The sequence below is a fragment of the Mesorhizobium ventifaucium genome (assembly GCF_935822925.1).
Taxonomy (GTDB): Bacteria; Pseudomonadota; Alphaproteobacteria; order Rhizobiales; family Rhizobiaceae; genus Mesorhizobium; species Mesorhizobium ventifaucium.
The window spans coordinates 395,449-452,467 of sequence record NZ_CAKXZS010000023.1 but is presented as its reverse complement, the minus strand read 5'-3'; the positions used below and the strand labels follow the sequence as shown (position 1 = coordinate 452,467).

Genomic DNA, 57,019 nt, shown 5'->3' with positions numbered 1-57,019 from the left:
CCAGACGCGGCCTCGGATGCCGATGCAGAATGTCTGCAACGCGGCCACAAGGCCCCTCCTCCGGAATGGTTCAATTATTCGAAGCCCTGATGAACCACGAGCCGGCTCGACGACCTTAACGGGAGGCACCACGTTGGCGGTTGCGGCTCAGACGATTCCCACGGCCAAGTGAGCCCAGATCATCAGCACGACAAGCACCACGCCGACTAGCAACATGGGGCGAAGTACTCTGCCATGGACGTTGCGTCGAACCAGCGCGATCCCGATCCATGCAGCGGCAAGTAACGTGGCCGCAGCCGTAAAATCCTCTATACCCCAGTTCATAACGATGGGTCCTGGTTCCGATCGAGGGACTATGCAGCAGGACGTTCTGCCGTGCCAGATGCATCACTTGAAGGCGGTTCCGGGACTGCCCGCGAATTCTTTAAGCTACCTTCCGCCTTTGCGCTTCCCGCTGCCGGCCGCAGTAGGCGCTGAGGCTCATGAGGTGAAGAGGTGCCTGGCGGCCAAATGGTAAATTCCCCGCCCTCGTTGGAGGGTGCTTCAGCGGATAAGCAAGCCCGGCGGACCCGCTAGGTCCCTACCATGGTTTGGTGCCGTGGATCCTTGGAACGGAGTCGCATCATCGGCGTTACCGGCCAACCAACGCAGCAAAATGGTATGGAGGAACGGGCGTGATCGAGTTGACTGAGAAGGAAAAGCGCTTTCTCAAGCGCGTTGACACCATCACTCACGTTCCCTGGTCGAACAAAGTCACCGCCGCAGATGCCAAAGGCAAGCCCCTGCGTATCGCAAGGGCGACCTTTGCCCGATTAAGAGACGACGGCATCATCATTCGATCTACGAGCGACCTGACCTCGAACACCTACGTCGTTAATTCTGCACCCGTGACGCCACAAGTCGAGGAAGTGCAGGAAGCATCCTGATCGGGCGGCTGCGACGCACGTGCGGCGCTCTACTTTTTACGCTTATACGGGAAGGTGGCGCCATACACTAGCCAACCGAAAGCCCGCCGTGCCTAAAGGTGCCAACCGCCGGTTGCTAGACGCGACGCAGCCGGCGGGCCTCCCCAAATGCTTAGGCTGCGGAACCGGCGAGAACGGGAAGCGACAATAAACCGGTTCCGATGATACCAAGGCTGAAGATGAAGAACGCGAACTCGCCTGTAAGCGGGCGCAGTGCCTCGGCAAAGTCGGGGGCGCTCGCGATCTCGATCTTTCCGCTGCATGAAGGGTTGCTGCTGTGCTCGTCATGATGGCAAGCGCGACCACATTGGAAACAGTCATGCCGACGAACGTATCCAGTCGGATGCGCCGGATTTCACGTTTCGCCCCATCCGGTGCCCTGACCAGCGCTTTGGCTTGCGGGCCTTGTTCAATTTCCTCGACTTCCTGGGAGCTTTGCCAAAACAGAAGATAAGGACTGATCGTCGTTCCCAGGATCGCTACGATGACGGTGAAACTATCTCCGTTGAGCGGAAACGAAGGTATCACCAGACCCTTGGCCGCAGCGAGCCAAGGGTCGACATCTGCGACCAAAAGGACTGCCACATAGGCAAGCAGCACAAGTGTCAGCCATTTTAGGTATCGAGCGTAGGCGCGTAAGAGACAAACATCTGCAATGTGACGGAGATCGCGGCAAAGCCGATCGTGAACGGCAACGCCGGCGTGCCGGTGGATAATTGTGCGGCTGCTCCCATCGCAGCGAGGTTGGCGCCGATATTGATCGTGTTAGCCACGAAAAGCAGAGCGACCAGTGTCAGCACCGTCCATCTAGGCAGTATGTCGCCGAGGTTTTTGGCGAGGCCGCATCCGGTGACACGCCCGATTTCCCCGCTGACCAACGCTCATCAGCGGGTAGGTCAGGACCATCGTCCACAGCATGTTGTAGCCGAACTAGGCGCCTGCTTGGAAATAGGTCGCAATACCGCTCGGATCATCGTCTGCTGCGCCCGTGATAAGCCCCGGGCCGAGTTGCTTGAACGTTTCGGCTCGTCGCAATCGCTTGTGTGCGGGGAGCCGGTTTTTGTCTGGATTGGGCAGAATATCGGCGGCCGAGCTCACGAAGGCTTTCCTCTGGTTGGCGCAAGAGAACGTCGTCTTGGTTCAGTTCCGACCAAGAACTCGCCGGCCCGACCCGGTCCACTGTTCAGGCAGCCGAGTGCTATTCTTCGAAATGCGGGCACGTGACACCCACCACCAGGAACTTAAATGGGTATCCCAGCATTGAGGGAGACCTGAAGCCGCCCCCTCCTTTTCAAGGAATTCAAGCATGGCCAAGATAACCAGACAGTCGTCGGGCAAGCCCGCGACGATCCATGATCAAAAGCTCGTGCGGGGGAACGGAGGCGAGCTTCACCAGATCGCCGAACGTGACAGCGAGATCCTGACGACCGCCCAAGGCGGCCCAGTGGCCGATGACCAGAATACTTTAAAGATTGGCCAGCGCGGACCGTCACTAATCGAAGACTTCCACTTCCGTGAGAAGATTTTTCATTTCGATCACGAGCGCATTCCCGAGCGCGTCGTGCATGCACGCGGCTATGGCGCGCACGGCTTCTTCGAGACCTATGAATCGCTAGCGGCTTACACCCGCGCGGATATCTTCCAGCGTGCCGGCGAGAAGACGCCGGCCTTCGTGCGGTTCTCCACGGTGGCCGGTTCGAAAGGCTCGTTCGACCTGGCGCGGGACGTGCGTGGGTTCGCCGTCAAATTCTACACCAACGAAGGCAATTGGGATCTCGTCGGCAACAACATCCCGGTTTTCTTTATTCAGGACGCAATCAAGTTTCCCGACGTCATTCATTCAGTGAAGCCTGAGCCTGATCGTGCCTTCCCGCAGGCGCAATCGGCACACGACAATTTCTGGGACTTCATCAGCCTGACGCCCGAATCGATGCACATGATTATGTGGGTCATGTCGGATCGGGCGATACCTCGGTCCTTCCGGTTCATGCAGGGATTCGGTGTTCACACGTTCCGGCTGGTCAATGCGAAGGACGAATCCACCTTCGTCAAATTCATCTGGAAGCCGAAGCTCGGCATGCAGTCGGTCGTTTGGAACGAAGCGGTGAAGATCAACGGCGCTGACCCCGATTTTCATCGACGCGACCTCTGGAATGCCATCCAGTCTGGTGATTTCCCGGAATGGGAGCTCAACCTCCAGCTCTTCGATCAGGACTTCGCGGACAGTTTTGACTTCGACGTTCTGGATCCGACCAAGATCATTCCGGAAGAAATCCTCGCGCCCGTCCCGGTCGGCCGCTTGGTGCTCGATCGTATGCCCGACAATTTCTTCGCCGAGACCGAGCAGGTCGCGTTCATGACGCAGAACGTACCGCCCGGCGTCGACTTTTCCAACGATCCCCTGCTGCAGGGTCGAAACTTCTCCTACCTGGACACGCAACTGAAGCGTCTCGGCAGCCCCAACTTCACCCATATCCCGATCAACGCACCAAAATGCCCGTTCCACCACTTCCAGCAGGATGGCCACATGGCAATGCGCAATCCGGTCGGCCGCGTGAACTACCAGCCGAATTCATTCGGCGAAGGCCCGCGGGAATCGCCCCAGCACGGTTTCCGGTCGTTCGCCGAGGCGGAGGAAGGCCAGAAAGTCCGTCTGCGCGCAGAGAGCTTCGCCGACCACTACAGCCAGGCGCGACAGTTCTTCAACAGTCAGACCGCGCCTGAGCAGAAGCATATCGCCATGGCGCTGTCCTTCGAGCTCTCCAAGGTCGAGACAACGGTTATCCGCGAGCGCATGGTGTCGCATCTCCTCAACATTGATGAAGGCTTGGCAGAAACTGTCGCTGACAAGCTTGGCATGAAGCAATTGCCCAAGCCCGCGGATGCGGCGGTCGCGCCGAGGGACGATCTCGAACCATCGCCGGCGCTCAGCATCATCCGGAACGGGCCTGACAGTTTTGCTGGCCGCAAGGTCGGTGTGCTTGTCAGTCCCGGCGCCGATGCAGCGCTGCTGAAGAACCTCAAGGCAGCGATCGAGAAGGAAGGCGCGGTGATGGAGGTCATAGCGCCCAAGGTGGGCGGCGTCGAGGCGGCGGATGGAAGTCTCATCGCTGCAAAGCACATGATCGACGGCGGGCCATCGGTCCTGTTCGACGCAGTAGCGCTGATCCTCTCCGAGAAAGGAGCGGAGCGCCTGACGGGCGAGGCCGCCGCGCGCGATTTCGTTGCCGACGCTTTTGCTCATTGCAAATTCATCGGCTTCACGTCGGGCGCCGTCCCGCTGCTGCAGAAGGCCGGCGTCGATCCGGAAGCCGATGAAGGCATGATTGGTCTCGATGATCCCAAGGCGATTACTGGTTTTATCGAGGGCTGCCGCAAGCTGCGTCTCTGGAGCCGGGAAATGGCCGTCAAATTGTAGCGATGGTGACGGAGTTTCTCATGCAGATCATTCGAACCGAAGTTACCCAGGCAACCGCCCCGACCGGACAGCCCATCCTGCGCGTGATCTTCTGCGGCGAAGGCGGTGACTGCGTTACCGTCGACATGGCACGCGTTTACGGCGGAAACAACGAGGCCGCTATCAGCCGAGCGAAGGCGGCCTTGGTCCAGACCGCGACACTCGATTTGGCTGTGAACGACTACGATGCCCGAAGCAATTGGCAATTTGACGAGGTCGCCGTCACAGCGACGAAAGATGAAAACGGCGGGCTCTACATCTTCGAGTATCGCGACGGCGGACGCGGCCGTCAGGTTCCTCCGTCCAGGATGCCAAGTTTAGAGGCTGCGCGGGAGGAAGCAGTTCGATGCGCTATCGATCTTCTGGTCGACCTTCAGCCGGGCACGGACGATCTTTCAGGTTGGCTCGTGCGCCTGCGCGACGAGAACGGCGAACTGCTGTACGCCATCGACGTGCAGGAGGCGGAAGCAGCCCGCCTGACAAGACCATGAACCGGCAAAGGCTAAAGGCGGATTGGCAGAGATGCGAGGCTACGGCGGGACCTCCCGGGCTATGCCCGCGCTCAGATAGAGACTATGCGTCACCCGACCGCGGCCGCGGCTGATCATGGCCGCCCTAGGCCTGGTACACGGTCCGCTTGGTGAGAATTCCCTACATCTTTGCGTTGACATGCAGCGCCTGTTCGCGCCCGGCGGGCCTTGGGCCGTGCCGTGGGCGCAAAACGTGCTGCCGGTCATCGAGGAATTGACCGCAAGACATCCGCAGCAAACGCTGTTCACACGTTTTGTTCCGGCCGCTCGGCCTGGCGAAGGACCGGGCATGTGGGCGCGGTATTATCGACGTTGGGCCGAGGTCACCCTTGCCAACATCGATCCCGGCCTCGTCGATCTGATGCCTTCTCTGGCGCGGTTCGTGCCGCCGGCAAGAACGCTCGACAAGCATGTCTATTCGCCGTGGACTGAAGGCCGGCTCGACGCGATGCTCAATGGGTCAGGGATCGACACGCTGGTCATCACTGGCGGCGAAACCGATGTCTGCGTGCTTGCCACCGTCCTCGGCGCCATCGACCGTGGTTTTCGTGTCGTCCTTGCGACCGATGCCATCTGCAGTTCGGTCGACCAGACGCATGACGCACTGTTGGAGCTCTACCGCTCTCGCTTCAGCGAGCAAGTCGAGGCGGTGAGGATTGAAGAGGTTCTGGAGAACTGGCGCTAGCCGAAGGCTCCGTGGGAGACAAGATCATGAGAACCATATTTCGGGACAACGGGCTTACGATCGCCCTGATGGCGATGTTCCTGTTCAGCGCACTCGGCATGATCTGGTCGGGGAAGAACGTCGGCAGGGAGGCTGTAAAGGCCGCTTTGAGCGAGGTCGTGGGACAGGCCATTGGAGCGGCGGCACGCGGCTTCTTTGGCAGGTGATCACGCCCGCTCAAGGGGAGTGCCAAGCCGCCGAAAGTATCGAACCACGTCTTCATGCTCGCGATCGTCCTGCCTCAGCCTGGCAAGTGCTTCATGGTCACCATCGAGCGCCATTGCCAGCCCTGGAGCGCTTATCCGCCAAGGCGCGCCGGGCATCGTCTGGTTGTGGAGACGGTGCTTGATTACCAGCCGCCGGAGCGTGTCTTCGCTGACGTTGTAATCGTGCCTGAACAGATCAATAGCGCGCTGGATTGTGATCGCCTCTGCCCGCGGGATGTATAGCGGCCGAAGGCGTTCTCCTGTTTCTGGCGCTGTTTTGGCGGGGAGCGCATTGGTCATTCGGCCCATCGCGCCTTTGTCGCGGATGCAATGACGGCCTGGCCATATTGGCAGCGCTCATCACTGAGAGAGGAACTGCGACACCCCGTTTCGCCCGACATCAGGGAACGATATCGGCCCCCATGTGTTAGAAATCCATGGACACTATGGAACCCCAGGGCCACGGGATAGCGGCCGATATTTTGACATCCGAAGTTGCCAATGCCAGGCAGCGCATCCACCGGACCGAGCTCGCGCTTCAACGCACTGAAGAAATGCTGGCCGAGAATCTCGCGCTGCGCAGCAGGATACGAACTGCGGTCGAGGCCGCAGACCGCTTGGTGAAGATCGATCCCCCCAGCTTTGAAGGACGTCGCGCGGGTTGAACTGGGCCGGCGTTTCATGTGTCGCGACCTTCAGGTCACCGGCGCCACCACTCGCGCTCGAGCACGGCGGCAACCATGTAGACAGACGGCGAGCGCGGCTCATCGTGTGCGGGTGGTGTTCGGCAAGGAACCTGTCATCGGGCATGCGCTCGACAGCTTCAGCGACATGCGCCAGCGATTGATCGATCCAGACAGCAGCCGATCGGTAGGCCACCGCGCGCGCGGAGGAAGTGCTTGGACATAGCAGGGGCTTCGCCCCCGCACCCCCATCGGGGGATGATCCCCCGAACCCCGGCCCATCCGCTTCGCGGCTGTGTTTGCTCATGCTGCACTGTCCGGCGTTGAGCTATATTGCTTTTGAAGATGAAGAAGGCGGCTGATCGCCGTGGCATAGCGGCCGATTTCAGCGTCGATGTCCTTCGGACTTAAACCGCGGCGTGCCAGTTTTGATCGCTCTTGGCCAACTTGCAGCGACCAATACCTGCCCGGCCTGGTAAGATCGAGCGTTCAGCGCGGCCGCGATCTTGCGAACCATGTCGGCGCGGCGATGCAACGGGAATGCATAGACGATCGCCGGCGTCTTTTTCGATGCGAACAAATCAAGCTGCATGTGCGCCACCCTTCTTATGGTCAATGGTAGCGGGACCACTGTTGTCCAGGAGTTCGGGACCACTGTTGTCCAGACTTACGCCATCCAAGTCGGGACCACTGTTGTCCAGACTTAGCTCCGCAGTTTCAGGGAGAATGATCCACGTGGGCAATGCGGTCGGAAGAGAGGCGCGAAGGGTACGGATCGTGACGAATTTGCCGCCTCCTGGCCTCTTCCAGTCAAAGGCGCTGGTGAAGATGCCAAGCTCGACGTTAGGCGGTTACTTCGCGGCTGATCGTCTTCTCGGCGCAATAGCCCGCACGCGTCGCTAGCACGGCATTGCTGCCGGTTATGCTCAGCATAATATTCAGCAAGGAAGCCCGCAATGGCATCTGGCGCCAGCTTCAGGGCACAGGCGTCGCAGTCCAGCTTGCTGGCGCGATAGCGCTTCTGAATTGATAATCACGACGATGGTAGTCATTCTCGACGATAAAGAGTTGCTGCCATTTATTCGGACAGGAGCTACCGGTTCGATTGAACCGGTAGCGGTGAACGGAAAGGGCACAAACACCCTTCGGCCGCGATTTCGCCAATAGCAATACCGCAGAAACGTGCCACTTTGGCGGAGGATCTGCGCCCTCCGAAGGCAGAAGTTACAGGTTCGAATCCTGTCGGGTGCAGCATTGCCGCAGTTCGCTTGCCGACAACTATTCCTGCTGGAATTGACAGGGCCAATCTTCAGGCCTCGTCAAGCCAGAAGGCAACTCGGTCCGGGCGTCTCCGCAAGCCATGTTGAGCTGCCACTGGGACAGACCCGCCGAATTGGAAAGGTCGACGCCCTCGATACGGGTCAGAAAGAAAAAGGCGCGGTCAAAGTCTATCGGCGCGGTGAACGTCGCTCCTCGGAAGTCCGCCCGTGCGAGATTGGCAAACGAGAAGCGGCTGCCGCTGATATCGGCGTCATGGAACTGCGCACGCCCCAATTCTGCCTTTGTGAAATCAACATTGGTCAGATTGGCGTCCTGGAAATTCGAGCGCTGCATTTCCGCGCTCGCAAACACAGCGCCCTGCGCGTCCATACGGCTGAAGTCGGTCCTGTAGGCCTCGATTCTGTCGAACCGGGCGCCTTTGGCGGTCGAGTCGGCCAGGGAAGCACGCACAAGCGTTGCCTTCTCAAGATTTGCCGCAAGGAGATTGCTGTTCCTGAGGTCGGTCGAAGTGAAATCAACACCGAACAGGTTCGCCCCGCTCAGGTCCTGTCCTTCTAGGATGAGAAGCTTCTTGTCACACTCGTGCCAATTGACGCCAGGCGCCGCGGCTGCGTGGCAATTGTCAGCAGCAGTGGCGTTCTGCCAAGCAAACACACTGCACACCGCTAGAACCAAGCCGGATGCGCCGTAAGCTCTGGTTCGCCTCAAAGTCATTGTTGCTGGACCTCTGCTACTCGCCGACACTCAACCTTACCACATCTGCTGACACTCGAGCCACGGTGACCACCGCCGTCACAGTTAGCGCATTTCTCATATTCAAGCTTTGATGTTGATCAACCGATCAACCCGCGCGTAGGGCGCGATTTGCGAGCGCCTCCCCATATCATCGGCGGTCCAGCAGAGATTCATTTGTCACCGGCCAGGCGCATCATTCTGGAGTCGGACCTATTTGCGCTGACTAAGAAGCCCCGTCAGCAAACGAACTCGGTCACAGCACTGTATTGGCGGTATCCCTCTTCCGACTCGAACCCCCGAGAGCTGGCAAACGCGACACCCAAGTGGACCTCTCTGTCGTGAACCGCTGAGGGGATCTACAGACCCTAATGCGTCAATCAAGCTTGTCCTATAGCATGTTCAGATATTCTGATCTCTTTCAAAAGCGCTCGCAATTCGGCCGGAAGTGCGGGACAAAAAGTTCGAAAAGCTTCCAGGAACCCCAGGCATTCCTCGATCATTCGGATTGTTTCAAGTCGGGATGGCTTTTTCATGAATGGCCATGGTTCCTGAAGCGCCGTCTCAGCATCAGGTATCGACGCAACCAGCATTGATCTGTGATTCAGGTAGATCGTAATCGGTATAAACGCCGGCATACCACCCCCTCCGGCTAAAACATTCTGCGCAAATAATACGATTCATGACATCTCGGACAACAAAAAAGCCCGCCGCACCTTCGGCGCGGCGGGCGAGACGCCTTAGTTCACCAGGCGGCTATATCTGACAAAGCCGCCTACAGCTTGACGGCTAGGGACCTTGCTCCCGGAGCATCGATGCCCACTGAAGCCCGAGGAAGAAGATAGGCTCTCGGGCCTGTTCTTCGGTAATGCCGGTTTCTTTGACCAAGCGTCAAACGAAGATTTCAGGGTTGTTTGGCGCTCTATCCTGTTCGTCAGCCACACTCGTGAGCGAGTTGACCGACCACGAGCGTGTCCATTCGGAATGCGCTGGACCGGCTTGTGCGCAAGTAGGTCCCCAGTCAGGCGAGGCTACGCTTGAATCGCGCCGGCCGGAGATCGACCACCCGACTATTCGTCTTTCTTCAAGTCTTCAGCTTCGTCCTTCAGCCGCTGCCAGTCTGCGCCGTGCTTGCAAAGCAATGCCCGCGCCTGTTTGGGCGTCACGTCTGTCACCTCCGCCAGGTGTTCCACTTCAAGTTCTGCACCCTTCTTAACTCGGCTCGTGTCGCTCGTCCTCTTGACCACCATCTGTTGCGTCCTCCTTGGCCCACGGTCAGTGGCAACGAATGTTGAACGTTTGTGGTTCCCGTCCCTGTGGAACTAACTGCCGGCCGTGTAGTTCTAGCGCCGAAGGAGATCCCAAATGCTTCGATTCTTAATCGGTCTTGGCGCGCTGTACGCGGCATTTCAAATCGGCCGTGAGTTTGGCCGTACCGAGGCGGAGGCCAACCAGGTTCCACCCGACGATCGTCGTCCGACGCCTGGAAACGGGGCAGAGTTCGGCGAACGTACCTAGGGGTTCTGGTAGCTCCCTCAAGTTTGCGCTATCTACGCGACATTGACGCGAGCAACGGAGCCGGCAGTTCATTGCGAGCGCCAAAACTGGCTTCCACTAGGCGATAAACCTGTCGTGGAATGCAAGGGGCAAGATTGCATGCCCGGCTCCGCCGGTCGAGCCAGGTCCGGCGACTGAACAGCATCAGCCGAACACCCAACTGCGAAGGTAATCGCAGATCCGTGGAGAAGGTTGGATTTCAGGTCCTCTCCCGCCAGATATACAGTTAAGTGTTTATTTCTTTGCGCTTTGTGAGTTGTTGCCTTTCTGTTCCCCAACTCCGTCTCTAACCTCCACAAACGATGAAGGTCGGCCATCGTGCCGCGCTGCTCAGTCTCCTTTGACACGCGCGGTGAACGGCGGGCGCATATACCGCACCCCAAAGCTTGGAAAGACTGCTCCAGATGGGTATCGAGTTCGTGCGTATTTTGCTGCTCAAGCAACGTCTTCTGCCAAGCGCAGGTTTTTCCGGTTTTTCCGATTGACTACTAGGACGCTTTTCTCTCAGTCGGCCACGACGTGCCAGGTGTCGTCCGGGTTGAAGCGGTCGATGTATTTGACGATCTGCTCGATGGTTGGCCCGAGGTCGGTCTCGTATACGACGCCGTGCTGGTTGACGGCGAAGGTTTTTACGCCTGTCTCGCCATATTTGGCGGGCCAGGCGATGAGGCCGAAGCCGGCGATCATGTTGCCGTTTATGACGTAGTCATAGGCGCCGCCGGCGATATGGTCGCCCTGGCCGGTCAGGATCTTGTACTTATAGCCGAAATAGCCTTCGCCCTTGGCCGCGTCCTGAAGTTCGGCTTGATCGATATTGGCGCCAGCCGGGCTCTCCCCGTTGATGTCGTCGGTTGGCCAGTAGAGCCCATCGGTCGCGCCTTCCGAGCTTATCAGTTTCTGCGCGAACTCCTCCACGCCATCCTCGTCGCGGTCCTGCGATGCATAGTCCTCCTGCGCATCGACATAGGCGCGCATCGTCTCGATCGCGGTGAGCTCGTTCTCACCGACGCGGCGGTTCACGATCTCCTCAAGCCCGTCATAGGTGTCGAAGGCCCATTTGCCACCCTCGCCCTTGACGATCGGGAACGGCAGCGGCCACAGCTTGTCGCCGATCTGCAGCGTGCGGCGGTCGCCCTCGCCATCGAGCACGAGCTGCTTTGTGGCCCCTTCCTTGATCGCCGCAAGCGTGTCGTCGGTGTTCTCGTCGGCCTTGAGTTTTGCGGCGTCGAGGCCGAGCAGTGCTCCCACCGCGTCCGAGCCTTCAGCCTGAAGCGCCTGCTTGAAGGCGTCGAGCGCCGCCTCCGGCGTGTCGAAGGCAGGCGGCTCGTCGGCAGCCGCTAGCGAAGCGATCTCCGGTCTGGGCACATCCGGGGCCGCCGCATCCTGCGCGGAAGCGACTGACGACAGCGACAGAGCGAGGCCAAGAGCAATGGCGACCGCGCAGCTGTGATGAAGACCCGTGAAACGGGTGGTGCTGAACATCTTGGTCATGATCCTGTCCTCCTGTTGCCTCAACGCCGCCGCCCGCCGCCGTGACCGCCGCCGCCGCTGGGTCGCCTGATCTGCTTGTGGGCGCCGCCACCGCGACTGCCACCGCCCATCGACTGGTGGCCGCGGTTGGAGCTGACCTTGGTGGCCTTGCCGCGATTGACGTCGCCGAGCCCGGAGGGCTTCTTCGGGCGATTGTCGACCCTGTGTGCGGGCTTGGGCTTGCTGGCGGGACGATTGACCTTGGCCGGCTTGGCCGCCCGGCGGTTGAGGGTCGGGCGGTCGGCGACGGCGGGCTTGGCTTCTGGGCGTTTGACGTTCGGCCTGTTGCCCGGCCTGTTTGCCGCCTGACCGCCCTGGCCCTTCAGCCCGTCGAGCGTGCTCTTGCGGATGTCTCTCGTTGCGGCCGTCTTGCCCGGCGCCCTGTTGGCGAGGCTGTCGTTCTTCTTGATGTCGCGGGCGCGGTCGCGGATGGCGTTGTCGCCATTCTTCTCGATCCTGTTCTTGATGTTGTTCTGGTCGAACTTGTTCAACTGATCGCGGTCGATCTTGATCTTGCTGCGATCGACATTCTTCCAGTCGACGTCGTTGATGTTGATATTGCCGTTGAAGTCGCGGTTGTTGAAGCAGTTGTTGCAGTCGATGTCGATGTCGTTGCCGTTCCAGCGGCCGCCCCACACGCCCCAGTCGTCCCAGTCGACGGCGGCGGCCCAGATGGCGCCGGTCACCGCCCCGGCGAAAAAGGTCGCTCCCGGATACCAATAATAGGGGTAAGGATCGGGATAATAGCGGATCGGTTCCCACACGTAATCCGGCTCATAAAACATCTGCGGGGGATATTGCGGGACGTAGATCACCTCGGGGCTCGCCGACTTGATGACGAAATTGTCGTTCTCCTTGACCACCTGGATCTTGTCGTCGGTCTTGATGACGCCCTTGGCAACCGCCTCGTCGCGCAGCTGCTGGATGGCAACCAGCACGTCCTTCTGCTGGTAGGCGATGGCATCGCCGAGCGTCTGCGTCCATTCGAGGTCGTCGCTCATCATCTTGACGATGTCCGGATAGTTGAGCAGCGACACCACGGAGCCGTCCCAGCTCTCCTTCGGCTTCAAACTCTTGTCCTTCTCGTATCGGTCGAGGAAGCGCGCCGCCTCGACGATTTGCAGCGGATAGAGTGCAGCAGCCGTGATCACCGCGATCAGCTCGTCCGGGTAGAGCGCAATCCGCGCAACCAAGACCTCCATCTCGTCGGCGCTCAGCGGCTCCGGCGAAGTCGTGGCATCACCCGAAGCGTCAGCCGCCGCGACCTGTTCTTGTGCAAGGACAGGGTGCGCCGAACCAAACCCGGCAAGCAGCAGCGCCAGCGCCGCAACGCCCGCCTTCAACATGTCATTGCCCATCATGCTTCTATCCTCCCTGTTTGTCGTCGTCCCGGCAGGCCTTGTGCCGGGCGGCTATTTTGGAAATAGGAACGTCACCACGCCGCGGAATCCAAACCCGTCGGGGCCGCTGTCGGGGCTTTCGGCCCAATAGCGGACACCGACGGTGAAGCTGACCGGTTGCTTGTCAAACTTGACGAGCTTTGCCACCGTGAAATTGATCGGAACCGACCACTCTTCCGTTTCCCAATTGTAGGTGCTTTCTGTGTTGACGCCGAAGGTCCAGGCGTCGGCCGTGGTGTAGGAAACGAAAGGTTGCAGGAAGGTGGAGCTGATGTCCGCCCGGTCGCTGTCGCCGGCGAAGGACCAGATGTGGTTGGTCAGCGCGCCGACCGTCCACCCGCCCATCTGTTTCAGCACCACGGCGGTGGGACCGGCGCCCCATTTGCCGCCGCCGAGCAGATCGTCGGTGGCGGTTGGGACGAGAAACGCCGGACCGACGCCCCAGACGATGCCCGACGGTCCCGGGTTCCTCGGCGAGAAGAACAGGCTTTGGGTGATGTCGCCGAGACCGGACTGCTCGCCCGAGGGGCCGGCGATGTCGTTCTGCCAGATCACCGGCAGGATGGTGCGGGAGATCATGTTCCAGTCGTCGTTCAGCGAGATCGGAACGACCGGCTGGATGTTGAGTACGGCCTTCTGCCCGTCGTTCGGCCCGAACCCTTCGTCGTAGTTGAACTGCAAGGGTACACTGATCAGCGACGCGATCGGATTCGAAAGCTTCTTGGCAAGGTCTTGGCTGTCGTCCTGGGCTGCGGCCGAACCGCAAAAGCCAAATGTGGCGGTCAGCACGATGCCCGCCTGAACAGTTTGAATTGCTTTCATATCAGCACCTCCCAAAGTGACATCAGTTATTTGGCAGACAATCCCGACAAGGCGTCATCGATAGCTAACAGCAAGAACCTGGCGGCGAAAGGCTTGTGAAGATAGGCCACGCAGCCCGCGTCACGCGCCTCCGCTTCAAGCGCGTCGTCGTCAACTGCGGTGATGAAGATAACCGGCAGACTGGAGCCGAAATCGCGAAGCCAACGCCGCAACTGGATTCCGGACATGTTGCCAAGATGAATGTCGAGGACCAGGCAACCGATCGTGCCGACGAAATCGGATTCAAGAAACGTCTCTGCCGACGCGTATCCATGCGTTTGGTGACCGTGCGCGTTAAGCAACCGTTCGATGCTTCTCCGCATGCTCGGATCGTCTTCCACGACAGCCACTGTGCGTGGCGGGCTTTCCAAATTCGGTTCCTCAGAGATCTGGTGACCGTGCGAGGTCAGAACTTCCTGATCGTGAACCCTGGTACAGTTGTTCGCTATTGGCCTTTGGGGAAGAATGCAGCTCTAGTCTCCGGACGTATCCATTGGACGCGTCCGAGCCGCTCTGCGATCGACACCATCTCCGCGATCGAAGCGACGCCCAGCTTTTCCATGATGTTGTGGCGGTGCGCCTTGATCGTGCGCTCGGAGGTGTTCAGGTCGTACGCGACCTGCTTGTTACGCCTGCCGCGAACGACCAGATCGAAAACCTGCATCTCCCGTGGCGTGAGGTTTGACAGTTTGGCCTGGAGAGCCTGCAATTGATCGCGTCCAGCCCGCTTCGTCTCATTATGGGCGAGCGCGCGATCAATCACGTCTCGTAAGGTTTTCGAGGAGATCGGCTTCTCGAGAAAATCATCGGCGCCCGCCTTCATTGCCTGAACACTCGCGGCGATCGTGCCTTGGCCCGTCAAGAAGACGAGGGGAAGCAGCGGGACGGCTTGTGCAAGCCTGTCCTGCAGTTCCGGACCGCTGAGCCCGGGCATGCGCAGATCAAGAAGGATGCAGCCGGCTTCCGATTCCGGCAGCTGCGCCAGGAAATCCTCGCCCGACTGGTAGCCGCTAACCCGAAAACCATAGGTTTCGACGAGACGTCCGAGCGCCGTTCGAAACGATGCGTCGTCATCGATAATGTGAATGAATAGCTCCATAGGCGTTCAAGTGGCCTCCGCGAGCGGCAGGACGAAGCGGAACACCGCGCCGCCGCCGACGCGATTGTCCGCCCAGATCTTTCCACCGTAAGTTTCCACGATCGCGCGAGCGATGGAGAGCCCCAGCCCGGTTCCGGTTGGCTTTGTCGTGTAGAAAGCGTCGAAGATGCTGTTGAGTCTATCCTTCGGAATGCCACGTCCGGTATCCGAAATCGACATCTCGACCTTGGTATCACCATGCAGCGTCGTGTGCAGAACCAGCTTCCGGTCGGCCGTGGCGGCCTCGACCATCGCGTCGATCGCGTTTGTCGCAAGGTTCAGGATCACTTGCTGGAGATGAACCTTGTCCGCCCGCACCGGCAGTCTGCGCCCGGATTGCTCGGCGCTGACGGCCACTTGTTTCTTCGCAGCTTCTGCGTGCAAGATATTGAGGGCGCTGTCGACGATCTCATTGAGGTCGAACTCCTGCCAGTCGATCTCGCTTCTTTTCTTGAGCAGGCCACGAAGGCGGAGAATGATATTCCCGGCGCGCTCATCGTCCTCCCTGATGTCAGTCAAAATCTGCTGGATGATATTCAGATCCGGCGCCGTTCCCCTCAGTATGGCCTCTGCCGCCTCGGCATTGCTGCGAATCGCGCCTAGGGGCTGGTTCAGTTCGTGGGCTATCGATGCCGACAATGCGCCTGCGGTTGCGGACTGATTCATGTGGACCAGCTCAAGGAGACGCAGCCTGGATTCGCCTTCGGCGGCGAAACGCCGACGCCGTTCGATGAGCAGCCCTGTGATGATCAAGCCCTGCAATGCGACCACGGCAATGACTCCCACGACCAAGTCGCCATGCTGCTCCCAAAGCGTAGGTTCTCTGAAACTCAACGCGGTTTCGGCCGGAAGCGAGCTTTCCGACAGGCCCCATCGCTTTAGCTGCCTTGCGTCGGCAAAGAACGTTTGCGGCACTTCGATGTCTGTGATCGGCTTTCCCGCGAGTGCATCCAAAGCCAAGCCGGCGACCGCGTTTCCCAAGGACTCGAAGGTTACCGAGTTTCCGCCTACGACACCTTGACCAACGTAGGTGTCATAGGGTCCATAAATCGGCGCACTGGCCTTCGCCGCCACTATGGCTAAAGCGTCTTTAGGCAGGAAGTTGCGGCCTGTACTATCGGCAAGAATGGTGAGGAACAGGACAATGCTGTCCGGTGGGAAGCGGGCGGCACGCTCCACGAATTCATCGATCGCAAGACCTTCCAGGTAGGTGGTTGCGTAATCTTTTGAGGCGACCGCGAGGTCGGTTCTGGCGCTGTCAAGCCAAGTGCGATCGAAAGCTGCCGAACCGCCAATGATGAAAAGATGTTTTGCGTCGGGCTGGAGGGCGTGGGCCAATTCGAGCGTCTTGGCAATATCGAATTCGCTGAAAGCCCCGACGACATCTGCCGGCAAGTTGAGTTTCGAAGCACTGTCACGCCCGAAGCCGCAGAACACGATCTTTGCGTCGGGCGCGATGGCCTCACGGTTATTGACGATGAAACGGGTTGCCGATTCGCCGAGCGCGATCACGACGTCCGGGCGATGATCGACGTATTTCTCGGCCATGTACCGTGCCATGCGGTCGATATGGGCTTCCTCGGGAAACCTCGAGAGGTCCAGGAACTCCGAGAAGAGATCGACATTGCCGGATGTCGCCTCGATAAGCCGATTTCTGGCGTTCTCCCCGGCAATCGAGCTTGCGGGCAGTCGCTCGTCATACGGATGGAGGAGGAGCACACGCGGAGACCGGCCGACGACCTCAGCTGCTGCAGAGCCGCCGTCCAGAAAAATCGCAATCAAAATTGCAACAAGGAACCTGACCGCGTTCTGGGCGCGTCGGCGCGACCGAACAGGCGCATCGAACGGCATGATGGATACCCCTCGCAAGCCAAGCTTTTAGCCGGGAAAGTAGATCGGGCAGCATTGCCGCATCTGCGCCGGAACAACTTCCCCAAAGGACAATATCACCAAGGCTTCCTTAGGGCTACCGTGGCGTCAGCTTGAGCGTGCCGACTAGTTAAAGGAGGGGCGCACAGGCCCGGAAATCGTGCCAATCGAGCGGTTGGCGAGATTTTATCCCAGCAGGAGGAGCTGAACATGAGTTTTAAGATCCTTAACTACAGCATTGGGACCTTGGCTGCCGCGGCGGTTCTATGGAGCGCGCATGCGCCGGCACAGGCCCAGGATGCGAAAAAGCCCAACATCCTGTTCATCATGGGCGATGATATCGGCTGGATGCAGCCCAGCATCTATCATCAGGGCCTGATGGTCGGCGAAACGCCCAATATCGATCGCATCGGCCAGGAAGGTGCGAAATTCATGACCTACTATGCCGAGCAGAGCTGCACCGCCGGCCGCAATGCGTTCTTCACCGGCATGCACCCCCTGCGCACCGGCATGATCCCACCCCAATTGCCGGGCAGCCCCTCATATCTCAAGCCTGGCACCCCGGCGATCGCAAAGTTCCTGCACGATCTCGGCTACAGCACCGGCGAGTTCGGCAAGAACCACCTCGGCGATCACACCGACGCCCTGCCTACTGCACATGGCTTCCAGGAATTCTGGGGGTATCTGTATCACCTCGATGCCATGCAAGGGGTGAGCTTTCCCGACATCAACAAGACGCCTACCGAGCAGACGGTCGCTCCGCCCTGCATGAACACACCCGTTCCGGGTCTTTCCGATCCGCCCGGCGCCGTCGATCCTAAGACTACGCTCTGCCTGATGCCGCCACGTCCTGTTATCGCCTGTGCATCCTCGGACGGCACGGCGGCAAACCAGTCATGCAAGGATGAGGGGCCGCTGACATTGGAACGGTCAAAGACGGTGGACGAGGAAATCTCCGCCAAGGTCGTCGACTTCCTCGACCGCAACGACCCAGCAAAGACCGATAAGCCGTTCTTTGTCTGGTACAACCCGGCGCGCATGCACATCACGACGGTGTTGCCTGACAAGTACCAGGGCATGATCGGCGAGCCTGGCGGCAAGGACTGGGGCGCCAATGAAGCCGGCATGAAGCAGATGGACGACAACATCGGCGTCGTCCTGAAGAAGCTGGAAGACATGGGCCAGCTCGACAACACAATCATCGCCTTCACCACCGACAACGGCGCCGAGACGATTACCTTCCCGGACGGCGGCGTCACCCCCTTCAAGGGCGGCAAGCTCAGCACCTGGGAAGGCGGCATGCGCGCTCCGCTCGTCGTGCGCTGGCCCGGGCACATCCAGCCCGGAACGGTGAAGAACGACATTTTCGCCTCGCTCGACTGGCTGCCGACGCTTGTCGACATCGCCGGCGGGCCCAAGGCCAACGAGCTGAAGGCGCAGATCGAGAAGGGTGAATATCCCGGCATAGCGAAGACCACGCTCGACGGTGTGAATCAGCGCGACTATCTCGAAGGAAAATCGGAAAAGTCGGCGCGCGACACCTTCTTCTATTATTCCGGTAAGGACCCATCGGCGGTTCGTTACAAGAACTGGAAGATGTACTTTGCGATGGTGTCCGATGCGCCGACGGGCTTTTTGGCCGGCGTGCTTCCCTATCACTGGACGCAGGTCGTCAACATCAAGCGCGATCCGTTTGAGGCCTCGATCGGCGAGCAGGTCAAGACCCTGACTGGCATGGGCGGCGCCATTACCTCACCCTCCACCGCCTATGTCTATGACTGGAACATGCTGCCGATCGGACAGGCGCTCTGGCTGAAGGAACTCTCGTCCTACATCGACTTCCCGCCGATGCAGGATCCTGCCAGCTACAACCTAGACCAGGTCATGCAGCAGGTTAAGCAAATGAAGACGACCAGTCGCTCCGGCGAATAGTCGCATAGTGTCGGACGCCCCTTCGCTGGGGCGTCCACTCCGCTCAATCCCGATCCAGACACGAACTCTGGCAAAGCCATCATCAAGGGAGGACGTGACAATGAAAAAAACGGCAGCAATCGGCTTTGCAGCAGCAATGACCGTAGCCGTTGGCCTTCTATCCGTGACGACGATGGCCCCGGCGCAGGAACAGTCCAAGCCCAATATTCTGGTGATTATGGGCGATGATGTCGGTTACTGGAACGTCAGTGCTTACAACCGCGGCATGATGGGCTACCGCACGCCCAACATCGATCGCCTGGCGAATGAAGGCGCGATTTTCACCGACTACTATGGTCAGCAATCCTGTACGGCAGGCCGCGCCGCTTTCATCACCGGACAGAGCCCGATGCGCACAGGACTCTTGAAGGTAGGATTGCCGGCGGCGAAAGAGGGTCTGTCCGGGAAAGACCCGACGATTGCCGATCTTTTGAAGCCGCAAGGTTACGTCACCGGCCAATTCGGCAAGAATCATCTCGGCGACCGCAACGAGTTTCTGCCCACGGTTCACGGCTTCGATGAGTTCTTCGGCAACCTCTATCACCTCAATGCAGAGGACGAGCCCGAAAACCCCGACTATCCAAAGGACCCTGCGTTCCGTGCCCAGTTCGGCCCGCGCGGCGTCATGAAATGCGTGGCGACCACCACCGACACTCCCGGCGACGACCCCCGTTTCGGGCCGTGGGGCAAACAGAAATGCGAAGATACCGGCCCGCTGACCAAGAAGCGCATGGAGACGATCGACGAGGAATTTCTCACCGCTTCGAAGGACTTCATTGACCGCGCGCATCGGGACCAGAAGCCATTCTTCGTCTGGTTCAATCCGAGCCGCATGCATATCTGGACCCGCCTCAAGCCGGAATCCCAGGGAAAGACGGGACTTGGCATCTATCCGGACGGCATGGTCGAGCACGACGGGCAGGTCGGCGAGATACTCAACAAGCTAGATGAACTCGGCATCGCCGACAATACAATCGTAATCTACACCACCGACAACGGCGCGGAGACGTTTTCCTGGCCCGATGGCGGCACTACGCCATTCCGCGGCGAGAAGAATACCAACTGGGAAGGTGGCTATCGCGTGCCGGCGATGGTGCGCTGGCCAGGACTGGTACCGCCCCGCGTTGAAATCAACGACATCTTCTCGGCCGAGGATTGGGCGACGACGCTGGTGGCTGCCGCCGGCGAGCCAGACATCAAGAACAAGCTTCTGCAGGGCTATGACGCGGCCGGCAAGAATTTCCGTGTTCATCTCGACGGCTACGATCAGCGGGATCTTCTTGCCGGCAAAGGTTCAGACAAGCGCAAAGAGTTCTTCTACTGGACCGATGACGGCAACCTTGCAGGTCTTCGGTACCAGCAGTGGAAAGCTGTTTTCATGGAACAGCAGGCGCATGGCTTCGATGTCTGGGCGCAGCCGATGGTGCAACTGCGTTTGCCATCACTGTTCAACCTGCGCTCGGACCCGTTCGAAAGGGCCCAGCATGAGGCAGGTGATTATGTGCGGTGGTTCGTCGAGCATGCCTTCGTTCTGGTCCCGGCACAAGCGATCGTCGGTCAGCATCTGATGAGCTTCAAGGAGTTTCCGCCGCGCCAGGAGCCCGGCTCCTTCTCGGTCGAACAGGCAATGGAAAAGCTCAGGAACCCACCGACGAGCAATTAGGTGCAGGTAAAAATAGGCAGGATGACAAATATGTTTGAGCGATTGAAATCACTCTGGGTCATAGGGACGACGGTCGGAGCGTTGGCGTTCCTGGTGCCGTCCTTTGCAATTGCCCAGTCCGATCCGTTGCCCTCCTGGAACGACACCGCGCCGAAGGCTGCGATCGTCGAGTTCGTCGAGAAGGTAAGCAAGGAAGGCTCGCCCGACTTCGTGCCGGAGCCCGAACGCATCGCGGTGTTCGACAATGACGGCACGCTGTGGGTCGAACATCCGATGTATGTGCAACTCGCCTTCGCGCTCGACCGTGTAAAAGCCGAGGCGCCAGGTCATCCCGAATGGGCGACCACCCAGCCGTTTCAGGCCGTGCTCGAAGGCGACATGAAGGCGCTCGCAGCAGCCGGTGAAAAGGGCCTGGTGGAACTCATCATGGCGACCCACGCCGGCATGACTGTCACGCAATTCCAGACAATCGTGACCGACTGGATCGCCAACGCGCGCGATCCACGCTTCAAGAAGCCTTATACCGAGTTGGTCTACCAGCCGATGCTCGAACTTCTCGCCTATCTGCGGGCCAACGGGTTCAAAACCTTCATCGTCTCGGGCGGCGGCATCGAGTTCATGCGCCCCTGGACGGAAAAGGTCTACGGAGTGCCGCCGGAACAGGTGGTCGGCTCTTCGATCAAGACGCAGTTCGCGATGAAGGACGGCGCGCCGACGCTGTTTCGGCTGCCTGAAGTCAACTTTATCGACGACAAGGCCGGCAAGCCGGTCGGCATTCAGGAGCATATCGGTCGCAGGCCTATTGCCGCATTCGGCAACTCGGACGGTGATCTGCAAATGCTGCAGTGGACGACGCTCGCCGAGGGTCCGCGGTTCGGCTTGATCGTCCATCACACCGACGCCGAGCGCGAATATGCCTACGACCGGAAGAGCGAGTTCGGCCATCTCGACCTGGCTCTCGATGCCGCGGCCATCAACAAATGGACGATCGTGGACATGAAGAACGACTGGAAACAGATATTTCCAGGAAACTAGGGCTTGCGGCCCGCTCGGATATGTCAACTTAAACGGGAGGACAATTCTATGAATGTCAATCGCATCATGACCACGATAGCCCTCGCAGGCGGCCTGGCTTTGGCGACTGCCGGCGCAATGGCACAGGATACCGCGCACGTGCCACTGCAAAAGACGATCGGCCAGACAACGCCGACAGGACCGATTCCGTCCCTCGCCGTCATCAATTCGCAGGGCGCCACGCTCTACGGCGGCAAGCTCGTCCTGACCGGCGTTTCGAAAAACTCAATCGTCTTTGCCGATCGGCCGGTGCGGGCCGCGGGCCACGTCACCACCGAGCAGTTCATCATGCAGTGGGACGAAGGCAAGGACAACTTCGCCATCGACCCGCCTAATGCGACGGTCTCCGTCCTGGGCGGAGTGGGATCCGATGTCAGCGACGCGGTCGTGACGTTGAAGGCTCCGAAGCTCGAAGGAACGACATTGACATTCGACGTCGCGATCCTCGAAGGGGATCTGGCTGGCGCTACCGGGCCTGCGGCGCTCTTCATCGACCATTTCGGCGGCGGCTTCGGCGGCGGTGGGTTCCACGGCGGCGGATTCCAGGGCGGCTATGCGCATGTGGGTAACGCCACCTTCGCCCATGTCGGGGGATATCATGGCGGTGCATACTGGCATGCTCCGGTCTACCACGGGGCCTGGTATGGCGGCGGAGCCGTTGCAGCGGGAGTTGTAGCCGGTGCCGCAATCGGGGCTGCCGCCGCGGCTCCATATGCATATCGGCCGTACTGCGGCTACTATCCTTATCCCCCGTGCTATTGAGATAATCTGCAACAAGGACGCTGAGCATGGTTTACACGATGATTTCAGCGGTCTGATCCTGATGGCCTCCTTTGCGCTCGCCGGCTCTGGGCGAGCGCAAACGATCAGCTATGGCGACGCCATCACGGTACTTGCCAAGACTGCGGCGCAGACATCATAAAGCATTGCAGAGGACTCGATCTCGGCAACAACGAGATTCGCAATTGCCTCGAGCCGAGAAAATGCGCATGGCGAATGCTGCAGCACTAACACGACCTGAACCGCGCTGGGCCCCGGCCCTAGCCATTGTCGCGGTGCTGGTGCTGCTTGCGGTGTTGCCGCGTCATGTCCAAATCATGCCGGTCTGGGTATCGTATGTGGTCGCATTGGCGGTCCTGGTGCCGATGGCCGCCGTCACCTTTCCGGTCAGGGATATCCACTTTTGGTTGCGCGCCGAGAGAGCAGTGATCCTCGTGTTTGCGGGCGCATATGTCGTCAACACCGCCCTTGAGCTTGCGGACATGATCGGCGTCTTAAGCTTGGGCCCTCCAGAAACGCGCGCGGTCACGCTGTTGTCGTGCTCGCTCGCCATCTGGGTTACCAATGTCCTGGCCTTCGCGATGCTTTATTGGCAGATTGATAGCGGTGGCCCCGCTGCCCGGAAGAGTGGGGACAACCTGCCTGACTGGCTCTTTCCGCAAGCGGCGATGCCGGACGTTGCTTCACCGGGTTGGCGGCCATTCTTCTTCGACTACCTCTCTCTGGCCTACAACACGGCGACCGCCTTCAGCCCTACAGATGTCCTGCCGCTAAGCCGGCGGGCCAAAATGCTGACGATGCTCGAAAGCGCCATTTCCTTGCTGACCCTGGCCATCGTCGCCGCGCGAGCCGTGAATGCCGTTCCCTAACAGCGGGAACTGGCGGCTTGGCTCGCTGCGACCCGCGCGGATGTGGGGGCTACGGCAGGTTCCGGTATCAAGAAAAGAAGTGGCAGATGTCTCAGATTAACGCGGACCAGCTTTCGACCATGATCTCGCACGCGGTGGCGCCGTCATTCCTGCTAACCGCGATTGCTGCGTTGGTGTCCATCCTGATTGCCCGGATGACGCGCGTTACCGACCGGTTACGCAATCTGAACCAGATCGCCTACGATGACGTGGCACGCGGCTGGCTCAAGGCGGACGTCTCAAGGTTGAAGCGCCGGGAGATCCTTCTCAATCAATCGCTGCATCTCGTCGTCACCAGCGGCATCACCATCGCCGTTCTGCTGCTATTCGGATTCGTGGCAAGCCTATTGGGCTATCGTCACGAACCTGGCGCGGGCATATTGTTTGCTGTGGCCTTAGTCCTGCTAGTAGGCTCCCTGCTGCGCTTCCTCCAGGACATCAGAATCGCCCTGAGCGAGCACGATCATCATGGCTGAGGCTTGGAAGGGCGCTCTGTTGCAGTTGGCGCTGGCGTTTTTCGCGGCATTTTCCATCTCTGGCTACGCTTCGGCGGTAGAAACAAGTCCTCCCATCGATCCGCAGATCTCCATCCACAATGGGTTCATCGATGAAAAAAGATGCGCCTCCTGTCACGCGAGCCAGGCAGCGGCCTTCGCCAAATCGAACCATGCCAAGGCGATGGCTGTGGCAGACGACAGCACGGTGCGCGCGAACTTCGATGGTGCTCGCTACGAGCATGACGGCGTCCTGACGACCTTCTTCAAGCGAGGAAGTCAGTACTTCGTTCGGACCGAGGGACCGGACAGCAAGCAGGCCGAGTTCCAAGTCAAATACACCTTCGCTTACGAACCGCTGCAGCAGTACCTCGTCGACATAGGCGGCGGCAGGCTGCAAGCGCTCGATATCGCCTGGGACACGACGAAACGGGAATGGTTTTGGCTCGGCACCGGCAAGCCCGCAAAACCCGGCACGACTTACCACTGGACCGGACCCTTCTATCGCTGGAACCGGACCTGCATCGACTGTCACTCCACCGATCCTCAGGCGAATTTTCAGCCGGAGACCGGCGAGTACCAATCGACCTATGTCGCAACGAGCATCGGCTGCCAGTCATGCCACGGTGGCGGCGCGAAACATGTGGAATGGGCTGAGGCGGGTACTTCTGAATCGCTCGCCAACTTCGGCCTCGCCCCAGTCAACCAGGATGTGTGCCTAGGCTGTCATTCTCGACGGACGAAGCTTCTCGGCGGTCACGGGCCAGGAAAGGCTTTTCTCGATCATTTCTCGCCGAGCCTGCTGCGCCCGGACCTATACTTTCCAGATGGCCAAACCCTGGACGAGGTGTTCGAATATGGCTCGTTCCAGCAGAGCAAGATGGCGAGAGCCGGCGTCGTCTGCCTCGACTGCCACAGACAACACGAGGCCACCCTGAAGGCCGAGGGCAACTCCGTATGCACCCAATGCCATGCCGAGACAAAGCCGGAGCGATTTACGGACTTCGACCCGAGCGGGGATTTTGACACGCCCGCGCATACACATCACCCAGCAGGTTCCGCGGGCGCCCTCTGTGCGAACTGCCATATGCCCGAGCGCACCTATATGAAGGTCGACCCGCGGCGCGACCATTCATTCGTCATTCCACGGCCCGACCTGTCGATAGCCTACGGCATCCCGAACGCCTGCAGGACCTGCCATGCAGCCGAGACGAACGAGTGGGCGGCAGAAACGATGGACAAATGGTACGGCGCAGCCTGGCGCGAGCGCCCGACCATCGCCCATGCCTTCGCAGGTGCTGCCCAAAACGATCCGGTAGCTATCGAAGCTTTGCGTGCGCTCGTCGCCGACCGGGAACAGGCGGGCATCGTCAAAGGCAGCGCGATCGCGGAGGTGGGACGCCTCGGCGGCGATGCCGTTTTTGCAGATGTGGCTGCCGCGGCAGCTAGCCCCGATCCGCTCGTCCGGCTCGGTGCGGCACAGGCTGCCGGCAGCCTGCCGCCCGAACTGCGGCTGAATGCCATCGGAAAGCTGCTTGCCGACGAGACGCGCGCCGTTCGGGTAGCCGCTGTGACGGCTCTCGGCAATGCGCCGACGAATGATCTGCTCGGTGACCAGCGCCGCAGTTTCGACGTAGCGCTGGAGGATCTGCGAGCCTATGCGCGGGCCAATGCGGACATGGCTGAAGTACAGAACGCGTACGGCCTCTTCCTGATGGGTCAGCGTCGAGCGGATGACGCGGAGGCTGCACTGCGTCGCGCGATCTCGCTCGACAGCAGCCTCGCCGGCGCGCACGCCAATCTGGCCGAACTTTACAGGGCGACCGGCCAGAACGAGAAGTCGGAAAGCACCTACGCTGAGGCCAGTAGGGTTTCGCCCGAAGATCCGCTGCTCCGATACGGTCACGCCCTGTCGCTGGTTCGCGCGAAAAACATGACTGGCGCAATAAGCGAATTGGAGGCTTCGGTGCGGCTTGCTCCAGCCAATGTTCAATACAGGACCACGCTAGCGATAGCTCTCGACTCGGTCGGTCGCACAGGCGATGCATTCCAAATGCTTGGCGAATCGGTCACCAACGGCTCCGCCGATCCGAACCTGCTCGGCACCGCCATTCAATTTGGGCTTAAATTGCGGCGCTACCCCGAAACGCTGAGACTGGCTGAAGAACTTGCCCGGCAGCAACCGGACAACGCGCAACTTGCCGACTTGATCGTGCAATTGCGCGCTAGCCGATGAGTGGGAACCCTTGCAGATATTCAGCCAGCGGCAGCTATTGGCCTAACTTACCTATTCAATGAGCATAAGCTCCGCCTTTTCTGCCGTCAGCCGCCACGACCTGTTCTTGTGCAAAGACAGGATGGCGCCGAGCCAAACCCGGCAAGCAGCAGCGCCAGCGCCGCAGCGCCGACCTTCAACATATCATTGCCCGTCATGCTTCGATCCTCCCTGTCTGTCTCGGCAAGCCTAAGGCCGGGCCTTTTTAGCAGTATTTGTCACGTACTGCGTGCAATGCAACGGAAACCTAAATGGCACGTCGACGTGTCGATCGGCTGCGCCATCCGCGCGGCCGGGCGGTAGCGCCGGCAATAGTTGGGCGCGCAAAGATGCGATCCGCCTTTCATAACCTTGCGCGGGATTCTGATCTGCGGCTGCCGTGGATCGAGGCTGCCCTCCCGGTTGGCACCGCGGGATCCTTCGGGTAGTCGGGATGCTCAGGTTCATCCTCGGCGTTGAGGTGGTAGAGATTGCCGAAAAATTCGTCAAAACCGTGAACGGTGGGCAGATGCTCGTTGCGGTCGCCGAGATGGTTCTTGCCAAACTGGCCGGTCACATACCCTTGTGGCTTGAACAGTTCCGCGAGCGTCGGGTCTTTTTCAGAAAGCCCTTCCTTCGCGCCCGGAAGGCCGACTTTCAGCAAGCCTGTACAGAAGCACGACTGGCCTGTGATGAACCCGAACGACCTGCGGTGCAGGACTGCTGGGCGTAGTGGTCGGTGAAGATCGCACCCTCTTTCGCGATGCGATCGATGTTTGCGCGCGATAGCCCAGTTGTAGGCGCAGATGTTCCAATAGCCGACGTCATCGCCGAAGATGACGAGAATGTTGGGTTTTGCGCCGGCTGCTTGAGCTTTCGCGCTCGTGGATATTCCGGATGCGACCGTCGAAATGGCGAGCACAGATCCTCCGGTCAGCAAAATGTCGCGCCGGTTCGGTTGTCGGTCTGGATTCGCTTGCTGGTCACTCACCTGACGTCCTCCTTTGATTGTACCGCTTTTCCGAAGATGAGCCGAGTTTTCGGTTCTTTGGCGAGAAAAACATGCTCCGCGTTCTATCGACGGGACGAAACTGGTGGCAGGACGCTTCAGCCATGCCTTCGACAAAATCGGCCTTCGTGAGGTTTGCCCGTTGCCGCTCGGGGCGGAACGCAATTAACGGTAACGTTCCGGTAGAATCCGCTCGGCCAGCCCAAGAGTCGATCCTTGAGGTGAGTCCGGCTTTCCTCAATGAGCCAAGGAAGAACTCTTCGTTCTGCGCACGGGCAACCGCAACGAGACCACTTGCTGCGTGTTCTTCACCAAGTCCGGCACGTTTTTTTCGAGCCAGGCGCGTTCACACTGAGCGCCCGTGACATATCCGCGTTGCCGAAAATCGCAGCCGCGATCGCACGATGCGATGGCTGCAGAGGCTTCGGTTTCAGTCAGATCATCAAACGTTTCGACGGGCAGTCGTGGAGTTTTCGGGCGCGCTTCGACTGACGTCGATCCTTGCAGGTCAGAGGGATGGAACCACCAAGGCTGCGTATATCGATGCAAGAATGCGGTGGCGGGGTACAACTGGCGATGCCGCATCATCATCGCCGCGCCCGTGCCCATTGCAGGCAGCGGAGCATCAGAATCGACGGCCATCAGGTGCACATCGATGACGTCCTTCACATCAGGATTCCCAGCGACCTCGCGGCGGAGCGTTTCCAGGCAATCGCTTCCGGTGAAAGGTCGTCGCGCGGGTCGCTCGCCAACGGTACATGGTCACAGACTTCTTATAGAGAAATTCGTTGGCAGCGACGGCCACACCGTCACTGTCCAGCGTCACCGCCTGAGCCCGGCCGTCGCGTGCCAACGCCGTGTGCAGTTCGTCCATCTGGCAGCGAACGCGCTGGCTCCCATCACGATCTGATCAATTTCGAGGCGATCATTTGCAAGGTTGTCGAACATTCTCGCCGGCAAATCGTCGGGGGCTGCCCGCTCATTCGGAGGCGCATGCAGCAGGTTCACACCCAGAATGCCACCGCCTCTTGCTGAAGCAGGTTGGTATTATCGCGAAGGTTTACGTGCAACAGAATCTCGCTCGCTCAGCCCGCAGATGATCCTGAAAGCGGACGCCGATCCAGCCGTGGCAATCGTTGGTGCCCGCAAAGTTGCGGGCGGCGATGGTATCGGCGAAAGCGAACAAGCGCGTGTCCTTGCCGCGCGCATCGCCGACCTGTTGCACGAGAGATTTCCATTCACAATCGAGCATCGTCTCAAGCCGCGGCCTGGACACGTCCGCGTCCCGGGGCCGTAAAGGTCGTCACTCACTTCCTTGCCAGAAACGGTAGTGGCGGTATCATTCATGGCGGGATGGCGAGCACGAAATCAATGTGCGACGCTCGCGGTGATGATTCCAAGATTGACCAATCCGCTAACGATCAGTTGGACGGCAACCGCGGTCAGGAGAATGCCGAAGACAACCTCTGAGACGACAAGGCTCGCTGGCTTCATTCGCTTTGCCAGCGCGTCGATATTGGTGAACACCAGGTAATCAAATGCGGCAACGAGCAGGATGAGCCCCGCAACCAGCGCTGCACTTGCAACCGAGACGACTTCGCCGGAGGCAATGATAATGACCGTGATGCCAACGGGGTTGAGCAAGTAGGGAATAGCAAGGGGAAAAATCGCGATCTTTTCCGGGTCCACCGGCAGGCCCAAATCCTCCTCGTGCTTTTCGGTCGGTCCAGACGCCATCTTGATCGCGAGGAGCGCCAGGATAATACCGCCAGCAATCGCAACCGCACCGCCAGTGATATGCAACAGTCGCATCAGCAGTGCGCCAGTGGCAAAAAGGATCAGAGCCGTGACAAGAGCCGTCAAAACCATCTGGCGGCCTATTTTGACCTTGGTTTCGGCGTCGAACTTTTGGGTCTTTTCCAGAAATGGCACCAGCGCGATCTTCGGTCCCATGCCAATCAGCAGGAGGAGGAGGAGTTTTGCCACCAGATTGATATCAATGACTGCGAAATCCATCGCGAAGTTCCCCCTCGACGGCGCTGTTCGTGAAGAACTGTCGACTATCCGAAACGGAATGTCCAGCAAATCGGGAGAATTCTGCCGCCGCTAAGAACAAGCGCCGCACCATCCAACAACTCGCTAGGATGCTGCCTATCAAACTGCTCTACATTCCACGGCGCCTGCGCTCGCTCAGCTCTGCGCGGCTGTCTCTGATCCAGAAAAACGCTTGTCCGCTTGTCGTGAAAATTTGGCCGGCGTTACCATGTAAAATAACACCCAGATGGCTGGAACCGTCAAAAGAGGTGTATAGTGTAGTGACGGTGAGGGGTCGCTTACGCCAATGAAAACCAAAGCCGCGTGGTAAGGGTCATGATTGCTCGTGCCTGTGCGCTGGGTTCCCCCTGCCGGCTTGCCCGGGCCCAAGACTGATAAGGAAGCAAGCATCCGTCCGCGGCGCGATGCCTGCGTAGTCTGACAGGGAGAAGATGCCATGGCGTCCGATGCAACCGGGACCTCTCAAGAGAACGCCGCTGACGGCGCGGATACGCAAGCGACGAAGGGCAACCCGCTGCGCCGGGTCGCGCTTACCGTGCTGCTGCTGGCGTGCCTGCTGTTTGTGGTAGCGATCTTCATGGAGCGGCGAACGCCTTCTTCTTCGCAGGCGACGGTCAGCGCCTATGTCGTCGGCATCGCGCCCGAGGTCACCGGGCGGGTCATCGAAGTGGGTGTCGCCGACAACAGCGGCGTGACGCCCGGCCAGATGCTGTTTCGCATCGATCCGCAGCAGTACCAGCTCGCCGTGGCGGAGGCGGAAGCCCGGCTTGCACGGGTAGGTCAGTCGATCGGCGCTTCGACAGCGTCCGTCGATGCCGTCCAGGCGCGGCTGGTAGAGGCAAAGGCGAGCCGTGACAACGTCCAGGAGCAGGCCAACCGGGCGATCGAGCTCGTCAAGCGCGGCGTCTATTCTAAGGCCAAAGCCGACGAGGCCAAGGCGGCGCTGGATCAGTCCAATGCCTCGGTGGTTGCGGCGGAAGCCGATCTCAAGCGAGCGCAGGAGGAGCTTGGACCGGCGGGCGCCGACAATCCGCAACTGAGAGAGTCCTTGGCGGCGCTCGAACGTGCGCAACTCGATCTGCTGCGCACGACGGTTTCGGCGCCGGCGGAAGGCTTTGTCACCAACCTCCAGCTTTCCGTCGGAGGCATGGTCGGCGCGGGGCAAAGCGCAATGACCTTCATCGATGTCGGCACGGTGTGGATCACCGCGGCGTTCAAGGAAAACAGCCTTGAGAACGTCGCTGCCGGCAACCGCGCGGAAGTGGTTTTCGACGTCCTGCCAGGCCGGATTTTCTCGGCCAGGGTGGAGAGCGTCGGGCTGGGGGTGGCTCAGGGAAATGTCGATCCCAAGACCGGGCTGCCGAAGATTTCCACCGATAGCGGATGGATAAGGACGCCGCAGAGCTTCCCGGTCCGCCTGATCCTCGACGATGGCAGGCCCAAGGGCGTGGGCTACGGGTCGCAGGCGAATGTCGTGATCTATACTGGCGACAATCCGCTTACCAATGCGCTCGGCAGCATCTGGATGCGCGCGTTGTCGGTCCTGACCTATGCCAGCTGACGGCAACCTTGCGCACGCCAATGCCAAGCGCAAGGGGCTGCGCATCGCGCTGGCCGTAGCCGTCGGCTTCACGTGGTCGGTTCTGTCGGGGGCGATCATCCCCTTTCTGGGACCATTGTTCGCGGCGCAGTTCCTGATCTCCAGTTCCCGCCCGCTGCCGCCGCAGAAGGCGCTGGGGATGGCTGTCATCATTGTTGTTGCCGGCGCGCTTCTGCAGGCCGTCGCGGTGCTGACAGGCGACCGGCCGCCGGTCCTGTTGCTGCTGCTCGGGCTGGTCTATTTCGTCAGTTTCTACCTGCAGGCGAACGGCAAGGGCGGAGGGGCGATCTTTCTCGTCCTGGTGGTCGCCGTGATGGTGCCGCTGCTGACCGTGCTCAACCGCGACCTCGGCGATTCCATCCTGTCGATCCTGGTGCAGGGCGTGGTCAGCGGAACGATCCTGATGTGGATTGCCCATGCGGTCATACCCGACCGAGGCAGCGCCGATATCGAAGCTCCGGATCTTGCTGCAAACCCTCGCGCTGCGCGCTATGCCGCCGCCAATGCCGCCATTCTGCTGATCGCCGTGCTCGCTTGCCTGACGCAGGACGGCCTCGCCACGGCGATTGTCATTCCGATCACCGTCGCATCGCTGTTGTCGCAGCTCGACGTCAGCGCAAGCGCAAAGACAGCCTTCGGCCTCGTCCTGGTCAATCTCATTGGAGGTGTGTCTGCATCCCTTGCCTTCGCATTGCTGCAGGTTCGCCCCACCGCCCCGTCGCTGTTTGTTCTGGTGCTGCTTGCCGGCCTGGTGTTTGGCGGCCGCGCCGCGCTTGGAGATCCCGCTGCCAAGCTCTACGCCGGGGCCCTGACCATCTTCCTTGTCGTGTTTGGAATCGGCGTGTCGCCGCTGCCGGTATCGGCGGCGGAGTCCTTTTCTACGCGCGTCAGCTACATCCTCGTCGCCATCACCTATACGATCTTCATGGCGGCGTTGCTTTGGCCAGGAGCGAGGCGCAGCGCTGAAGACAGGGTGCTGTCATGAAGTGCTTGTGACCGCTCGGACTCGGCCAGTGCAACGGTGGCCGTTCGCCGGTGAATCAGCCCGACGACAACCTCCTCTACGACCCTGAGAACAAGAAGCAGGATCAAATAGAGGAACGCTTTGTAGGCTATGACGGTGACAATCCTGTTTCCCCCGCGCCGACTTCCCAATCGCTTCAGCCATGCTTCGACAAAATCGTCCTTCGTGAGGTTTGCCCATTGCCGCTCGGGGCGGAAGGTAATTAACGGTAACCTACGGGCAGAATCCGCTCGGCCAGCGTAAGTCGATCCTTGAGGTGAGTCCGGCTTTCCTCAATGAGCCAAGGAAGAACTCCTCGTTCTGCGCACGGGCAACCGCAACGAGACCACTTGCTGCGTGTTCTTCACCAAGTCCGGCACGTTTTTTTCGAGCCAGGCGGTCGTGCGTGAACATCTTGGTCGGTCCGCCAGAGTCGCACATTTACAAGAGTCAACAGATCAACCGACGTCCTTGCTTCAACCATTGCTTCTCGACGCCGACTCGATGATCGTCGCTTTCTATTCACCCTGCACGGCAGGCTGTGCGGCTTTCTGCTGGGCAAGCGAGATCACGTTGGCCGCGGCAGCGGCCGCCTGCTTCTCATCGGTTCCCACCTGAACCGTGGGCTGGGCAAAATGGATGCCGTTCTCTGCGAACGCCTGCTGGATCATGGTGTAGGCCCTGCGCCTGACGACGAATTGGTGACCGGGCTTGGTCATGAAGGCGAAGCTCAGCTCGATGCCGAAGTCGCCGAACTGCTCGACGCCCTTCATCTTCACTGTCTCGATAATCTGCGGCGCCAGTTCAGGATCAGCAAGCAATTCCGCGCCAATCCCCTTCAAGAGCTTCTTCACCTTCCTGAGGTCGGTGTCGAACGACACCCGGATCCTGAACTTGTCGATCACCCAGTCGCGGCTCATGTTCTGCACCGCGCCAAGGTCGCCGAACGGAACCGTGAACACCGGGCCGCGATGATGGCGCAGCTTCACCGAGCGCAGGCTGAAGGATTCGACGGTTCCCTTGTAGCTGCCGCTCTCGATGTACTCACCGACCCGGAAGGCATCGTCGAGCATGTAGAAGACGCCGCTGAGCACATCCTTGACCAGGGTCTGCGAGCCGAAGCCGATGGCAACCCCGAAGATTCCCGCGCCGGCGATCAACGGAGCGATCTGCACGCCGAGCCCCGAAAGCACCATGAGAACGGCCACAGTAGCAAGCAGCACAGCCAGCATGTTGCGGAAGATCGGCAGCAAGGTCCTGAGCCGGCTCCGGCGCGCCGCCTCTTCAGCGCTGACCGTGTCGTCGACCGCGGCCAGTTCCAGGGTGCGGCCTATATAGGCTTTCGCCAGTTGCCAGATGAGATCGGCAACCAGCAAGATCAGGACACCGTGGAACAGGCCGCGCACGATCCGGTTTATCGTGGTATTACCTTCCGCCATTGCACCTGGGTCCAGGCGCCAGACCAGGCTCAGCCACAGCACCGCGAGCAGGATCACCAGCGCGCGAACGCCGCGGTTGATCAGCACTGTGCGAACCGAATTCGCCGAGGTGGCATTGTCCGGCCGGACCACCAGCGCCTCTGCCACATGGCCGGCGATGGTCAACGCCTTTGGCAATAGCAAGGCATAGATGCCGAGCCATAGCGCGCCGTCGAGGTCGGCGACCCAGAGCCCCCAGAGGAGAACCAGGTAGATGGTAAGGAGCCATTCCCTCGTGCTTATGCGCTGTGCGGTCGCTGGGCGGCCTGGACGCCGCCAGACCATCTCGACGGCGAGGACAAGAAGCCCGATCCCCAGCAGATAGGCGATCAAACGCGTTGCATCCGGCGAAAAGCCCAGGTGCGGAAGCAGGCTGACGGTCGCCCAGCCGGCCATCAGATACCCGGTGAAAACGGCCAGCCGGCGATACCAGAAATGGGCTTCGGCATCGCTCGCCGGAACAAGCCGGAGCGGTTTCTCCTGTCCCGCCGGAATGGCGCCGCTATGCGGTGCAAGCAGTATCCTGCCGATGGCCATCACCACCCGCAGGACGATGAATGCGACCAGATAGGTCAGGATTACAACGCGCAGCAAGGCGGGCCAATGGAAGGCCAGGAAAACCCCAGCGCTGACGAGAGAAAACACGACGAGCGGCGCCAGTTCCGCGAGCAATCGGGCCGCACGATTGCCATTGCGTGTCGCACTCGCAACCGCTGGCTGCCCGGAGCGGGGCTGCTGCGCTCCACCTATCGCCCGCTTGAACAGCCATTCCGCTCCGAACCCGAGCGCCAGCAAAACTGCAAAGAGACTAAGGATCGTAGCGAATCCGCGATTGTTGATCTCTGACTTTACAATTCGGACCGCATTCGCGGCCTCGCCCGGGATGCGCGGAAACGCATTGCGCAACGCAACGAGATGGTTGCGGATGATGCTGTCCCAGACCGCCATCTGGGAGGCGGCTGGCGCACCTGGTCTGTCCGCAGGGGGCACAGCCATGGCGTCCAGCCGCGCGCGGATGTCGGGATCATCAAGCATCTTGATGAATGCCTGAAATTTTTCATCCGCCACCGGCGCGGCCGAAGTTTGCTGCGCCTGCGCCATCGAGGCGCTGCCAATTGCCGCCAACCACACCAATGCCAGCGCGGCCATGACGCACACCGCCAAAAATGGCGACTTTTGCCGGAATATCTCGATCGCTCTCATGCCGCCTCCCGCGAAAATCCGATCTCGACTGATCTACCCAGTCACCGAGCAGGCTCCCAAATAACAACCAATCCTTCGAGCCACATTATCACCAAAGCTCCACTTTCTTTCATGCTTTGAGGCATGCTTGGGCGAGCTGGATTTCGCGATTTCGTCCCTCGAGTATCCCGCTGGCCTCCCCGTCAGTCAGTTCGGCCGCCTAGCATGCGGTCGAGTTCATCCGCCAAGCGGATGCAAGGGTCTATGTCACGGGCCTTGGCAGCGTTCTCCTTTGCCCGATCATAGTCGCCTTTTGCGTAGTAAGCGATGGCGATGCCCTCATAGGCCTGAGCGTTGGCGGGTTCATAGCTGAGCAGCTTTGCCGTGCCTTCAATTGCCAGGTCATAGTCTCCGAGACGCAACGCCGAAACTCCAAGCCCGGCGAGCGCGTTACGCTGGGAACCGTCAGCGTCAAGTATCCTCCGATACCATTCAATGGCGCCTGCATCGTCTCCGCGCGCCGCCGCCTGGCCGGCAATCTCGATCATCAGGTTGATGCTTCCCCTTCCCGGCATGGTCATTTGGGCAAAGTTTACGGCGAAACCGGGCAAGCAATCCGCAATCCGCCGGGCGGCACCGAAGGCGGTTCACAACGCATTCCGAGAAAACGGAATTCGGGCCGTGCCAAAACCGACATCCGACCAAAGGGCAATGGCTATCGCGTGATGGTCGTTCGCAGGATGTCGGCTATCTCTCAGGAACGGCGGCAATGGGGGTCAAACCTGACCTCATGCCGTCGTCGATGGCGTCGGGGACCGAACGGTCCGCAGGCGCTGGCCAGTATTAGCCCGTAGGTTACAGTTATTTACGTTCCCTGACGTCAGCCGATCGGCCAAGGTCACTCACAGCGCGTAATATCGCCTCGCCCCGCAAGAGGACAGCAGCCTCTGAGCAATCGAAATGGGGCGCCTTTAGCCAGAAACATTTTGCACACAAGGGGAATATCAATGCGAAAATTCACGACACTCATCGCGGCAATGTCAGTAACACTTTCGTCTGCGATGGCAGCCTACGCACAAGATCAAAGCCCCCTTCCCAAGGCCAGCGATGTGCTTGTCCGATACGGGGACGACGTTGAGGGCTGGACGGTCTATGCCAATAAAACCCGCGGAGATTGCTTGATCGTGCACTCAAATGGCCCAAATTCGGTGCAAATGGGCGTTACCGCAAATCAGGAGGTCGGGTATCTTGGCGTGTTCACGAAGCAGGATATCGGCCTTCAGAACGGGACCAAGTCGGAAATCTTCGTCTCCATCGGCGGCCGTCTCTACGAGGGTGTGGCTACCAGCATGAGCGGCGACCTCAAGGGCGGATACTCTGGCGGCTACATCTTGACCGACGACCCGAATTTCAAGCGCGACGTAGCGAAGCAATATGAAATGATCGTGTTTCCGGAAACCAAGGGGGCCTTTGTCGTCGATCTGAAGGGGACTTACAAGGCAATGGCAATGGGCCGCAAGTGCCTCACACAGTGACCCCGCTCTGACCAGTCAGTTGCCTTTCATGGGTCCGGAACGCGGGTTGGCGTTTGAAACAGAATGGGCAATTCTGTTCCACCCGACGCCCAATTGGGCACCGGGCGCGGTGTATTTCTTGGGTGGCGCGGAGCACCATGGTGCGCCGGGCGCAGTCGCGGCAAGCGCCCTACTGGACTTAGTCGCGGACTTTTCAGCAATGTGCAGATGGAATACCATTGGCATCGCAGCAATATCACGCGATATGCCACAAGCAACGTGACGTTGCCCTTTTTCAAGGACCCCTCAGTTGTCACCGATTTGTCGGCGGAGTTCGCTCGGAACGCCACGTAGAAGCAGACAACTCCAGACGGCAAGAAGCGCGTGAAGTCCAGCCGCGGACCAAAGCATGACGCCGGTCATCTTTAGGACTGCACCCGCGTAGACGGGGAGAATTGATACCGCCGTGTTGTAAATCAGAATGCCAACAAGCGCTCCATCCATGAGGACGCGCGGGACATGGCCAGAGAGGCTCGGGAGTGTCCAGTATGGGCGCTTTAGCGGAAGTTTTGGGGGTCGATCTGAAAGCGTCGTTTAGTTAGCCGCAATGTCACCCGAATGAACGCCCCCGCCAGTAATCTCATGAGCACTGAGGGAAAAGATCCGGTCACGGAAAAATGGCAGGCAACTCTGCCCGCCATCTCCGACTTCACCAAACCGGCAGCGTTTACTGGTGGCCAACCATCGTGCAGAAGGCGCCATGGTTCTGGTCATCAGTGGCTATGTCGCCGCATTCCTGCGTTATCTTGGCGCGATCCTCGTCTTTCAACCCCGTCCAAGCGTCCTTGAAGTCGGCTTCCGATTTTAAGGTCTTCATATCGGCAGCGGTGTAGAAGGGCGCCATTGTCGTCGGCTCGTCGAGGGCGCCGCCGTGCTCGGCAAGTGCGGCGCCGGTCATCATCGAAAGCGTCATCGCGCCCGTGCAAAGCATGTTGAGGTTCATGATCATTTCTCCTGGTTGCTTTTAAATTCGTCCAAGCAGCGATCCATGCAGGAACGCGTCACCTTGGCCGATTGCTTTGCTTTAGGGAACGTAACTAACTGTATCCTACAGGTGGAATTGCAGGCGGGACCAAGACAGTCAGCCTTGATGGCAGTCAGCTCAGTGTCCGTGAGATCTTCGAGGCCTCAATCTGCAAGGCGTGTACGATCTTGTAGGGACTACGATCCGGTCAAGCACCGATCCATGCAGGAGCGCGCCGCTAGGGGCGGGTTTACTTAGCTTCGGTCACTTGAGCTGCTTGATCTGGAATCAGAACCACCCGGTAGGTTACGCCCTCGCACTTGAGCAGGTAGACAGTGTGATTGGGGGCTGATTCCGCTTCGATACGCTCAGCCGAGCTTGGATTGTCGCAAGGAAAGCCCTGGCTTCGCACCTGGTCGCCAACGATCCTTACGTCAGCGCTCTGGTCTTGGGCTGTGGCGGTCGCAATAGAACCTCCGAGACCAACCGATAAGAGAACGCGTGTGGCGAGGGATCGAATCCACAACGATCTTGGACGGCTATTCATTGCGCTCTCCTTGGCACGCGGCACGCAGTTTCCGAAGCGCCGCTGCTCCCTGCCCCCAAACTGTTTCAAAAGGCGGCGAAAGCCTAAACTGGCGCACTGCAGCCGAGACCGCTCTTCGTCTATCCCAGGCAGTAGCCTAATCGTATGGAGGCGGTAGCGGAATGTAAGTTACGTGGGTGACGGGGTATTTGCTGAACATCCCGCAGCGAGCGCGGTCGGCATGAACGCCCATAAAAGGCGCACAAGGCAGGGTACACGGCGTTCGGCAAGGGCAATCCACGAAATGGACGGCAGTAACCGCGACCACGACAGAGCCAGCCGGACTGAGGAAATGGCGCTGCTGGCTGTATGCGCTATCCTGCGGTCAGGGAAGGTGATCGCCGGGCCAAGGCCCGATATCTTCTGAAGATCGGAGGCGCGCGGTGAGCACGATCTGGCAGAGCATATGCAGGCTCTTCTCCGTTCGCCTGGCGTCGCCGCAATGGTAAAAACCGCATGGCACAAGTGATCTTATAGGAAACGTATCGCCGGCCCTTTCCAGAAGCATCATGAGGCCCCATTGGTCTTCCCCTGTGAAGGGCAGCGCCAATTTTCAACCCTATGCACCCGTTGCCGACCTTACATGGTCAGGTTGCATCCTCCTGAGAGGACGATTGCTGCCGTTCGGACTACAGTTGCCCACGTAAGTTACACACCCGCTACTTGCCCTGTGGAGTATGGGCTGCCCTACTCTACGCCAGCAACGGTTGGCTAGCACTCAGGGCGGCGGAGCCCCGGTCCAGCAGTTGAATTTAATATCTGCGAGCATGGCAAGCACCGGGCGTTCGGTGACACCCGACATTATTTCCCACCGATATGGAGGGGCAATGGATATTCGATCTGCCACTCGGGTTCTGCAAGTTACTGCCTTGTTCTTTCCGGCGTTGTTGTTCAGCGGCGCGGCGTCTGCCCAGGACGACACGCAGGAACTCGTCAAGAAGCTGTCGAACCCGATCGCCTCGCTGATCAGCGTGCCGTTTCAGTTCAACTATGACAGCGGCTATGGCCCGAACGACGGCGAGAAGGCCTACGTCAACATCCAGCCGGTCATCCCCGTCTCGCTGAATGCTAACTGGAGTATGATCTCGCGCACGATCGTGCCGGTGATCTGGCAGAACGACATAGCCGGCCCGTCGGGCGAGCGATTCGGCCTCGGCGACATAACCCAGAGCCTGTTCATCTCGCCGTCCCAACCGACCGGGTCCGGCATCGTCTGGGGCGTCGGCCCGGTGTTTCTGGTTCCTACCGCGACCGACGACCGGCACGGCGGCAAATGGGCCGCAGGCCCGACCGCCGTCGTGCTGAAGCAGAGCCACGGATGGACGATTGGCGCATCGGCGAACCATATCTGGTCGTTCGCCGGCGACAGCGGCGTGCGCCCGCCTTGCCCGCGCGGAACGACTGCAATTCTGCCCGTAGCATACAGTTAGTTACGTTCCGTCGGGTCAAGCAATGGGCCAACGTTCATTGGGAATGCGCCAACCGACGCCGTGAGCTGATATCTGCGGCTAGGCGAAATTTTTGAACGACAGCAACCAGAGATGGGAGTGACGCATGGCCAAGAGACTGAGCGTTCTTAGCGGAACGGTCCTGATTGCCGTTCTTGCCCAAACCGGGGTCGGCCAGACGCAAACCATCAGCTATGCCGACGCCGCAACATTGCTTGCCAAGGAGTGCGGCGCCGACGTGAAGAAATTCTGCAAAGGCCTCAATCTCGGCAACGGGCGAATCAAGAACTGCCTTGAGCAACATCAGGCGAAGGTCTCACCGGCCTGCACCTCGACCATGGCCGGCGTGATCGCCTCGATCCAGCTACGACTGGCGGCGCAGGCAAGCGTCGACAAGATCTGTGCGCGTGATGCGGCCCGGGCGTGCAGAGGCGTGGTCCCGGGTAAGGCGCACATTCTTGGATGCCTCTTGAAGGCGACGCGTATCGTCGGCGCGAAATGCAGTCAGGCCATCACCGATGCCGGATGGCGGTGACCCGTGTTGAGACCAGGAGAACCGAAAATGTCTATTCGCCGATTTCGCAATACCTTGGCGCTGACCGTTCTTCTGGCCGCTGCCGGCAACGCGGGGTCTCAGCAGTTGAGTGAACATCAACTCGTCAACACCTTAGGACAGGTCGCCGAAGCGGCATCAGCCATCGACGTGGCGATGCTTGTGCAGGAAGTGGCTTCCAACCCGGGCAAGGGGGTTGCCGGCCTGCCTCACTGGAGCCAACTGGCGACCCTCCCGCAGTTCTTTGTCGAGATCAACTTCGAGAATAACTCCGTCGCAATCGAACCCGGGTCCTATAGGACGCTTGGCTTGATCGCCGACGCGCTCCACCATCCGCTGCTGCTCCGCTACAAATTTCTTGTCGTGGGGCATACCAATGCTACCGGCGATGCCAAACACAATCTCAAACTCAGCGCGCGCCGCGCCGAAGCCATAGCGGAGGCTCTGAGCACGACCTTTTCGGTGGCACCGAATCGCCTTTTCGCGATTGGAGCGGGATCAGAGATGCCGGTCGATGCGGCCAATCCGAAGGCAGCCGATAACCGTCGGGTTCAGTTGCTCAATATTGGGTTGGTCAAGTAGCTTCGCGGGGGATCGGGAGGTGCTGTGCAGCTACTCTCGTTCATACTGGCCGTTGGCGTCCAGTGTAGTGACATCAGGTCCGCCGAAGGCGGCTAACATCTGAGGAGATTTGCCATGATATTCAATCACGCCACACGTCTGATGCTCTTTGTCGGAGGCCTGGGGTTGGCAACCACCGGAGCCGTCGCCCAGGATACAACCAAGAAGCCGCATATCCCGCTGGAGAAGACCATCGGCGCGGCTACTCAGACCGGTCCGGTGCCATCGCTCGCCGTCGTCAACTCGCAAGGCGCCAAGCTGGAGGGCGGCAAACTGGTCCTGACAGGCGTATCCAAGAACGCAATTGTATTCGCCGACCGACCGGTGCGGGCCGCAGGGCATGTCACCACCGAGCAATTCATCATGCAGTGGGATGAAGGCAAGGACAACTTTGCCATCGACCCCCCGAATGCGACAGTCTCGATGCTCGGCGGCGATGGATCCGATATAAGCGACGTGGTCGTGACCCTGAAAACTCCGAAGCTGGAGGGAACGACGCTGACGTTCGATGTTGCTGTCCTGGAAGGAAATCTGGATGGCGCCACTGGGCCGGCGGCGGTTTTCATCGATAACTTTGGGGGCGGCTTCCACGGCGGCGGCTTCCACGGCAGCTACGCGCATGTGGGTGACGCCACCTTCGCCCATGTCGGCGGCTTCCACGGCGGCGGCTATGGCGGGGGCGGCTACTGGCATGCTCCGGTTTATAACGGGGCCTGGTATGGTGGCGCACGCGTTGCGGCGGGCGTGGCTGCCGGTGCCGCCATTGGCGCGGCTGCGGCGGCTCCTTACTACAATCCCTACAGTGCTGCCTGCGGATATTACCCGTATCCGCCGTGCTATTGAGGGCGGGCGAGCGCGGCCGTCAAGCAATCCGATGCAGCCGATCCGGCGCGCGACACCGACGCGATGGCATCCGTCTGGTTCGTCGCGCGGGTTGCCGGATTCATCGTATGACGGAGAATGCAAGTTTCTGGTTCGACACACGCAAAGGCCCAGGTGATGGCGCCCTCTAATTCAGACCGAACCAAACTCCAATCGCAGACAGGAGGCGGAGCTTGATGCGGCCGGCTCGTACTCCCGATTGTGCTGGCCGCACTGGCAACTACGGCCAAATCCCCACGAGAGTGCTTCCTTCAAGCAATCGGACTCGCATTCATTAGGCTAGAAAGACAACTTGATGGACGAAGGGGCAGTTCCCAAGCCGGTTTTGGAAATTGTTTTCGGCACGTTGATAATGATTGTCATTATTTTCGTCCACGGCGCGGGAATTCGGACAATCAATCAGCGCTTCAGCGAGTCTTGGGTTCAGGTGAATGACACCACGGCATATTGGCGCCTCAACCTGTTGCTCGCCGTCACGATAGGGTCTCTGGCAGCCTTGCATTTCGCCGAAACGCTCCTCTGGGCCATCCCTATATTTTTGGCCGGATTAATCCCGTCAATGCGTGACAGCTACTACTACGTCCTGGAGAGCTATACGACGCTCGGCGAGGGCAGCATTAGTTTGCCTGATCGATGGCGTTTGGTCGGACCGATCATAGCGATGTCGGGGTTGTTCACATTCGGTTGGACGGGGAGCGTCCTGGTAAGCATCATGACCGAGTTCGGCGAACTCGACAAAGTGCGGGCCAAGGACCTGAGGGATCGCGGGCCTCCTGAAGGGACTGACCCAGAACCATGACTACAGGTCCGTGTGCGGCATTGTCTCCCTTCCCGAGACGACAAACGGGTTCCACCACTGAACGGATCAATGTTCGGCAGGCGTAAGGGGACGTAGTATGCTAAGATTTTCAGTGAGGAGCGCACCCCGAGCAGACGCGGTGTCGATGACCCATATAGTTCGGCTTTTGATCGTCCTGGCGATGGTGGCTGTGACTTCTGACGCGATGGCCGACAGCAATTCCATCGGTGTATCAGTTACGTCTGATCGCGAACAGCAAGACCTGGGCGAACCGGAGAGCACCCAATTTGAAGTCAGTGCCTCACACGCCTTCGATACCGGCGTCATTTTGGGTGCCTCGGCCCAATATTCCAATAAGGCCTTTAGCGACTCTGCAACTGCCAACCTCGAAGTCACGATAGGCTACCGTCTTCGCTTCAACGACACCCTCTCCGTGATCGGCAGCGCGGGAATTGGCGATCGTTTGCAGGTATCCGGCGACGGCAGTGACATTGCCTACTACGTGCTCCGCGCAGCAGCGGACCTGAAGCTCAGTGAGAAAGTAACCTGGAATGCGGTTGCCTTTCGATACCGTGATGCGTTCGAATCCAGCGACGACTATTTGACGCCGCAGCTTGCGACCGGCGTTACCTTTAAGGTGGATAATCACAATTCGATTTCGAGCAGGATTCAATACAATTGGAAGGATTGGCACCCCGACACCGTCGGCTTCGCTCTCGGATACTCGCGCTCTTTCTAAAGCGGACACGTGCCAGCTCGATCATTGTCGATCAGACCAGCTGAGCGAGGCAAGTGGCTTCTCCGCGACACCTCCATGGCTCTCGGAGAGGCGTCAATTTGTGACTTCGTGGGGCCTACGCACTCAATTCTCCGAGTAGAATACCGTTAGTTACGTTCCGCCCCGTCAATTAATCCGCTAAGATTTACAGAGGGAGCAAGCCCTCGCTGGAATTGCAGGCAAAGGATTGCAAAATGACCACCAGACGGGACCTTCTGCTGGCGACCTCAGATCTCGCTGCGGGCGACACAAACACCTCCTCGTGCGGCTTGCGGTCACTTTCCTTACCCGCCTGCGATTGAGCTGATCGAAGACCGTTGCGCATCGTATAGAGGATAGAATTGCCCATGCGGCGTCGAACCAAAATACGGACTGCCAGCACCGTTGTACTTGGTGTGGCGATCGTCTATTTGCTCATCGCCTATTTCGTCGTGCCGGAAATCTGGATGTTTCGAGATGCCTCACGCGTGTCGGACTTTGGCGGCATGCTCACGCATACGGAGCAAGATATACCGGGTGATCCGATCAACGTCGGGCTCGTCGGAACAAAGGAAGAGGTCATTCGCGCATTCGTGGCAGCCGACTGGGACCCTGCCGACCCCATCACGCTCCGTTCTTCCATCGATATCGGTCTCAGCGTCGTGCTCCACCGACCCGATCTGGATGCTCCTGTCAGCGCCTTGCTTTTTGAGGGGCGGAAGCAAGACCTGGCTTTCGAAAAACCCGTCGGAGACAGCGCGGACCAGCGCAATCATGTCCGTTTCTGGCTGACCAAGAAATTGGGCAGCGATGGCCGTCCGCTTTGGCTGGGTTCGGCCAGTTTCGATCGCGGCGTCGGACTTAGCCATGACACGGGCCAAATCACCCACCACATAGGCCCCGATGTCGACGCGGAACGCGATCTGGTCATCAGCGACCTGACGGCAGCCGGACAGCTTTCCTCCAGTTACGAGATCCCTGGAATCGGCGCCACCAAGGACGGCCGCAACGGCGGCGGCGATCCGTATTACACGGACGGGAAGGCCCTCGTTGGTGTGCTGAACGGAGCTTCGCCTATTTAGCCCCGCCAGAGCGGAAGCGGAGTCGGCGTTTTTTCGCATTCAACTTCGGATGTCACGGGTGCGCGGCATAGAATCGGATTATCCCGGCACACCGGCCGCCAGAGCGGTTGGCCGAGCGTGCGGCTCAGGTCCTGGCCGAGCTCAGTTATGTACATGCTTTTCGCAAGAGCGATGGACGCACCCAAGGCAGCCGAGCGAAATCGCTCGTGAAGTAGTCGGCCGGCGAGCACACCAGCATCAAGTCAAGGATCGGCAAAGGGCGGCCGGTCCTGTCATTCTGGATACCAACCTGTTGCCCATGTGCTCGTGGACTTGCTTCCGCAAGGGTCTGCAATGGGTCCGACATACGGCATCCGACCAAAGGGCAATGGGCGTGATAGTCGTTCGCAGGCCCACAGTGTCAACGAGCGGTTCGTTAGCGACATCATTTGGACCGCCGGATGGATCAGAACCGGTTGTCAGCACCGACCCATTTTAATCATTCGCTCGGATGAGCCCTGGAAGTCGATGTATCGTTGCTGCGTTCCGATGCATACGCGTTGCCGAGATGGTACAGATCATTGCGCATTTGGGGTGGGAGACGGTACGCCAACACGGATCAATCGCGAAAAATCGGGCGAAAGGCCTGACTTCTGCGCACGGCCGTCAATGTGGGCCGCCTCCCTCAAAACCGACATTGGCAAGCTGACATCGAGCGCACCCCGTGCATACGCATATTCGGGAAGATAGCCGTTAACGATGAGGCGCCAGTCAAGCGGGACCACGTCACCGACCGCTCGCATCATCTTGACGATCGTGGTCGTGCAGTTTGTCGTGATGGAATTGTAGAACTCTGGAGTCGTGGAAAGTGCATTTGCGTCCAAGACGTATTCCAGCAAGAGCGCCCGGGCCGCCTCCGGTGACGCTTTTAGCCGATAGATTTGGACATCCTCTCCGCGAACGTTTGACCTGACGCCGAGGACGTCTCGCTCGTCAGCCGCAATAATGACCAGGGGATTGCTCTTGAACAGGTCTGCCATGGGTGAAAACTTGCCGCCTCCCTGGCGCCGCACCTCAATCGACCAGGCAAGATAGTCACCTCCTGCAAAGCCGAAGCTTATGATGACATGGGCGATTTTGGTCCCGGACCAATAAGACATGAAGAGGTCGACCGTCTGAACGGTGGAGAGGTCGTAGGTCCGCGTTGTCCAGCGTTCGGTGAAATCAGTAGCGCTACGCCATTCGAAGTCGCGCACATCAGTCAGCGTCAACAGGTTCCCGTCGCGGGTTCCGGTCACCTGACGGGCGACGTCGGGCGCCCAGTCCGCGTGATCGAAAGGCCTGATGGTGCTCCACCAAACCAGAACCACAGCAAACGCAGCTGCAAACAGCACAAGCGCCCTGATGCGAAACCGGCTGAAGAGTGCGATGATAGTGGCGAGGCCGAACAAGATGAAAAGGACGCCGGCCAGAGCCCGTCCAAGCTCAGCCACAGGCAGGCGATACCACATGGCAAGTCCGGCCCAGGCAGTCAGGATTGCGACGGCTAGCGAAAGGATGATGGCAAGCGAGATCCGAGCGATGCGACGCAATCATTCCCCCTTTTCAGCCCAGACAGGACCGCGGCAACGTTCCTGCGGATGCGGTTGACTCTCCCCGTTATCGGCTTCAGTGCTGCCGCTTTGGCTTCGACGAATGATTATTTCTTGCAGCCTTTCCTAGTCGGAGAGGAGACAGCGCAATCCTTACTGCTAGGGTTCGATTTCTGGCTGGCCTGGGAACCCGTCAAGGCGCCGATGTGATGGCCCAAATTTTCTCTGCTCTTTTGATCGACCGCTGCAACAGGTGCCGCAATCACCAACCCTGCCGCGCTGCCCGCCGCTGCCGCCGCACCGGTCGTTGCGTGAATGATCGTATCGCCCAGGCCTATCCTGTTGTCGGTCAACGTCTGGCCGCCGGCCATTCGCGCCCCAATCAGTTGCACGATCTGCGGTGACTCCGCGAACTTGCCGTGATGCAAGGGATCTCCGGATTTGACCTTCGTCAGATCGATGACGGTTATATTGTTGCTGGCGAGTTCTTCCTTGTATGGAGCTTGTTCCGGATCAATCGATCCGAGCCGGGGGATATTGCCCCAGACCCGCCGCGACACTTTGAGCGCGCGATCGTCCTGCGAGACAAAGAGGGTGAACTGCGGGTGCTGTTTGCCCATGTCGGCAATCTGAGTACGAAACACGTCGACATCGACGTCCGGCGCGGCCAGCATGACGTTTTTGAACTTCGTCGGAAGGCCGCCATTGCGGATGGCCATCTGGCGCAAGCCTTCCAACGCAAGCCAGTTGCCCATCGAATGGGCGAGGATCGAAACTTCCTTGATTTCAGAATCGCGTGCAAGATATTGGAACAGCAGTTCGAGGGCATTTCGCGTGTAGTTGGTGCTTTCACGATCGTAGCCATACGCCAGCGCACTGCCTCGGGAGGGCCATGTGACCAGGATCGGGACGCTCTGCGTGCCTGTATCCTTTGCGATCTGGGCAAAACGATAGACCGAGTCTTCAAAGCGATTGTTGAACCCGTGAATAAAGACCAGCACGCTGTGATCCGGGCTCTTCCTGACGGAGGCGCTAAGCCACCCCTTCGCTGTCTGGAGCGTCAATTCCTGGGCTTGCACGACTGCGAAATCAGTCGCCGGGTTTGATGGCAGCTTCTTGGGCCATGCGACCTCTCCAACCTTGCGGACCGATGCCGGAGGGATCGACACCGTGATTTCCGCGAACGAGGGGGCCAGTCCGCGCTCGCCCGTATACATTTGTGCTGGATTGGAGGAACGACTGCGTGTCGTTGTGACCAGCATCTTCACCTTGCTGGAGGAAGGGGAGGTATCGGCCACGGGCAGCAGCACATTCGTCGGACGGGAGGCGCACCCCCACAGCAGGCCAATCAACGCCGACGCTACCAAAACGTTGCTGATACGCCTGACTTTGGACGGGCTCACGAAACAGTTCCCAAACTCTTCTCCCGTTTCGTAGTCATCCCCGGCGCAGATCCAATCAGAACCGAAATCTGGCGCCGATGATTGGTCCCTGCATTGCTATGTCAAACACAAATCCGTCGTCCTCGTAGTCTACGGCAAGGTAGCGATAGCCCGCTTCCAGCGTGACCGAATCACTGTACCGGTATTGAAGCGTACCCTGCACTTGCCAGTCGATGTCGGCGCCAAGGCCGAAGCCACCGACATCCGCCTCGCCATGGAGTCCGAATCCGTTCCCGAGAGCGACATCGCCGGCCACACCAATAATGGGGTCGACCCAGGTCTTGCTGCCGCTGGCCTCTCTTACGGCGAGAGGGCCAGTAACGGTCAGATCCGCATCGACGTACCAAAGCCGTCCGCCGGCCAGAACGTCCAAGGTTGCGGTGCCATTGTCGACGACCCGATAGGAGCCGCCGAAGGTCCACACCACCGTGTTCATGTTCGCTTCGGCCGAAAAAAGCGCCAACGGACCGCGCGACGTGCCATCGGCCTCAAGTCCCAGGTATATGAAGTCAGTGAAAAGAGCGTAGCGGCCATTGCGCGCCTCACCGGCAAACATGACCGGCGGGGGAGACCAATCGATGTGGTCGAAGATCTGGCTGAAATCGACGTCGATATCTACCGGTGACAGGCCCCTGACGCCCACCCTGCCCTTCATTCCTGCCATCCAGAAATAGGGCTCTGCGGTGAAGGTCCAGGCCGGCGCGGCTTCAGCAGGCACGGGTGCGGCTTCAGGAAGTTGCGTCGCAGCGTCCGCAGCGATCGCCGGCACCGCAAACAGGGCTGCCGCTGTTCCCGCCGAAGCCAACACCAGAGCTCGGATGATTCCCATATCGAAGTCCCCTCTAATTCCGTCTTTTACTTCATGTCCGATGCGATCGCACCGCCGTGACAACATATCTGTATTCGCGCTGCGCTGCTAATGGATTTCGGATTCCGATCGTTTTTCATGTCGACAGTGGTTCATTTGTTCGTGCCAGTCACGGAGGGACAGTGCCGGGCCTACTTCGGGAACAGCAGGGAAATTCCCGTGCGGAATCCGAAGTCGTCGGATCAGCTATCGGGGCTTACCGTGACGGCAAGCAGGGCCGGGAGCATGGCTGCTATAGTTGTAGAGATCGCTTGCCAGACAGAAATTCCAAGCCAGCCTCCGCTTAGTTCTGGCGTGGCGGCCACGGAATGACACGCGGTTTCCGGGTGGCGTCCGCGTGCAGCACGGCTCCGACTTCTCCAACCAACCGATCCACCAGTTCCTGCCATTCGGCTCGTCTAGCCTCGCGCAATGCCGGCGGGACCTTGTCGATCCTCGACAGTGCGAGCTCCGCTTCTGCAAGTTCCTCGCACATATCCTGAAAGCCCTCACTTCGGTCCATCAGCCGATGGATCGCGAATTCAAATTGCGGGAATCGACGCACCGCCGCCGAGACCCCTCTTTGTCTATCAGCCGGTTTGTCGTCCATCCTCATGGCGCAATTCGTATCCCGAGACCGCCGTAGCCTATCGCATGGAGGCGGCTGCGGAATGTAAGTTACGTGGGCTACAGGGTAATTTCTGAACAACCATAGCGAGCGCAGTGGGCACCAAGCCTATAAAATCGCAAATTCAAATTGCGCTTGCCGGTGAGGCCGCCTAACTGTTGATCCGTTGTCGTCCGCCGCTGCATTGCACAAATCGTCGCCGTCATTCCAATGTTATCCGTTCAGACTACTGGGAGTATTGCGGGAATTGTCTCGCGCATGTAAATTGCGCAGCAAGAGGTAACCGGCGAAAAATGAAATATAACTGGGAGTAGTCACCCCAGAACGTCAGGTGAGGGAACCAAGGTGATCCAGGCGGACAAAGCCGCGGGGAGCGGGCATCAGCTCACCCCAGAGGTCGTGCCCACCTTGCCCTGATCTTCACCAGTACGGGGTTGCCTGGGTTACTGTCCGCATGACGCAGACGGCTGCTAATATTGGCTGGGGTGGGCTGGCAGAGGAGCGTTTCCGCATGGTGCGCACGATGCTGGCTCTATCCTGCTTGGCCTTGCCGTCGCACGCCCGCTCCTTGCTTCCTCTTGTGATCGCGTTCTTTGCCTCACGAACCTGCAACCCGCCGGGGATCTTCAGGCTGACCGTACGAGCAATCCGCTGCTTAGGTCGACTTGCGTCGGCGGTCTCCAAAACGGCCCTTATCAGAAGTTACAACGGACGATCGACCCGAAACGTCCTGTCAGCGGCCACCATTCTTGCGTTTAAAGCGAGCCTGACCATTGCGACTGCGAGCGCCGACCCGGCCGTCCACCGTATTTTGATCCTGCACCAGGATAGCAGCACGATGACATCCGCCATCGAGATCGCCGACGGACTGGCAAAGGGCCTCGGAAAGCTGGCGACGACGAAGCTGGAGATCTATACGGAATTCCTGGATAGCGGCCGTTTTTCTACACCGGACCATCTGCGACGTTTGGCTGATGGTTTGCACGCAAAATTCGAAAGCATTCCTCTTCACGTGGTTGTCGCGGTCGGCCCTGAAGCTTTGCGCTTCATTTTGGATCATCGTAGCCCCATTGCCCCGACCGCCGCCATCATCTTTGGAGACCTGAGCGAGAGGTCGCTGAAGCGACTTTCTCCCCGGCCGGACATGAAAGGGGTGGTCAGCGGTTACGACATCGCGAAGACGACAGATCTCGCAATCGGCCTGCAGCCCGACGCCCGACGGATCGTGGTGGTGTCTGGATCGGCTGAATTCGATCGATCCTGGCAGGACAATGCCCGGCACATCCTAGGCGACAGATATCACGATCTGCCCGTTGAGTATCTCTCCGGCCTCACGCTCGAATCGATGATGGCCGAAACAGAGAAGTTGACGGCACAGACCATCCTGCCCATCCTTACGATTTTCGAGGATGCCAGCGGCACGAAGTATCGCCCCCGCGATGCCGCCGCGAAAATCGCGGCGGTTTCCGGTGCGCCGAGCTACGGTCTGCTGAGTTCGTATGTCGGCCTGGGAATAGTGGGCGGCAACATGGGGACGTATCGGTCCATCGGCGAAGACATTGCGGCCAAGGTCATTGAACGTATTTCCGGTGACGAATCCGCTCCGCAGATTGTCTATGCGACCAATTTTCCGGTCCTCGACTGGCGTCAACTAGAACGCTGGGGTTTGGACAAGGCCAGCCTCCCGGACGACGCCAATATCCTTCACTATACGCCGACGCTTTGGGAGACGTATCGATGGCAGATCACCCTCGTCGGCTTGGCCTTGCTGGCGCAGAGCCTGGCGATCCTCGGACTGTTCTACGAGCGTCGCCGCCGGCATGCAGCTGAAATCCAGTCGCGTCATCGCCTGCTCGAGGTCGTCCATCTCAACCAGTCCGCAACGGCGGGCGCCCTGTCCGCGTCGATCGCGCATGAACTCAACCAGCCGCTCGGCGCGATACGCAGCAACGCGGAAGCGGCCGAGATACTGCTTCAGAGCGATCAGCCCGACCTCAAGCTCATCCAACAGATCATCGCCGACATAAAGGACGATGACCAGCGCGCGGGAGACATCATTCAGCGCCTGCGCAAAATGCTCAAGAAGCGGGGCGAGATCGATTGGCAGGATTTCGACCTCAACGAGGTTCTCGACAGTTCAATCAACATCCTGCACGCCGAAGCCGAACGCCAGAAAGTATCCGTCCGTTCGGTTCGGGGGGCCAGGCACCTGCCCGTGCGCGCCGACAGGGTTCACATCCAGCAGGTCATCATCAATCTCGCGATGAATGCGATGGATGCGATGGATGAGAAGGCTTCGCCAGAGCGGAGACTCGAATTCCAGACCGCCATTACCAACAACTCCACGGTCGAGCTCTCGATTTCGGATACGGGCGTCGGCATCCCCAATGAGCGGCTTGCCGCAGTCTTCGATCCCTTCTATACCACCAAGCCGGCAGGCACTGGACTGGGCCTGTCCATCGCGCGGACGATCATCGAGACGTATGGCGGCAGGATCTGGGCAGCCAACCGCCCGGAGGGCGGCACCGTCTTTCGCTTCGACCTGCCGCTGGCGCAGAGCATCCAATGACACCGGTCATCCACATTGTCGACGACGACGCGTCGTTTCGAACGGCTCTCGGCCGGCTGGTCGAGGCGTCCGGGTTTCGAGTAGCTTCCTACGGTTCGGGTGAAGAGATCCTTTCGCGCCTGCCGACAGCGGAACCAGGCTGCATACTGCTCGACCTGCAGATGCCCGGCCTGAGCGGCGCGGATCTGCAGGACCGCCTTTCACAGGCGGCGCCGCTTTTGCCGACCGTCTTCCTCACCGGGCACGGCGATATCGCCACGACTGTTCGCGCCATCAAGGCGGGTGCCGAGGATTTTCTGGAGAAGCCCGTCTCGGCCAAGGACCTGCTGGAGGCCATCAATCGTGCGCTGCTGCAGAACGAGAAACGCTGCGCCGAGCATCATAGAATCGACAAGCTTCATGCACTCGCAGCCGGCCTGACGCCGCGCGAGTTTCAGGTCTTCGACTTGGTCGTGCGCGGTAAGCGCAACAAGCAGGTGGCTTTCGAACTTGGCACGTCCGAAAGGACGGTGAAGGCCCACAGGCACGCGATCATGGAGAAGCTTGAAGTGAATTCGCTGGCCGAGATGGTGTCGATCGCCGAGCGACTGGGACTCCTGAACGCCCCAAAAAGAGGCGGTTCTGCCCCTTAGGCCAGTATCATACGCGCCCGGTTATGCCTACCGTCCGGATGTGGTTACCCAGATGCCAAGACGGGAAAGGGGCGCGCCTTGGAAAGCTTGCCAGGCAGGATAGCCGTCGTAGAGGACGATCCCAGCATGCGGAGGAGTGTCGAGCGCCTGCTCAACGCCCATGGATTTCCGACTGAGGGTTATGGATCGGCTGAAACCTTTCTCGGTCGCGACCCGGCAAGCTCGATCTTGTGCGTCGTGCTCGATATCCAGCTCGGTGGGATTTCCGGACTGGAGCTCATGCGGCACTTGCAGAGCTCCGATCCTTGGCTCCCTGTCATTTTCATTACCGCCGTCGATGACGGTGCCAGGTCGAAGCCGTTCGCTTGGGCTGCGTCGCCTATCTCCAAAAACCCTTCCCTGCCGCCTTGCTGATCGGCGATCCAGGCGGCGCTCGCGTCGTCCTCAGGCAACTTAAACTAAAACTAGTTTCCCGGCCTTTCGGGCGATCTCATTTTGGGCTGCAATAGGTTTCTGCCTCCTTCCCAAAGGTCAATTAGCGCGGCCAGTCTTCCTGGATGGCCTTCCCGATCGTGAGGCGAACCATCCAACGGATCCGCAGGGCGGGAGTCGATTCGGCAAGGCGGCACCGCGCTACCTCGGCCTGGCGCTGATCGCAGCGGGCGTTCCAGTGCCTTGCCCTCGGACAGATGCACCCGCTAGGGCTGCGGTTCCCCAAAGGCCAATAGCGGTATCTGCTCAACTCGCTAGACTTTAGTCATACCTCGATCGGGAAGCGTTCTTTTTACAGGGAGGCTCGCGTGGCCGTAATAAGAGCGAATTGCGGCACGGGAACTCGGCCGCTGCGGCTGGGCATTGGGTTTTGCGTCGGGCTGGCGCTTGCGGACTCGGCCGCCTGGGGACAAACCGTCATCGAGCCGGAAGCCGATTCCCATCTTGTGGGCCGTCGCCGACCAGCTGAAGGCCCTCGATGCATTCAGCTTCGACTACTAGGCGGATCAAGGACTCATCGATTTGCAAGGCCAGAAACTCCAGTACAGCGGCTCCGGCAAGGTCATGTGAGGGAACCAAGGTGATTCGGGCGGAAACAGCTGCTGGGAACGGGCATAGGCTCGCCCCAGAGGATTGTCGTGCCCAGCTTGCCCGGATCCTCAACAGCGCGGAGTTCGATGCAACCGGTCGCGAGCGCCGCTTCCTCAGCCATGTTGTGGAGGAGACGCTGGCGGGTCGCGGTGATCGTATCAAGGCCTATTCGATCGCAGTCGAAGTGTTCGGCCGTGACATGTCCTTCGACCCGCAGACGGATCCGATTGTCCGAATCGAGGCTGGCCACCTCCGGCGCGGGCTCGAGCGATACTATCTGACTGCCGGACACGACGATCCAATTCTCATCACGATCCCGAAAGGTGGTTACGTTCCAACGTTCTCGGTGCGAGCGACCCCCGAGACCATTGAGCCGGCCTTGCCAGTCAACCGGGCAGAGAAAGTCCCGCCCCCTCCTCGATGGATGAAGGCGTCATGGCTGACGGTGGCTCTTGCGGCAATCGTCGCTGCATTGGCTGTTCTGGCATTGGGATTGGCGAGGAGCGGTGTTCGCCCGACTTCGCCTGAGATCCCGCGACTGCTGGTCGAGACGTTTGACGACCTTTCAGGAACGGAAGCCTCCAAGGCCATCGCCAGTGGATTGAGGCAGGAAGTCGTCAGCCAGCTTTCCAAGTTCAAAGATATCGTGGTCGTGGAGTCGGCCGCAAAGGGGGAGGATCCATCGATCTCGCCGGCACGATTTGTCCTGGCCGGAAGCGTGAACCTGTCGACCGATGCCTTCCGGCTTCGGGTCCGGCTGCTCAACCGGGCGGACAACTCGGTTCTGTGGGCAGAAAGCTATGATGGCGGGCTGAAAGTGGCGCAGCTTGTGGAAGTCCAGACGGACATCGCGAGTAATGTGTCATCGAGCCTGGCCCAGGCATATGGCGCCATCTTCCAGGCAGACGCCAATCTCCACGTCGTCAATCCGCCCGACGATTGGGCCGCCTACTCTTGCACGCTTTCTTTTTACGCATATCGGGTCGGTGTCGATGCAGAAAGCCGGTCATCGGTACGCGCGTGCCTTGAGAAGGCGGTGGACCGCTTTCCGACCTACGCCACCGCCTGGGGTCTTCTCTCGTTGATCTACATAGATGACTACCGATTCGAGTTTTCAGGCGACCCCGCAGAGTCCGCCGCTGCGCTCGATCGCGCCTTGGCAGCGGCAAGGCGATCTGTGGGGCTTGATCCTGTCAACGTCCGGGGACGCCAGGCGGAAATGGTTGCGCTCTATTTCCACAAGGAGATCGATGCCGCATTGAAAGTGGGCAAGCAGACTTTGACCATCAACCCGAACGACACCGAGTTTATGGGCGAATATGGAGAGCGCCTGGCGGTTTCTGGAAATTGGCATGACGGATGCCAGTTGATAGCGGAGGCGCGTCAGAAGAACCCGGGGTCAGGCTACTATGACGTGGATCTGGCCCTTTGCTCGTATTTCAGCGGGGATTATCCGCAGGCAGCTATGTGGATCAACAAATCGCCATTTCCGTCGAATCCGGTCTATCATTTGCTTGCCGCTGCCGTTTTCGGCGAGGGAGGATACAAAATCGCGGCTGATCGCGAGGTCACATGGCTGAACCAAAATCAACCTGATTTGGTGAAGAACATGCGCCAGGTGGTTTCGGCGCGGTTGGCCCGTTCGCAAGATGTCGAGTTTTTCCTCGGCTCGCTAAGGAAAGCGGGCCTTGGCATCGCAGACTGACCATAATTCTGCAAATAGGATCCGACTAGTTGTTACACACAGAGCTGCCCAACGACTCCCGGGCCGGCTCGAAGAGATATCGGTGGGGTGCGGACACGCTAGAGGCCGTGGCGTCCGTCCCGCTTTCCTGCGCTCGAAGCAGCTGGCGTCAAGTTCATCCCAGAGAATTGGCGGCGGTCCCGGGGGACGACTCAGAAGTCAGCGGCACCCGCCCCTCACCTGCCCGGCGGCGACGCCGCATCAAAAACAACGAGATGTAGATGGACGAAAGTGTTCATTCGAATGATGCTATTGCGTTGTCTTGAGCGCAGGTTTTGCTCAGCCAGCACAGCGCCTCCTCTTAAGCCCGCTGGCGGTCAAGGCCCGGCGGCCTGCTGATAGTCCCCCAATAGGGCTGCCGGGCCGCTCGATCTTGCTCAATGGAAGGCGCGGACTTCCAGGATCCGGATTAGAACCACAAGCACACCAGCGGCATCATCTTTGGCGAGGGGCTCATCATGCAGCACCTGCCGCTGACGGGTGATGGCTGAAACGCAAAAAAGCCCCGCCGCTCCATTTGCGAAGCGGCGGGGCCCCCCCATTCGCCCCCCATTGCTGCCCATGCAATTGCGGTGCCAGACGTGTTGACCCATTGCGGCGCACCTTTAATGCCAGGACGGCTTGTTCACCCTAAAAGAGGGGCTGGATCGTGCGGGTCGATGGAGTATCGACTTTTTTGCCACAAAAGCTTTCCCGCCGGAACGCTTGCTCGTCTGGATGGTTGGTTGGGATGCAGGAGATGCAGGCGTGGCCAAGAAGCTGTCAATCGCCGAAACGTTGCGACGAACCTCTGACCAACTGAAGAGGATCCGGAAACACGTCGCCAATGGCGGTCACGTGGACCAGATGCAAGAGGTCGACGCCTTGGTGGGCCTCGCCAAAGAAGTGGCCGACCGGCAGCTGGCCGGGGTTGAAAGCCTGGCAGATGAAAACGATGGCTCTGTGCAAGACGATGACGATGCAAAGGACTGAGCGTTGTCGACCGCTCCTGACATTCCGCGATAACGGAATTACTTGATTTGCCAAGATCGGTACTATCCAACGCGGCGGACCCCAATCCGCCTGGCCGGCGCCGTCAAGCGTCCTTACCCCAACGCCCCCAAGCGGCGCCGGCCGTCTTAAACCGCGCGCTCGGCATCAAAGCGCGTCGGATTTGAACGGATTCATGCGACGCGCTTTAAGTTTTTGTTTTTTATGCAAGTTATCGCAAACCGCTGCGCACCCTCGCGTCAGGCCCTGGGTCAGGACCAAGGGCTTTTGCGCAACATGCATTGGGCCAAGAGACGCGCGGGTTTGACAGGGTCTTTCTGCAGCTTGCGGCAATCTGAACACACGCCACGCAATCGGGAGATTTCCATCGCTCTCGGCGGCCTTTAGCACCCTAGCTGCGATATCGCAGCGGATAATGGGATCGTCTGCCAAATGATCCATTGGATTCTGTTTGAAGAACATCTCCGTCCCCGCGCTTGGCGCTGAGAATGCTCAACGGAAACAGCTTTGAACAGTCGTCAAATGACGACCACAGACGAATTTTACGCCATCCCACGAAGGCACTTCTGGCGTCGCATGGAGCCGAGACGCGGATCCTGCCGTTGGTCGGCGTAACAAAAGCTTGTAGCTGGGAACAACCACTCAACGGCTCGCGTTTGTTGCGAAGGCCCGCTTCTTTTGCACGGGCAGCGAGCCTCGAAGGTTCGCAAATGCCGCGCCGGCGTTTCAATCGCACCCGCCTCAGCCCTCACGATTTGGCTATTTGTGAACGCGTGTTCGATCAGGTTTGCGCAGATGAACACATCGACCCTTTAAGCTGGGATGCCGAAGCCTTAGCGGTTATGATTGTCGCAATCTTCCGAAACATTACCACCAGTGAGCGCGAACTGCTGGAGAAGGTCAGGTCGCTTCGTCGTCCAAAGGGCGCAGAAACGGCGCGCTAGCTGGGCGGCGTCCCGAGACGAATCGTTCCAGTCCCGCTTTGGCACAGCCGGATTGGCATCTTAATTGCCCTTTGAGTCTCGCCAGAGTGTAGCCACAGCGCTTGCAAAGGAGATGGAAATGGGTTTGGCCGAAGACCTGTCTGATGTTGCCCTCGCATTCGATTGTCCGGATTGCTCCTATCCGGCGGTAAGGAAGGGCTCTGCGCTGAAAACGATCGCGCACTTCAGATGCGACGGGTGCAACGCCAAGGTGCGGATCACTTATCCGCAGAAACTGGCGATCTTCGAAAAGCACAAGCTATTGACTGCGCAAGGGGCATAGCAGTAACGCAACGTTGCTTATGCGGCTAACAGCCAGGTTCGACTTCCCTGTGATTCCAAGGGTTTTGACGGATTGATGAATTGATTTAGATGATGACGGGGAACCCGATCGCTCGGAAACAACTTGGCCGAGCATGGCTGCGCTGTGAAACGGATTTGACGGACGCCGAATGCCATGATTGGAACCGCAGCTCCCATCGCCTGCAAGGTGGATGAGGTAAACTTGCGATACCTCCGATCGAATTCAACTCCAGGTTGTTTGAATTTGATTTGCAACGGTCTGAAGGCGGACGGTTCGGTGAAACAAATTCTTAAAGTCCAGGATCGGAGCACGAAGCCGACGCGATGACCACGGCAATTAAGGACATATATCGGCCGCTTGCATTAACCGCGAGGTTGCTTGTCCAGTGCTGGCCGCAGCTATTGCTCGTCGGCTGCCTGGTATGATCGCTCATGGTCTGCTGCTTCAGGGCGCCGTGACGATCGGCCACCAATTCCCGCTGGGCGGAATGGTCATGCTGTCGCTGGTGGTCCTCGCTAAGCTGACGGTGCTGGTCACGATGTTCGTGGTGCTCCGG

54 protein-coding genes and 4 pseudogenes (1 of these 58 cut by a window edge) are annotated in these 57,019 nt (G+C 59.4%); 32 read left to right on the top strand and 26 right to left on the bottom strand.

Annotated elements, in window-relative coordinates; all coding sequences use genetic code 11:
* Window positions 1-674 precede the first annotated feature (674 nt).
* Complete coding sequence (locus tag NMG70_RS20165) at window positions 675-926, top strand: hypothetical protein (protein ID WP_254026156.1); 252 nt, start codon at window positions 675-677, stop codon at window positions 924-926.
* Between the two features lie 151 nt (window positions 927-1,077).
* Here the strand turns inward: NMG70_RS20165 and NMG70_RS33475 are convergent.
* From NMG70_RS33475 to NMG70_RS20155, 3 genes and pseudogenes are all read right to left on the bottom strand, one after another.
* Window positions 1,078-1,550 (bottom strand): annotated as a pseudogene (locus NMG70_RS33475) (divalent metal cation transporter).
* Window positions 1,551-1,579: 29 nt separating this feature from the next.
* Window positions 1,580-1,843: a divalent metal cation transporter gene (locus NMG70_RS33470; RefSeq protein ID WP_495663987.1), complete on the bottom strand. Its 264-nt coding sequence runs from the start codon at window positions 1,841-1,843 to the stop codon at window positions 1,580-1,582.
* Window positions 1,844-1,895: 52 nt separating this feature from the next.
* Window positions 1,896-2,063, bottom strand: coding sequence for a hypothetical protein (locus NMG70_RS20155; RefSeq protein ID WP_254026155.1), 168 nt, complete (start codon window positions 2,061-2,063; stop codon window positions 1,896-1,898).
* 208 nt (window positions 2,064-2,271) lie between these two features.
* Here NMG70_RS20155 and katE point away from each other — a divergent pair, with 208 nt between their 5' ends.
* From katE to NMG70_RS20125, 6 genes are all read left to right on the top strand, one after another.
* Window positions 2,272-4,383: a catalase gene (gene katE / locus NMG70_RS20150; RefSeq protein WP_254026154.1), complete on the top strand. Its 2,112-nt coding sequence runs from the start codon at window positions 2,272-2,274 to the stop codon at window positions 4,381-4,383.
* Window positions 4,384-4,403: 20 nt separating this feature from the next.
* Entirely contained in the window at window positions 4,404-4,913 is a 510-nt protein-coding gene (locus NMG70_RS20145; protein WP_254026153.1) for a DUF6894 family protein, read from the top strand.
* 115 nt (window positions 4,914-5,028) lie between these two features.
* A complete protein-coding gene (locus NMG70_RS20140; RefSeq protein ID WP_301555167.1) occupies window positions 5,029-5,637 on the top strand; it encodes a cysteine hydrolase family protein in 609 nt (202 codons plus the stop codon).
* 26 nt (window positions 5,638-5,663) lie between these two features.
* Complete coding sequence (locus tag NMG70_RS20135) at window positions 5,664-5,843, top strand: hypothetical protein (protein WP_254026151.1); 180 nt, start codon at window positions 5,664-5,666, stop codon at window positions 5,841-5,843.
* A 54-nt stretch (window positions 5,844-5,897) separates the two neighbouring features.
* The gene (locus NMG70_RS20130; protein ID WP_254026150.1) at window positions 5,898-6,125 is read left to right on the top strand and encodes a hypothetical protein; all 228 of its coding nucleotides are present in this window, start codon (window positions 5,898-5,900) and stop codon (window positions 6,123-6,125) included.
* A 203-nt stretch (window positions 6,126-6,328) separates the two neighbouring features.
* Window positions 6,329-6,547 (top strand): hypothetical protein, encoded by a 219-nt coding sequence (locus NMG70_RS20125; protein ID WP_254026149.1) that lies wholly within the window; start codon window positions 6,329-6,331, stop codon window positions 6,545-6,547.
* Between the two features lie 321 nt (window positions 6,548-6,868).
* Here the strand turns inward: NMG70_RS20125 and NMG70_RS33000 are convergent, their stop codons facing one another.
* From NMG70_RS33000 to NMG70_RS20080, 10 genes are all read right to left on the bottom strand, one after another.
* Window positions 6,869-6,991: a hypothetical protein gene (locus NMG70_RS33000; RefSeq protein WP_367185566.1), complete on the bottom strand. Its 123-nt coding sequence runs from the start codon at window positions 6,989-6,991 to the stop codon at window positions 6,869-6,871.
* Window positions 6,951-7,157: a hypothetical protein gene (locus NMG70_RS20120; protein WP_254026148.1), complete on the bottom strand. Its 207-nt coding sequence runs from the start codon at window positions 7,155-7,157 to the stop codon at window positions 6,951-6,953. Before NMG70_RS20120 ends, NMG70_RS33000 begins: the two co-directional genes overlap by 41 nt.
* Window positions 7,158-7,843: 686 nt before the next feature.
* On the bottom strand, window positions 7,844-8,560 hold the full coding sequence (locus tag NMG70_RS20115) for a pentapeptide repeat-containing protein (protein WP_367185563.1): 717 nt from the start codon (window positions 8,558-8,560) through the stop codon (window positions 7,844-7,846).
* Window positions 8,561-9,648: 1,088 nt separating this feature from the next.
* Window positions 9,649-9,828 carry a hypothetical protein gene (locus tag NMG70_RS20110; RefSeq protein WP_254026146.1) on the bottom strand — a complete coding sequence of 60 codons (180 nt, stop codon included), beginning with the start codon at window positions 9,826-9,828 and terminating at the stop codon, window positions 9,649-9,651.
* Between the two features lie 811 nt (window positions 9,829-10,639).
* Window positions 10,640-11,617: a DUF2950 domain-containing protein gene (locus NMG70_RS20105; RefSeq protein WP_436798429.1), complete on the bottom strand. Its 978-nt coding sequence runs from the start codon at window positions 11,615-11,617 to the stop codon at window positions 10,640-10,642.
* 29 nt (window positions 11,618-11,646) lie between these two features.
* Window positions 11,647-13,011, bottom strand: a complete 1,365-nt coding sequence (locus NMG70_RS20100) for a DUF3300 domain-containing protein (protein ID WP_436798428.1) — start codon at window positions 13,009-13,011, stop codon at window positions 11,647-11,649.
* A gap of 66 nt (window positions 13,012-13,077) precedes the next feature.
* A complete protein-coding gene (locus tag NMG70_RS20095; protein WP_254026143.1) occupies window positions 13,078-13,887 on the bottom strand; it encodes a transporter in 810 nt (269 codons plus the stop codon).
* Between the two features lie 26 nt (window positions 13,888-13,913).
* Entirely contained in the window at window positions 13,914-14,249 is a 336-nt protein-coding gene (locus tag NMG70_RS20090; RefSeq protein WP_254026250.1) for a response regulator transcription factor, read from the bottom strand.
* Window positions 14,250-14,371: 122 nt separating this feature from the next.
* Complete coding sequence (locus tag NMG70_RS20085; protein WP_254026142.1) at window positions 14,372-15,025, bottom strand: response regulator transcription factor; 654 nt, start codon at window positions 15,023-15,025, stop codon at window positions 14,372-14,374.
* A 6-nt stretch (window positions 15,026-15,031) separates the two neighbouring features.
* Window positions 15,032-16,915 carry a sensor histidine kinase gene (locus tag NMG70_RS20080; RefSeq protein WP_254026141.1) on the bottom strand — a complete coding sequence of 628 codons (1,884 nt, stop codon included), beginning with the start codon at window positions 16,913-16,915 and terminating at the stop codon, window positions 15,032-15,034.
* Window positions 16,916-17,143: 228 nt separating this feature from the next.
* Here NMG70_RS20080 and NMG70_RS20075 point away from each other — a divergent pair, with 228 nt between their 5' ends.
* From NMG70_RS20075 to NMG70_RS20045, 7 genes are all read left to right on the top strand, one after another.
* A complete protein-coding gene (locus NMG70_RS20075) occupies window positions 17,144-18,865 on the top strand; it encodes an arylsulfatase (RefSeq protein WP_301555166.1) in 1,722 nt (573 codons plus the stop codon).
* Window positions 18,866-18,965: 100 nt separating this feature from the next.
* On the top strand, window positions 18,966-20,567 hold the full coding sequence (locus NMG70_RS20070; RefSeq protein ID WP_367185562.1) for an arylsulfatase: 1,602 nt from the start codon (window positions 18,966-18,968) through the stop codon (window positions 20,565-20,567).
* Between the two features lie 30 nt (window positions 20,568-20,597).
* A complete protein-coding gene (locus NMG70_RS20065) occupies window positions 20,598-21,602 on the top strand; it encodes an HAD family hydrolase (RefSeq protein WP_254026140.1) in 1,005 nt (334 codons plus the stop codon).
* Between the two features lie 48 nt (window positions 21,603-21,650).
* Window positions 21,651-22,403 carry a hypothetical protein gene (locus NMG70_RS20060; RefSeq protein WP_254026139.1) on the top strand — a complete coding sequence of 251 codons (753 nt, stop codon included), beginning with the start codon at window positions 21,651-21,653 and terminating at the stop codon, window positions 22,401-22,403.
* Between the two features lie 227 nt (window positions 22,404-22,630).
* Window positions 22,631-23,290, top strand: coding sequence for a hypothetical protein (locus tag NMG70_RS20055; protein ID WP_254026138.1), 660 nt, complete (start codon window positions 22,631-22,633; stop codon window positions 23,288-23,290).
* A gap of 86 nt (window positions 23,291-23,376) precedes the next feature.
* Window positions 23,377-23,805: a DUF2721 domain-containing protein gene (locus NMG70_RS20050; protein WP_254026137.1), complete on the top strand. Its 429-nt coding sequence runs from the start codon at window positions 23,377-23,379 to the stop codon at window positions 23,803-23,805.
* Complete coding sequence (locus NMG70_RS20045; RefSeq protein ID WP_254026136.1) at window positions 23,798-26,059, top strand: tetratricopeptide repeat protein; 2,262 nt, start codon at window positions 23,798-23,800, stop codon at window positions 26,057-26,059. The genes NMG70_RS20050 and NMG70_RS20045 overlap by 8 nt, the downstream gene beginning before the upstream one ends.
* Window positions 26,060-26,316: 257 nt before the next feature.
* Here the strand turns inward: NMG70_RS20045 and NMG70_RS20040 are convergent.
* The 5 genes and pseudogenes from NMG70_RS20040 to NMG70_RS20020 all read right to left on the bottom strand — a co-directional run.
* Window positions 26,317-26,496: pseudogene (locus tag NMG70_RS20040) on the bottom strand (SUMF1/EgtB/PvdO family nonheme iron enzyme); the annotation flags it as partial.
* A complete protein-coding gene (locus NMG70_RS20035; RefSeq protein WP_254026247.1) occupies window positions 26,442-26,999 on the bottom strand; it encodes a sulfatase-like hydrolase/transferase in 558 nt (185 codons plus the stop codon). The pseudogene NMG70_RS20040 and the gene NMG70_RS20035, both read right to left, overlap by 55 nt.
* A 324-nt stretch (window positions 27,000-27,323) precedes the next feature.
* Window positions 27,324-27,755 (bottom strand): hypothetical protein, encoded by a 432-nt coding sequence (locus NMG70_RS20030; RefSeq protein ID WP_254026135.1) that lies wholly within the window; start codon window positions 27,753-27,755, stop codon window positions 27,324-27,326.
* A 391-nt stretch (window positions 27,756-28,146) separates the two neighbouring features.
* A complete protein-coding gene (locus tag NMG70_RS20025) occupies window positions 28,147-28,311 on the bottom strand; it encodes a hypothetical protein (protein ID WP_254026134.1) in 165 nt (54 codons plus the stop codon).
* Between the two features lie 143 nt (window positions 28,312-28,454).
* A complete protein-coding gene (locus NMG70_RS20020) occupies window positions 28,455-29,102 on the bottom strand; it encodes a MarC family protein (RefSeq protein WP_254026133.1) in 648 nt (215 codons plus the stop codon).
* 475 nt (window positions 29,103-29,577) lie between these two features.
* Between NMG70_RS20020 and NMG70_RS20015 the strand changes: the two genes are divergently transcribed.
* Together NMG70_RS20015 and NMG70_RS20010 are read left to right on the top strand one after the other, a co-directional pair.
* On the top strand, window positions 29,578-30,702 hold the full coding sequence (locus NMG70_RS20015; protein WP_254026132.1) for an HlyD family secretion protein: 1,125 nt from the start codon (window positions 29,578-29,580) through the stop codon (window positions 30,700-30,702).
* Window positions 30,692-31,726, top strand: a complete 1,035-nt coding sequence (locus tag NMG70_RS20010) for a DUF2955 domain-containing protein (RefSeq protein ID WP_254026131.1) — start codon at window positions 30,692-30,694, stop codon at window positions 31,724-31,726. Before NMG70_RS20015 ends, NMG70_RS20010 begins: the two co-directional genes overlap by 11 nt.
* 536 nt (window positions 31,727-32,262) lie before the next feature.
* Here NMG70_RS20010 and NMG70_RS20005 read toward each other — a convergent pair.
* Together NMG70_RS20005 and NMG70_RS20000 are read right to left on the bottom strand one after the other, a co-directional pair.
* On the bottom strand, window positions 32,263-34,425 hold the full coding sequence (locus NMG70_RS20005; protein WP_254026130.1) for a mechanosensitive ion channel family protein: 2,163 nt from the start codon (window positions 34,423-34,425) through the stop codon (window positions 32,263-32,265).
* A 182-nt stretch (window positions 34,426-34,607) separates the two neighbouring features.
* Window positions 34,608-34,952 (bottom strand): tetratricopeptide repeat protein, encoded by a 345-nt coding sequence (locus tag NMG70_RS20000; protein ID WP_254026129.1) that lies wholly within the window; start codon window positions 34,950-34,952, stop codon window positions 34,608-34,610.
* Between the two features lie 459 nt (window positions 34,953-35,411).
* Between NMG70_RS20000 and NMG70_RS19995 the strand changes: the two genes are divergently transcribed.
* Window positions 35,412-35,939, top strand: coding sequence for a hypothetical protein (locus NMG70_RS19995; RefSeq protein ID WP_254026128.1), 528 nt, complete (start codon window positions 35,412-35,414; stop codon window positions 35,937-35,939).
* Window positions 35,940-36,645: 706 nt separating this feature from the next.
* Here the strand turns inward: NMG70_RS19995 and NMG70_RS19990 are convergent.
* A complete protein-coding gene (locus tag NMG70_RS19990; protein WP_254026127.1) occupies window positions 36,646-36,921 on the bottom strand; it encodes a hypothetical protein in 276 nt (91 codons plus the stop codon).
* A gap of 1,434 nt (window positions 36,922-38,355) precedes the next feature.
* Here NMG70_RS19990 and NMG70_RS19985 point away from each other — a divergent pair.
* From NMG70_RS19985 to NMG70_RS19955, 7 genes and pseudogenes are all read left to right on the top strand, one after another.
* Window positions 38,356-38,898, top strand: a pseudogene (locus tag NMG70_RS19985) (transporter); the annotation flags it as partial.
* Between the two features lie 184 nt (window positions 38,899-39,082).
* Window positions 39,083-39,511, top strand: coding sequence for a cysteine rich repeat-containing protein (locus NMG70_RS19980; RefSeq protein WP_254026126.1), 429 nt, complete (start codon window positions 39,083-39,085; stop codon window positions 39,509-39,511).
* 27 nt (window positions 39,512-39,538) lie between these two features.
* Window positions 39,539-40,111, top strand: coding sequence for an OmpA family protein (locus NMG70_RS19975; RefSeq protein ID WP_254026125.1), 573 nt, complete (start codon window positions 39,539-39,541; stop codon window positions 40,109-40,111).
* 114 nt (window positions 40,112-40,225) lie between these two features.
* On the top strand, window positions 40,226-40,993 hold the full coding sequence (locus NMG70_RS19970; protein ID WP_254026124.1) for a hypothetical protein: 768 nt from the start codon (window positions 40,226-40,228) through the stop codon (window positions 40,991-40,993).
* Between the two features lie 334 nt (window positions 40,994-41,327).
* A complete protein-coding gene (locus NMG70_RS19965) occupies window positions 41,328-41,831 on the top strand; it encodes an ion channel (RefSeq protein ID WP_254026123.1) in 504 nt (167 codons plus the stop codon).
* A gap of 145 nt (window positions 41,832-41,976) precedes the next feature.
* Window positions 41,977-42,570 (top strand): outer membrane beta-barrel protein, encoded by a 594-nt coding sequence (locus NMG70_RS19960; RefSeq protein WP_254026122.1) that lies wholly within the window; start codon window positions 41,977-41,979, stop codon window positions 42,568-42,570.
* A 386-nt stretch (window positions 42,571-42,956) separates the two neighbouring features.
* Window positions 42,957-43,670: an LssY C-terminal domain-containing protein gene (locus NMG70_RS19955; RefSeq protein WP_254026121.1), complete on the top strand. Its 714-nt coding sequence runs from the start codon at window positions 42,957-42,959 to the stop codon at window positions 43,668-43,670.
* 557 nt (window positions 43,671-44,227) lie between these two features.
* On the opposite strand, the gene NMG70_RS19950 is transcribed toward NMG70_RS19955, so the two are convergent.
* The 4 genes from NMG70_RS19950 to NMG70_RS19935 form a co-directional block, all read right to left on the bottom strand.
* Window positions 44,228-45,160: an Lnb N-terminal periplasmic domain-containing protein gene (locus tag NMG70_RS19950; RefSeq protein WP_254026120.1), complete on the bottom strand. Its 933-nt coding sequence runs from the start codon at window positions 45,158-45,160 to the stop codon at window positions 44,228-44,230.
* 188 nt (window positions 45,161-45,348) lie between these two features.
* Window positions 45,349-46,644 (bottom strand): alpha/beta hydrolase, encoded by a 1,296-nt coding sequence (locus NMG70_RS19945; RefSeq protein WP_436798426.1) that lies wholly within the window; start codon window positions 46,642-46,644, stop codon window positions 45,349-45,351.
* 55 nt (window positions 46,645-46,699) lie between these two features.
* Window positions 46,700-47,578, bottom strand: a complete 879-nt coding sequence (locus tag NMG70_RS19940; protein WP_254026119.1) for a YfaZ family protein — start codon at window positions 47,576-47,578, stop codon at window positions 46,700-46,702.
* 256 nt (window positions 47,579-47,834) lie between these two features.
* Complete coding sequence (locus tag NMG70_RS19935; protein WP_254026118.1) at window positions 47,835-48,146, bottom strand: hypothetical protein; 312 nt, start codon at window positions 48,144-48,146, stop codon at window positions 47,835-47,837.
* A 466-nt stretch (window positions 48,147-48,612) separates the two neighbouring features.
* On the opposite strand from NMG70_RS19935, the gene NMG70_RS19930 reads away from it, so the two are divergent.
* From NMG70_RS19930 to NMG70_RS19910, 5 genes and pseudogenes are all read left to right on the top strand, one after another.
* On the top strand, window positions 48,613-50,727 hold the full coding sequence (locus tag NMG70_RS19930; RefSeq protein ID WP_254026117.1) for an ATP-binding protein: 2,115 nt from the start codon (window positions 48,613-48,615) through the stop codon (window positions 50,725-50,727).
* A complete protein-coding gene (locus tag NMG70_RS19925; RefSeq protein WP_254026116.1) occupies window positions 50,724-51,359 on the top strand; it encodes a response regulator transcription factor in 636 nt (211 codons plus the stop codon). The genes NMG70_RS19930 and NMG70_RS19925 overlap by 4 nt, the downstream gene beginning before the upstream one ends.
* 126 nt (window positions 51,360-51,485) lie before the next feature.
* A pseudogene (locus NMG70_RS19920) lies at window positions 51,486-51,821 on the top strand (response regulator transcription factor).
* Window positions 51,822-52,431: 610 nt separating this feature from the next.
* Window positions 52,432-54,147, top strand: a complete 1,716-nt coding sequence (locus NMG70_RS19915; RefSeq protein WP_254026115.1) for a hypothetical protein — start codon at window positions 52,432-52,434, stop codon at window positions 54,145-54,147.
* 660 nt (window positions 54,148-54,807) lie between these two features.
* Window positions 54,808-55,158 carry a hypothetical protein gene (locus NMG70_RS19910; protein ID WP_254026114.1) on the top strand — a complete coding sequence of 117 codons (351 nt, stop codon included), beginning with the start codon at window positions 54,808-54,810 and terminating at the stop codon, window positions 55,156-55,158.
* 165 nt (window positions 55,159-55,323) lie between these two features.
* Here the strand turns inward: NMG70_RS19910 and NMG70_RS19905 are convergent, their stop codons facing one another.
* A complete protein-coding gene (locus NMG70_RS19905) occupies window positions 55,324-55,638 on the bottom strand; it encodes a hypothetical protein (protein ID WP_254026113.1) in 315 nt (104 codons plus the stop codon).
* A gap of 26 nt (window positions 55,639-55,664) precedes the next feature.
* On the opposite strand from NMG70_RS19905, the gene NMG70_RS19900 reads away from it, so the two are divergent.
* From NMG70_RS19900 to NMG70_RS19890, 3 genes are all read left to right on the top strand, one after another.
* Window positions 55,665-56,120, top strand: coding sequence for a hypothetical protein (locus NMG70_RS19900; RefSeq protein WP_254026112.1), 456 nt, complete (start codon window positions 55,665-55,667; stop codon window positions 56,118-56,120).
* Between the two features lie 118 nt (window positions 56,121-56,238).
* Window positions 56,239-56,442, top strand: coding sequence for a hypothetical protein (locus NMG70_RS19895; RefSeq protein ID WP_254026111.1), 204 nt, complete (start codon window positions 56,239-56,241; stop codon window positions 56,440-56,442).
* A gap of 442 nt (window positions 56,443-56,884) precedes the next feature.
* On the top strand, window positions 56,885-57,019 hold the beginning of the coding sequence (locus NMG70_RS19890; RefSeq protein WP_254026110.1) for a hypothetical protein. 225 nt of this gene lie beyond the right edge of the window; 135 of the gene's 360 nt are visible here — the first part of the coding sequence; its start codon is at window positions 56,885-56,887; its stop codon lies beyond the right edge, outside the window.

Excerpts from the sequence above, each read along its gene's own strand:
- katE (WP_254026154.1), top strand. The coding sequence starts at position 2,272 with ATGGCCAAGATAACCAGACAGTCGTCGGGCAAGCCCGCGACGATCCAT.
- NMG70_RS20145 (WP_254026153.1), top strand. The coding sequence starts at position 4,404 with ATGCAGATCATTCGAACCGAAGTTACCCAGGCAACCGCCCCGACCGGA.
- NMG70_RS20140 (WP_301555167.1), top strand. The coding sequence starts at position 5,029 with ATGGCCGCCCTAGGCCTGGTACACGGTCCGCTTGGTGAGAATTCCCTA.
- NMG70_RS20135 (WP_254026151.1), top strand. The coding sequence starts at position 5,664 with ATGAGAACCATATTTCGGGACAACGGGCTTACGATCGCCCTGATGGCG.
- NMG70_RS20130 (WP_254026150.1), top strand. The coding sequence starts at position 5,898 with ATGCTCGCGATCGTCCTGCCTCAGCCTGGCAAGTGCTTCATGGTCACC.
- NMG70_RS20125 (WP_254026149.1), top strand. The coding sequence starts at position 6,329 with ATGGAACCCCAGGGCCACGGGATAGCGGCCGATATTTTGACATCCGAA.
- NMG70_RS20120 (WP_254026148.1), bottom strand. The coding sequence starts at position 7,157 with ATGCAGCTTGATTTGTTCGCATCGAAAAAGACGCCGGCGATCGTCTAT.
- NMG70_RS20115 (WP_367185563.1), bottom strand. The coding sequence starts at position 8,560 with ATGACTTTGAGGCGAACCAGAGCTTACGGCGCATCCGGCTTGGTTCTA.
- NMG70_RS20110 (WP_254026146.1), bottom strand. The coding sequence starts at position 9,828 with ATGGTGGTCAAGAGGACGAGCGACACGAGCCGAGTTAAGAAGGGTGCA.
- NMG70_RS20105 (WP_436798429.1), bottom strand. The coding sequence starts at position 11,617 with ATGTTCAGCACCACCCGTTTCACGGGTCTTCATCACAGCTGCGCGGTC.
- NMG70_RS20100 (WP_436798428.1), bottom strand. The coding sequence starts at position 13,011 with ATGTTGAAGGCGGGCGTTGCGGCGCTGGCGCTGCTGCTTGCCGGGTTT.
- NMG70_RS20095 (WP_254026143.1), bottom strand. The coding sequence starts at position 13,887 with ATGAAAGCAATTCAAACTGTTCAGGCGGGCATCGTGCTGACCGCCACA.
- NMG70_RS20090 (WP_254026250.1), bottom strand. The coding sequence starts at position 14,249 with ATGCGGAGAAGCATCGAACGGTTGCTTAACGCGCACGGTCACCAAACG.
- NMG70_RS20085 (WP_254026142.1), bottom strand. The coding sequence starts at position 15,025 with ATGGAGCTATTCATTCACATTATCGATGACGACGCATCGTTTCGAACG.
- NMG70_RS20080 (WP_254026141.1), bottom strand. The coding sequence starts at position 16,915 with ATGCCGTTCGATGCGCCTGTTCGGTCGCGCCGACGCGCCCAGAACGCG.
- NMG70_RS20075 (WP_301555166.1), top strand. The coding sequence starts at position 17,144 with ATGAGTTTTAAGATCCTTAACTACAGCATTGGGACCTTGGCTGCCGCG.
- NMG70_RS20070 (WP_367185562.1), top strand. The coding sequence starts at position 18,966 with ATGAAAAAAACGGCAGCAATCGGCTTTGCAGCAGCAATGACCGTAGCC.
- NMG70_RS20065 (WP_254026140.1), top strand. The coding sequence starts at position 20,598 with ATGTTTGAGCGATTGAAATCACTCTGGGTCATAGGGACGACGGTCGGA.
- NMG70_RS20060 (WP_254026139.1), top strand. The coding sequence starts at position 21,651 with ATGAATGTCAATCGCATCATGACCACGATAGCCCTCGCAGGCGGCCTG.
- NMG70_RS20055 (WP_254026138.1), top strand. The coding sequence starts at position 22,631 with ATGGCGAATGCTGCAGCACTAACACGACCTGAACCGCGCTGGGCCCCG.
- NMG70_RS20050 (WP_254026137.1), top strand. The coding sequence starts at position 23,377 with ATGTCTCAGATTAACGCGGACCAGCTTTCGACCATGATCTCGCACGCG.
- NMG70_RS20045 (WP_254026136.1), top strand. The coding sequence starts at position 23,798 with ATGGCTGAGGCTTGGAAGGGCGCTCTGTTGCAGTTGGCGCTGGCGTTT.
- NMG70_RS20020 (WP_254026133.1), bottom strand. The coding sequence starts at position 29,102 with ATGGATTTCGCAGTCATTGATATCAATCTGGTGGCAAAACTCCTCCTC.
- NMG70_RS20015 (WP_254026132.1), top strand. The coding sequence starts at position 29,578 with ATGGCGTCCGATGCAACCGGGACCTCTCAAGAGAACGCCGCTGACGGC.
- NMG70_RS20010 (WP_254026131.1), top strand. The coding sequence starts at position 30,692 with ATGCCAGCTGACGGCAACCTTGCGCACGCCAATGCCAAGCGCAAGGGG.
- NMG70_RS20005 (WP_254026130.1), bottom strand. The coding sequence starts at position 34,425 with ATGAGAGCGATCGAGATATTCCGGCAAAAGTCGCCATTTTTGGCGGTG.
- NMG70_RS20000 (WP_254026129.1), bottom strand. The coding sequence starts at position 34,952 with ATGATCGAGATTGCCGGCCAGGCGGCGGCGCGCGGAGACGATGCAGGC.
- NMG70_RS19995 (WP_254026128.1), top strand. The coding sequence starts at position 35,412 with ATGCGAAAATTCACGACACTCATCGCGGCAATGTCAGTAACACTTTCG.
- NMG70_RS19990 (WP_254026127.1), bottom strand. The coding sequence starts at position 36,921 with ATGAACCTCAACATGCTTTGCACGGGCGCGATGACGCTTTCGATGATG.
- NMG70_RS19980 (WP_254026126.1), top strand. The coding sequence starts at position 39,083 with ATGGCCAAGAGACTGAGCGTTCTTAGCGGAACGGTCCTGATTGCCGTT.
- NMG70_RS19975 (WP_254026125.1), top strand. The coding sequence starts at position 39,539 with ATGTCTATTCGCCGATTTCGCAATACCTTGGCGCTGACCGTTCTTCTG.
- NMG70_RS19970 (WP_254026124.1), top strand. The coding sequence starts at position 40,226 with ATGATATTCAATCACGCCACACGTCTGATGCTCTTTGTCGGAGGCCTG.
- NMG70_RS19965 (WP_254026123.1), top strand. The coding sequence starts at position 41,328 with ATGGACGAAGGGGCAGTTCCCAAGCCGGTTTTGGAAATTGTTTTCGGC.
- NMG70_RS19960 (WP_254026122.1), top strand. The coding sequence starts at position 41,977 with ATGACCCATATAGTTCGGCTTTTGATCGTCCTGGCGATGGTGGCTGTG.
- NMG70_RS19955 (WP_254026121.1), top strand. The coding sequence starts at position 42,957 with ATGCGGCGTCGAACCAAAATACGGACTGCCAGCACCGTTGTACTTGGT.
- NMG70_RS19950 (WP_254026120.1), bottom strand. The coding sequence starts at position 45,160 with ATGTGGTATCGCCTGCCTGTGGCTGAGCTTGGACGGGCTCTGGCCGGC.
- NMG70_RS19940 (WP_254026119.1), bottom strand. The coding sequence starts at position 47,578 with ATGTTGTCACGGCGGTGCGATCGCATCGGACATGAAGTAAAAGACGGA.
- NMG70_RS19935 (WP_254026118.1), bottom strand. The coding sequence starts at position 48,146 with ATGAGGATGGACGACAAACCGGCTGATAGACAAAGAGGGGTCTCGGCG.
- NMG70_RS19930 (WP_254026117.1), top strand. The coding sequence starts at position 48,613 with ATGACGCAGACGGCTGCTAATATTGGCTGGGGTGGGCTGGCAGAGGAG.
- NMG70_RS19925 (WP_254026116.1), top strand. The coding sequence starts at position 50,724 with ATGACACCGGTCATCCACATTGTCGACGACGACGCGTCGTTTCGAACG.
- NMG70_RS19905 (WP_254026113.1), bottom strand. The coding sequence starts at position 55,638 with ATGTTCTTCAAACAGAATCCAATGGATCATTTGGCAGACGATCCCATT.
- NMG70_RS19900 (WP_254026112.1), top strand. The coding sequence starts at position 55,665 with ATGCTCAACGGAAACAGCTTTGAACAGTCGTCAAATGACGACCACAGA.
- NMG70_RS19895 (WP_254026111.1), top strand. The coding sequence starts at position 56,239 with ATGGGTTTGGCCGAAGACCTGTCTGATGTTGCCCTCGCATTCGATTGT.